This window comes from Pseudomonas sp. RL_5y_Pfl2_73 (genome assembly GCF_963970515.1).
Taxonomy (GTDB): Bacteria; Pseudomonadota; Gammaproteobacteria; order Pseudomonadales; family Pseudomonadaceae; genus Aquipseudomonas.
Map to the genome: position 1 here is coordinate 1 of NZ_CAXAPD010000014.1, position 55825 is coordinate 55825.

At 61.0% G+C, this 55825-nt stretch carries 57 protein-coding genes and 1 pseudogene (1 of these 58 cut by a window edge); 16 read left to right on the top strand and 42 right to left on the bottom strand.

From position 1 onward, the window contains the following. The 3 genes and pseudogenes from AACY42_RS15170 to AACY42_RS15180 all read right to left on the bottom strand — a co-directional run. Positions 1-103, bottom strand: a pseudogene (locus AACY42_RS15170) (IS5/IS1182 family transposase); the annotation flags it as partial. A 267-nt stretch (positions 104-370) separates the two neighbouring features. Beyond that, entirely contained in the window at positions 371-2158 is a 1788-nt protein-coding gene (locus tag AACY42_RS15175; RefSeq protein WP_339480495.1) for a bifunctional diguanylate cyclase/phosphodiesterase, read from the bottom strand. Between the two features lie 117 nt (positions 2159-2275). Beyond that, positions 2276-4354, bottom strand: a complete 2079-nt coding sequence (locus AACY42_RS15180) for a carboxy terminal-processing peptidase (protein ID WP_339480749.1) — start codon at positions 4352-4354, stop codon at positions 2276-2278. Positions 4355-4493: 139 nt separating this feature from the next. On the opposite strand from AACY42_RS15180, the gene AACY42_RS15185 reads away from it, so the two are divergent. From AACY42_RS15185 to AACY42_RS15195, 3 genes are all read left to right on the top strand, one after another. Beyond that, positions 4494-5456, top strand: coding sequence for a zinc-binding dehydrogenase (locus AACY42_RS15185; protein ID WP_339480498.1), 963 nt, complete (start codon positions 4494-4496; stop codon positions 5454-5456). A 317-nt stretch (positions 5457-5773) separates the two neighbouring features. Further along, the gene (locus AACY42_RS15190; RefSeq protein ID WP_339480499.1) at positions 5774-6409 is read left to right on the top strand and encodes a DUF1326 domain-containing protein; all 636 of its coding nucleotides are present in this window, start codon (positions 5774-5776) and stop codon (positions 6407-6409) included. 2 nt (positions 6410-6411) lie between these two features. Then, positions 6412-7200 (top strand): DUF2182 domain-containing protein, encoded by a 789-nt coding sequence (locus AACY42_RS15195; RefSeq protein WP_339480501.1) that lies wholly within the window; start codon positions 6412-6414, stop codon positions 7198-7200. Between the two features lie 108 nt (positions 7201-7308). Here AACY42_RS15195 and AACY42_RS15200 read toward each other — a convergent pair whose 3' ends face one another. The 6 genes from AACY42_RS15200 to AACY42_RS15225 all read right to left on the bottom strand — a co-directional run bounded on the left by AACY42_RS15200 (position 7309) and on the right by AACY42_RS15225 (position 12709). Next, entirely contained in the window at positions 7309-7962 is a 654-nt protein-coding gene (locus AACY42_RS15200) for an HAD family hydrolase (protein WP_339480503.1), read from the bottom strand. Between the two features lie 46 nt (positions 7963-8008). Beyond that, positions 8009-8998 (bottom strand): ABC transporter ATP-binding protein, encoded by a 990-nt coding sequence (locus tag AACY42_RS15205; RefSeq protein ID WP_339480505.1) that lies wholly within the window; start codon positions 8996-8998, stop codon positions 8009-8011. Next, the gene (locus AACY42_RS15210; RefSeq protein ID WP_339480508.1) at positions 8995-9795 is read right to left on the bottom strand and encodes an ABC transporter permease; all 801 of its coding nucleotides are present in this window, start codon (positions 9793-9795) and stop codon (positions 8995-8997) included. The genes AACY42_RS15205 and AACY42_RS15210 overlap by 4 nt, the downstream gene beginning before the upstream one ends. Next, positions 9782-10618 carry an ABC transporter permease gene (locus AACY42_RS15215; RefSeq protein ID WP_161798371.1) on the bottom strand — a complete coding sequence of 279 codons (837 nt, stop codon included), beginning with the start codon at positions 10616-10618 and terminating at the stop codon, positions 9782-9784. Before AACY42_RS15215 ends, AACY42_RS15210 begins: the two co-directional genes overlap by 14 nt. 5 nt (positions 10619-10623) lie before the next feature. Further along, positions 10624-11430, bottom strand: a complete 807-nt coding sequence (locus AACY42_RS15220; protein ID WP_339480510.1) for an alkaline phosphatase family protein — start codon at positions 11428-11430, stop codon at positions 10624-10626. Between the two features lie 211 nt (positions 11431-11641). Then, positions 11642-12709 (bottom strand): ABC transporter substrate-binding protein, encoded by a 1068-nt coding sequence (locus tag AACY42_RS15225; RefSeq protein ID WP_339480511.1) that lies wholly within the window; start codon positions 12707-12709, stop codon positions 11642-11644. A 349-nt stretch (positions 12710-13058) separates the two neighbouring features. On the opposite strand from AACY42_RS15225, the gene AACY42_RS15230 reads away from it, so the two are divergent. Next, a complete protein-coding gene (locus AACY42_RS15230) occupies positions 13059-13802 on the top strand; it encodes a UTRA domain-containing protein (protein ID WP_339480513.1) in 744 nt (247 codons plus the stop codon). Positions 13803-13809: 7 nt separating this feature from the next. Here the strand turns inward: AACY42_RS15230 and AACY42_RS15235 are convergent, their stop codons facing one another. The 7 genes from AACY42_RS15235 to minC all read right to left on the bottom strand — a co-directional run bounded on the left by AACY42_RS15235 (position 13810) and on the right by minC (position 19621). Next, on the bottom strand, positions 13810-13992 hold the full coding sequence (locus AACY42_RS15235) for a hypothetical protein (protein ID WP_339480514.1): 183 nt from the start codon (positions 13990-13992) through the stop codon (positions 13810-13812). A 264-nt stretch (positions 13993-14256) separates the two neighbouring features. After that, positions 14257-15546, bottom strand: a complete 1290-nt coding sequence (locus AACY42_RS15240; protein ID WP_339480516.1) for a M18 family aminopeptidase — start codon at positions 15544-15546, stop codon at positions 14257-14259. 102 nt (positions 15547-15648) lie between these two features. Further along, complete coding sequence (locus tag AACY42_RS15245) at positions 15649-16752, bottom strand: hypothetical protein (RefSeq protein WP_339480517.1); 1104 nt, start codon at positions 16750-16752, stop codon at positions 15649-15651. Between the two features lie 43 nt (positions 16753-16795). After that, positions 16796-17431 carry an RluA family pseudouridine synthase gene (locus AACY42_RS15250; protein ID WP_339480520.1) on the bottom strand — a complete coding sequence of 212 codons (636 nt, stop codon included), beginning with the start codon at positions 17429-17431 and terminating at the stop codon, positions 16796-16798. 184 nt (positions 17432-17615) lie between these two features. After that, a complete protein-coding gene (minE, locus tag AACY42_RS15255) occupies positions 17616-17870 on the bottom strand; it encodes a cell division topological specificity factor MinE (protein ID WP_007940845.1) in 255 nt (84 codons plus the stop codon). Continuing rightward, complete coding sequence (gene minD / locus AACY42_RS15260) at positions 17870-18682, bottom strand: septum site-determining protein MinD (protein ID WP_058542331.1); 813 nt, start codon at positions 18680-18682, stop codon at positions 17870-17872. Before minD ends, minE begins: the two co-directional genes overlap by 1 nt. Positions 18683-18883: 201 nt before the next feature. After that, positions 18884-19621 carry a septum site-determining protein MinC gene (gene minC, locus AACY42_RS15265; RefSeq protein ID WP_339480523.1) on the bottom strand — a complete coding sequence of 246 codons (738 nt, stop codon included), beginning with the start codon at positions 19619-19621 and terminating at the stop codon, positions 18884-18886. A 118-nt stretch (positions 19622-19739) separates the two neighbouring features. Between minC and AACY42_RS15270 the strand changes: the two genes are divergently transcribed. Both AACY42_RS15270 and AACY42_RS15275 read left to right on the top strand, forming a co-directional pair. Further along, positions 19740-20672, top strand: a complete 933-nt coding sequence (locus tag AACY42_RS15270) for a lipid A biosynthesis lauroyl acyltransferase (protein WP_339480524.1) — start codon at positions 19740-19742, stop codon at positions 20670-20672. A gap of 48 nt (positions 20673-20720) precedes the next feature. Beyond that, positions 20721-21875, top strand: coding sequence for a patatin-like phospholipase family protein (locus tag AACY42_RS15275; protein ID WP_339480526.1), 1155 nt, complete (start codon positions 20721-20723; stop codon positions 21873-21875). A gap of 204 nt (positions 21876-22079) precedes the next feature. Here the strand turns inward: AACY42_RS15275 and AACY42_RS15280 are convergent, their stop codons facing one another. The 6 genes from AACY42_RS15280 to puuE all read right to left on the bottom strand — a co-directional run bounded on the left by AACY42_RS15280 (position 22080) and on the right by puuE (position 28002). Then, positions 22080-22865 (bottom strand): outer membrane protein OmpK, encoded by a 786-nt coding sequence (locus tag AACY42_RS15280; RefSeq protein WP_339480528.1) that lies wholly within the window; start codon positions 22863-22865, stop codon positions 22080-22082. Between the two features lie 490 nt (positions 22866-23355). Beyond that, the gene (locus AACY42_RS15285) at positions 23356-24657 is read right to left on the bottom strand and encodes a urate hydroxylase PuuD (protein ID WP_339480529.1); all 1302 of its coding nucleotides are present in this window, start codon (positions 24655-24657) and stop codon (positions 23356-23358) included. A 203-nt stretch (positions 24658-24860) separates the two neighbouring features. Next, positions 24861-25373, bottom strand: a complete 513-nt coding sequence (locus AACY42_RS15290; RefSeq protein ID WP_339480530.1) for an ureidoglycolate lyase — start codon at positions 25371-25373, stop codon at positions 24861-24863. A gap of 111 nt (positions 25374-25484) precedes the next feature. Then, positions 25485-26480, bottom strand: a complete 996-nt coding sequence (gene alc / locus AACY42_RS15295) for an allantoicase (RefSeq protein ID WP_339480532.1) — start codon at positions 26478-26480, stop codon at positions 25485-25487. A 68-nt stretch (positions 26481-26548) separates the two neighbouring features. Continuing rightward, positions 26549-27064, bottom strand: a complete 516-nt coding sequence (uraD, locus tag AACY42_RS15300; RefSeq protein WP_339480534.1) for a 2-oxo-4-hydroxy-4-carboxy-5-ureidoimidazoline decarboxylase — start codon at positions 27062-27064, stop codon at positions 26549-26551. Continuing rightward, positions 27061-28002, bottom strand: coding sequence for an allantoinase PuuE (puuE, locus tag AACY42_RS15305; RefSeq protein ID WP_339480536.1), 942 nt, complete (start codon positions 28000-28002; stop codon positions 27061-27063). Before puuE ends, uraD begins: the two co-directional genes overlap by 4 nt. A 414-nt stretch (positions 28003-28416) precedes the next feature. On the opposite strand from puuE, the gene uraH reads away from it, so the two are divergent. Further along, positions 28417-28770 (top strand): hydroxyisourate hydrolase, encoded by a 354-nt coding sequence (gene uraH, locus AACY42_RS15310; protein ID WP_058546670.1) that lies wholly within the window; start codon positions 28417-28419, stop codon positions 28768-28770. Between the two features lie 202 nt (positions 28771-28972). Here the strand turns inward: uraH and AACY42_RS15315 are convergent, their stop codons facing one another. The 3 genes from AACY42_RS15315 to AACY42_RS15325 all read right to left on the bottom strand — a co-directional run bounded on the left by AACY42_RS15315 (position 28973) and on the right by AACY42_RS15325 (position 31791). Then, a complete protein-coding gene (locus tag AACY42_RS15315; protein WP_339480537.1) occupies positions 28973-29599 on the bottom strand; it encodes a LysE family translocator in 627 nt (208 codons plus the stop codon). A gap of 62 nt (positions 29600-29661) precedes the next feature. After that, on the bottom strand, positions 29662-31011 hold the full coding sequence (locus tag AACY42_RS15320; protein WP_445261545.1) for an NCS2 family permease: 1350 nt from the start codon (positions 31009-31011) through the stop codon (positions 29662-29664). 333 nt (positions 31012-31344) lie between these two features. Next, positions 31345-31791 carry a MarR family winged helix-turn-helix transcriptional regulator gene (locus AACY42_RS15325; RefSeq protein ID WP_339480539.1) on the bottom strand — a complete coding sequence of 149 codons (447 nt, stop codon included), beginning with the start codon at positions 31789-31791 and terminating at the stop codon, positions 31345-31347. An 81-nt stretch (positions 31792-31872) separates the two neighbouring features. Here AACY42_RS15325 and AACY42_RS15330 point away from each other — a divergent pair, with 81 nt between their 5' ends. Then, on the top strand, positions 31873-33039 hold the full coding sequence (locus tag AACY42_RS15330) for an aminotransferase-like domain-containing protein (protein ID WP_339480540.1): 1167 nt from the start codon (positions 31873-31875) through the stop codon (positions 33037-33039). Between the two features lie 144 nt (positions 33040-33183). Here the strand turns inward: AACY42_RS15330 and AACY42_RS15335 are convergent, their stop codons facing one another. The 5 genes from AACY42_RS15335 to AACY42_RS15355 form a co-directional block, all read right to left on the bottom strand. Next, a complete protein-coding gene (locus AACY42_RS15335) occupies positions 33184-33555 on the bottom strand; it encodes a glutathione S-transferase N-terminal domain-containing protein (RefSeq protein ID WP_204127775.1) in 372 nt (123 codons plus the stop codon). Positions 33556-33659: 104 nt separating this feature from the next. Then, the gene (folE, locus tag AACY42_RS15340) at positions 33660-34205 is read right to left on the bottom strand and encodes a GTP cyclohydrolase I FolE (RefSeq protein ID WP_003204506.1); all 546 of its coding nucleotides are present in this window, start codon (positions 34203-34205) and stop codon (positions 33660-33662) included. A gap of 77 nt (positions 34206-34282) precedes the next feature. Next, a complete protein-coding gene (locus AACY42_RS15345; protein WP_003204497.1) occupies positions 34283-34840 on the bottom strand; it encodes a Smr/MutS family protein in 558 nt (185 codons plus the stop codon). A gap of 74 nt (positions 34841-34914) precedes the next feature. Continuing rightward, the gene (locus AACY42_RS15350; RefSeq protein ID WP_339480542.1) at positions 34915-35235 is read right to left on the bottom strand and encodes a hypothetical protein; all 321 of its coding nucleotides are present in this window, start codon (positions 35233-35235) and stop codon (positions 34915-34917) included. 121 nt (positions 35236-35356) lie between these two features. Continuing rightward, positions 35357-35947: a cysteine hydrolase family protein gene (locus AACY42_RS15355; protein WP_339480543.1), complete on the bottom strand. Its 591-nt coding sequence runs from the start codon at positions 35945-35947 to the stop codon at positions 35357-35359. 254 nt (positions 35948-36201) lie between these two features. On the opposite strand from AACY42_RS15355, the gene prmB reads away from it, so the two are divergent. Then, complete coding sequence (gene prmB, locus AACY42_RS15360; protein ID WP_339480545.1) at positions 36202-37110, top strand: 50S ribosomal protein L3 N(5)-glutamine methyltransferase; 909 nt, start codon at positions 36202-36204, stop codon at positions 37108-37110. A 220-nt stretch (positions 37111-37330) separates the two neighbouring features. On the opposite strand, the gene AACY42_RS15365 is transcribed toward prmB, so the two are convergent. Continuing rightward, on the bottom strand, positions 37331-38119 hold the full coding sequence (locus AACY42_RS15365; protein ID WP_339480546.1) for a hypothetical protein: 789 nt from the start codon (positions 38117-38119) through the stop codon (positions 37331-37333). A gap of 152 nt (positions 38120-38271) precedes the next feature. Further along, positions 38272-39237: an alpha/beta hydrolase gene (locus tag AACY42_RS15370; RefSeq protein ID WP_339480752.1), complete on the bottom strand. Its 966-nt coding sequence runs from the start codon at positions 39235-39237 to the stop codon at positions 38272-38274. Between the two features lie 143 nt (positions 39238-39380). Here AACY42_RS15370 and aroC point away from each other — a divergent pair, with 143 nt between their 5' ends. Genes aroC through AACY42_RS15385 form a run of 3 tightly spaced genes read left to right on the top strand, consistent with a single transcriptional unit; the run spans position 39381 to position 42220 of the window. Beyond that, on the top strand, positions 39381-40472 hold the full coding sequence (gene aroC / locus AACY42_RS15375; protein ID WP_003204486.1) for a chorismate synthase: 1092 nt from the start codon (positions 39381-39383) through the stop codon (positions 40470-40472). A 34-nt stretch (positions 40473-40506) separates the two neighbouring features. Next, complete coding sequence (locus tag AACY42_RS15380) at positions 40507-41652, top strand: MFS transporter (protein ID WP_339480549.1); 1146 nt, start codon at positions 40507-40509, stop codon at positions 41650-41652. 34 nt (positions 41653-41686) lie between these two features. Further along, entirely contained in the window at positions 41687-42220 is a 534-nt protein-coding gene (locus AACY42_RS15385; protein WP_339480551.1) for an acireductone dioxygenase, read from the top strand. Between the two features lie 160 nt (positions 42221-42380). Here AACY42_RS15385 and AACY42_RS15390 read toward each other — a convergent pair whose 3' ends face one another. Then, positions 42381-42659 carry a DUF3509 domain-containing protein gene (locus AACY42_RS15390; RefSeq protein ID WP_339480554.1) on the bottom strand — a complete coding sequence of 93 codons (279 nt, stop codon included), beginning with the start codon at positions 42657-42659 and terminating at the stop codon, positions 42381-42383. 355 nt (positions 42660-43014) lie between these two features. Here AACY42_RS15390 and AACY42_RS15395 point away from each other — a divergent pair, with 355 nt between their 5' ends. The 4 genes from AACY42_RS15395 to AACY42_RS15410 all read left to right on the top strand — a co-directional run bounded on the left by AACY42_RS15395 (position 43015) and on the right by AACY42_RS15410 (position 46450). Beyond that, positions 43015-44853: a long-chain-acyl-CoA synthetase gene (locus AACY42_RS15395; protein WP_339480556.1), complete on the top strand. Its 1839-nt coding sequence runs from the start codon at positions 43015-43017 to the stop codon at positions 44851-44853. A 94-nt stretch (positions 44854-44947) separates the two neighbouring features. Further along, a complete protein-coding gene (locus AACY42_RS15400) occupies positions 44948-45469 on the top strand; it encodes an ankyrin repeat domain-containing protein (RefSeq protein ID WP_339480559.1) in 522 nt (173 codons plus the stop codon). A gap of 187 nt (positions 45470-45656) precedes the next feature. Then, the gene (locus tag AACY42_RS15405) at positions 45657-46187 is read left to right on the top strand and encodes a hypothetical protein (protein ID WP_339480561.1); all 531 of its coding nucleotides are present in this window, start codon (positions 45657-45659) and stop codon (positions 46185-46187) included. A gap of 71 nt (positions 46188-46258) precedes the next feature. After that, positions 46259-46450, top strand: coding sequence for a PLDc N-terminal domain-containing protein (locus tag AACY42_RS15410; RefSeq protein ID WP_339480563.1), 192 nt, complete (start codon positions 46259-46261; stop codon positions 46448-46450). A gap of 63 nt (positions 46451-46513) precedes the next feature. Here the strand turns inward: AACY42_RS15410 and AACY42_RS15415 are convergent, their stop codons facing one another. The 9 genes from AACY42_RS15415 to gcl all read right to left on the bottom strand — a co-directional run. After that, the gene (locus AACY42_RS15415) at positions 46514-47713 is read right to left on the bottom strand and encodes an MFS transporter (protein WP_339480565.1); all 1200 of its coding nucleotides are present in this window, start codon (positions 47711-47713) and stop codon (positions 46514-46516) included. A 256-nt stretch (positions 47714-47969) separates the two neighbouring features. Continuing rightward, on the bottom strand, positions 47970-48968 hold the full coding sequence (locus AACY42_RS15420) for a sulfate ABC transporter substrate-binding protein (RefSeq protein ID WP_339480568.1): 999 nt from the start codon (positions 48966-48968) through the stop codon (positions 47970-47972). Between the two features lie 95 nt (positions 48969-49063). Continuing rightward, positions 49064-49888 (bottom strand): ion transporter, encoded by an 825-nt coding sequence (locus AACY42_RS15425; protein WP_339480570.1) that lies wholly within the window; start codon positions 49886-49888, stop codon positions 49064-49066. A gap of 20 nt (positions 49889-49908) precedes the next feature. Further along, on the bottom strand, positions 49909-50820 hold the full coding sequence (locus AACY42_RS15430) for an urea transporter (RefSeq protein WP_339480754.1): 912 nt from the start codon (positions 50818-50820) through the stop codon (positions 49909-49911). A gap of 134 nt (positions 50821-50954) precedes the next feature. After that, a complete protein-coding gene (pyk, locus tag AACY42_RS15435; protein WP_339480571.1) occupies positions 50955-52370 on the bottom strand; it encodes a pyruvate kinase in 1416 nt (471 codons plus the stop codon). Beyond that, the gene (locus AACY42_RS15440) at positions 52360-53640 is read right to left on the bottom strand and encodes a glycerate kinase type-2 family protein (RefSeq protein ID WP_339480573.1); all 1281 of its coding nucleotides are present in this window, start codon (positions 53638-53640) and stop codon (positions 52360-52362) included. The genes pyk and AACY42_RS15440 overlap by 11 nt, the downstream gene beginning before the upstream one ends. Positions 53641-53789: 149 nt before the next feature. After that, positions 53790-54680 carry a 2-hydroxy-3-oxopropionate reductase gene (locus AACY42_RS15445; RefSeq protein ID WP_339480575.1) on the bottom strand — a complete coding sequence of 297 codons (891 nt, stop codon included), beginning with the start codon at positions 54678-54680 and terminating at the stop codon, positions 53790-53792. A 147-nt stretch (positions 54681-54827) separates the two neighbouring features. Beyond that, complete coding sequence (gene hyi / locus AACY42_RS15450; RefSeq protein ID WP_339480578.1) at positions 54828-55610, bottom strand: hydroxypyruvate isomerase; 783 nt, start codon at positions 55608-55610, stop codon at positions 54828-54830. Between the two features lie 150 nt (positions 55611-55760). Continuing rightward, positions 55761-55825 carry the 3' end of a glyoxylate carboligase gene (gene gcl, locus AACY42_RS15455; protein WP_339480580.1) on the bottom strand. It continues 1711 nt past the right edge of the window, so the window shows 65 of its 1776 coding nt (coding positions 1712-1776); the start codon falls outside the window, past its right edge — the gene reads right to left on this strand; its stop codon occupies positions 55761-55763.

Consider the following 55825-nt stretch of genomic DNA (forward strand, 5'->3'; position numbering starts at 1 on the left):
CTTTCCAAGGCACTACCTGATCCATCTCGATCAGGAACAACTCCTTGCGGGTCTGCTTGCGCTTGCCGGCGTACTCGGCATCGGCGAAGGTCATCTGTTTCATCATTGAAAAGCTCGGCGACTGGTGCCCGGTGATTTTGCCAAATCAGGAAGTCTTTTTCAGAGTTTCCTTAGAGGATTTGATCACGCTCTGCGTGGGAATGTATCCCGTGACGCTCTGCGTCACCTTCCAGAAGCGGAACGCGGAGCGTCCCTGGCGGCGTTCCCACGCAGGAGCGTGGGAACGATCAACACGCAGCCCAGCGTGAGCAAGCTCCCTCGCCACAGGGTTGGCGCCAGGCGTTCGGGCTGTGGTGAATGGAGAATCCGCTTACACCGTCAAACCCAACCCCACCACAACCTCCCGCTCCGCCAAACCCTCCACCAAATACACACTCCCGCCCAAAATGTCCTTGGCATGATGCTTGGCCTGCGAAGCCAGCTCAGCCAACTGACTGGCATCCAATTCCTCACAGGCCTCGGTGCGCAGATGCACCACGCCAATCGACAATGACAACAGCGCGAACTCCTGTCGAACGCCCTGTCGGTTCAACGCTGTAAAGCATCCCGTCTCCAGGTGTTCGGGGCGGTAGAAGCGCCGGCAGTGGGTCTGGAAGTCGCTGAGTAGCTGGTCCAGGCGTCTGCGCCAGTCTTCCGGGCCGAGGACCAGCAGGAAGTCGTCGCCGCCGATGTGGCCGACGAAGTCGCGGCTGGGGTCGATGCGTTCGTTCAGGCATTGGGCCAGGCACAGCAGGACCTCGTCGCCGCGCCCGTAGCCGTAGAGGTCGTTGAAGGGTTTGAAACTGTCGATGTCCACGTAGCAGATCACCGATTCCTGCCGTTGTTGCAGCAGGCGCGTGAGGCATTGCTGGATCGGGACGTTGCCCGGCAGCAGGGTCAGGGGGTTCGCGTAGCGGGCCTGTTGGATTTTCAGTTCGGTGATGAGCTTGAGCACGTCGATTACCCGGCCCAGGCCCAGGTAGCCGCCGTTGAGGGTGATGATGAAGTCTTCTTCGATGCGTTGTCGGGCGCGGCTGGTGATCAGGCGGCTGACTTGTTGCAGCGACTGGTTCAACTCCACTGCGAGAAAGTCGTCGCGCATCAAGCGGCTGATGGGTTTGCGGGCGAACAGGTCGGTGGCGAAGGGCTTGAGCAAGGCGTCCGAGAGCGAATGGCGATGAACGATGCCGCAGGGCTGCCCTTGATCATCCAGCACCGCCAGGGAGTTGAGGTTGGCCTGGCGCCGGAACGCTTCCAGCACGGTGGCTGTTGGCGTGTTGTGGGCCACTGCCGTTTGCTCGTTGAGCAGCGCACTGAGGTCGTTGACCTCATCGCTCAACGTCGCCACGCCGCTGTCCTGCTTGGGCATCAGGGCCTTGGCATCGCGTGACGGTTGTTCCTGAGGCCGCGCCAGCAGATAGCCCTGGACCAAGTCGACGCCCATTTCGATCAGCACTGCCAGTTCTTCCGGCAGTTCGATGCCCTCGGCAATCACCTGGGCGCGGGAGGCCCGGGCGATTTTCAGGATAGAACCCACGAATTCGCGCTTGAGGGCGTCCTGGTGGATGCCGTCGATGAAATGCCGGTCGATCTTCACGTAATCGGGCCGCAATTCGGACCACAGTCGCAGGCTCGAATAACCGGCGCCCAAGTCGTCCAGGGCAATCGAGAAACCCATGGCCCGATAATGATGCAGGGCGGTTTGAAGGCGCTGGAAGTCATCGATGGGGGTTTGTTCGGTCAGTTCGATCACGACCTGGCTGGGCGCGATGCCGAGGTCCTGCAGCAGTTGCAGCGTGCGCCCCGTCTGGTGTGCCGATTCCAGCAGGGACTCGGGCGAGACGTTGAGAAACAGTTTGCCCGGCAGCTTTTGCTCATTGAAGCGTTGGCAGGCGCTGCGGCGACAGGCCAGTTCCAATTCGCTGAGGCGGCCGGCCTGGCGGGCCACGGAGAGCAGCGCGATGGGCGAGTGCAACGGGCTGTTGGAGGGGCCGCGGGTCAAGGCTTCATAACCCACGATGCGCCGTTCGGAAAGGCAGATGATCGGTTGGAACAGGCTGTGCAAACCGCTTTGAGCCAGGATCGAACTCAAGGCACTCAGCTGCTCTGTCGTGGTCATGGTAATCTCTGGCGATAAAAAAGGACCGGGTGCGCGGCACCCGGTCCTGTATTTCACGACAGACTGATGTCAGTTTGATGACACTGCGACGAGCATCACCATTAAATGGCCATCATCTTAGTGCTTGGCGATCGCCGTATTGAGTTTCAGGTAATCCAGCAGGATCCGCCCGGTCTCGCTCAGGTAGGCATCGTCTTCCGGTTTGGTTTTCTCCGGCTCCGTGATCAGGTCTTCGTCCTCTTTCTTCAGCTCTTTGAGCGGTTCTTCGTCCTTGGCTTTGCGACGCTGGTTTTCCAGGGTCAGTTGCTTGGCCTCGATGTCGGCATGCTGCGCGCGACGCTCGGCTTCGTTGAGGGTGACGGTTTTTTCCATCATCAACTTCTGCGCCAAGGCCAGCTTGTCGCGGATGAACACGAATTCCGCGTCCTGGGACGAGCGCGCGTCGTGGTCGGACTTGAGTTGGGCCAGGAACGGTTTGAATGGGTCCACGGCCGGTTTGATCGCGGGCCGGATGGTGTCCCATGGCATGGCTTCGGGCAGGGCGCTTTCACCGATTTCCTTGGTGTCGATGATCGACGGGTAATCGATGTCAGGCAGCACGCCCTGGTGCTGGGTGCTCTGTCCGGAAACCCGGTAGAACTTCGCCAGGGTTAGTTTCAGTTCGCCATGGTTGAGCGGCTGGATGGTCTGCACGGTGCCTTTGCCGAAGGTCTGGCCGCCGATGATCAGCGCACGGTGATAGTCCTGCATCGCACCGGCGAAAATTTCCGAGGCCGACGCGGACAGGCGATTGACCAGCAAGGCCATTGGCCCCTTGTAGAACGCGCCCGGGTTTTCGTCTTCCAGCACATCCACCCGGCCATCGGCGTTACGCACGAGCACGGTCGGGCCCTTGTCGATGAACAGGCTGGTCAACTCTGTGGCTTCCTGCAGGGAGCCACCGCCGTTGTTGCGCAAGTCGATGACGACGCCGTCGACCTTTTCCTTCTGCAGTTCGGTCAGCAGCTTCTTGACGTCGCGGGTGGTGCTCTTGTAGTTCGGATCCCCGGCGCGGAAGGCCTTGAAGTCCAGGTAGAAAGCCGGGATCTCAATGATGCCGAGCTTGTAGTCCTTGCCGTCCTGCTTGAGGTTGAGGACCGATTTTTTCGCCGCCTGTTCTTCCAGCTTCACCGCTTCACGGGTGATGGACACGACCTTGCTGGTCTGGTCGTTCGGGGCATTGCTGGCCGGGATGACTTCCAGGCGCACCACCGAGCCTTTCGGACCACGGATCAGCTTGACCACTTCGTCCAGGCGCCAGCCGACCACGTCGACCATTTCCTTGTTGCCTTGGGCGACGCCGATGATCTTGTCCGCCGGGCTGACCTGTTTGGTCTTGTCCGCAGGGCCCGCCGGGACCAGGCGCACGATTTTCACTTGGTCGTTGTCGCTCTGCAGTACCGCACCGATGCCTTCCAGGGACAGGCTCATGTTGATGTCGAAGTTTTCCGCGTTATCTGGCGACAGATAATTGGTGTGCGGGTCGTAGGACATGGCGAAGGTGTTGATGTACGCCTGGAAAATGTCCTCGGCGCGGGTCTGGTCCAGGCGAGCCAATTGGTTCTTGTAGCGCTTGGTCAGGGTTTCCTGGATCTGCTTGGGGTCCTTGCCGGAAATCTTCATGCGCAGCACTTCGTCCTTGACGCGCTTGCGCCACAGGTCATCGAGTTCGGCTGTGCTTTTGAGCCAGGGGGCGTCTTTGCGGTCGACTTGCAAGGTTTCCTTGGTATTGAAATCGATTTTGTCGACGCCTTTGTTCAGCTCGGCAAGGGTGAAATCCAGGCGCGATTTCACGCGGTCCAGGTAGCGCTTGTAGATGGTGAACCCGGCGTTCAGGTCGCCGCTCTTGAGGAAATCGTCGAACTGGGTCTTCCACTTGTTGAATTCGGCGATGTCGCTGGCCAGGAAATAACTGCGCGAGGGATCAAGCAGCTTCAGGTAGCTGTCGTAGATGATGACCGAGCGCGCATCATCGAGCGGTGGCTTGCTGTAGTGATGGCGTTTGAGCAACTCGACGACGTTAAGGCTGGCAATCACCTCGTCACGATCGGGCCGAAGCTTGTCCCAACTGTTGGCTGCGAACGTATCGTTCGACAACGGTAACAGGCCGAGGCCAATGACGAGCGCGAGGGCGGTACTGGGGAACAGGTGCTTCATGCTGATTCGACGCAGGGACAATTGATAACGCATATTAGGCCGTCTTTGAAGTCGCCGGTTCCATGTGGCCCGGGCGCATAATGCAAGAAAGCCCGGCGTTGAAGCAGCGGGCCCAGTCGAGACTCACTATGGAGGCACCGTGAAAGCATTGCAAGGCGTTGAAGGCCAAGTGGTATGGGCTGATGAGCCAAGTCCGGCGTGTGATGTCGGGCAAGTTCGCATTCGTGTGGCGGCCGCCGGCCTGAATCGGGCCGATTTGTTGCAAAAAGCCGGACTTTACCCGCCGCCACCCGGCGCCAGCCAGGTGCTGGGGCTGGAATGTTCCGGGGTGATCAGCGAGGTTGGGCCGGGCTCGTCCTGGCAGGTGGGCGACCGCGTTTGTGCATTGCTGGCCGGCGGCGGGATGGCCGAGGAAGTGGTGGTCGATGGCCGGCATGTATTGCCGGTACCCGAGGGCTTGTCATTGGCTGAAGCGGCCGCGCTGCCGGAGGTCTACAGCACGGCGTGGTTGAACCTGTTCCAGTTGGCGGCGCTCAAACCGGGTGAAAAAGTGCTACTGCACGCTGGCGCCAGTGGCGTCGGCTCGGCCGCGATCCAGCTGTGCAAGGCGTTCGGCAACCCATGTTGGGTCAGTGTCGGTTCGACCGAGCGGCTGGCCTATTGCGAGGCCCTGGGCGCCCAGGGCGGCGTGGTACGCACCGATGGCCTGGAGAGTTTGAACGACCTCGGTCCCTTCGACGTGATCCTCGATCCGGTGGGCGGCAGCTACGCCCAACTCAACGTGAAACTTTTGTCAGTTGACGGCCGTTGGGTGTTGATCGGCCTGATGGGCGGGCGCTCGACCGAACTCGATCTGGCTCAGGTGCTGGGCAAGCGTATCCAACTGCTCGGCTCGACCCTGCGCAGCCGCGACGAGCAGTTCAAGGCCGACCTGATCAGCGAGCTGGGCCAACAGGTGTGGCCGCTGTTTGCCGATAAACGCCTGAGCCCGCAACTGGCCCGGACCTTCGCGATCAAGGACGCCGAAGCGGCGTTCGCGGAACTGGCGACCAACCAGGTGTCCGGGAAGCTGGTGTTGGTGATCGATGAAAGCCTGAGCTGATTTCGACAGCTATGTGCGACCCGTGGCAACTGTGTAGACGCTACGCAGGAGCTGAGTAGGAGCTGTCGAGTGAAACGAGGCTGCGATCTTTCCCAAGACACCTGAATCTCAAGCGAAAGATCAAAAGATCAAAAGATCGCAGGCTTCGCCAGCTCCTACAGGTCCGCGCCGACATGACTGGCACCCTCATCCTTATCGACGCTGGCTTGCACCTTCGGTCGGCAGCCCCTGTCTGATGCGCGCGTCCTGCTAGCGTTAACTAATGGGGGATGGGGCAACCGCAGCTTTCATTTCACCAGTAGGTGAAGAGGTTGATTATGGCCATCGCCGAATGGCGCATGCAGGGCGTCGAATTCATTGCCTGCAACTGCAATTGGGGCTGCCCCTGTCAATTCAATGCGCCACCGACCCATGGTCACTGCCAGGCGGTGGCGTCGATGCGAGTGGAACACGGGTATTTCAATCAGGTCGCGCTGGACGGATTGTGCTGGGCCGCCACTTTCGCTTGGCCGGGTGCCATCCATGAGGGCAACGGCAGTTGTCAGGTGTTCATCGATGAACGCGCCGACGAGGCGCAACGCCAGGCTCTGCTGACCATCCTCTCTGGCCTGGAGAGCGATCCAGGGGTCAACGTGTTTCAGGTGTTCAGCAGCACCATGAGTGAAGCGTTCGAACCGCTGTTCGTGCCTATTACCCTCTCCATTGATGTCGATCAGCGCTTGGCGCACCTGGATATTCCTGGCGTGTTGCAGGCCAGCGGCGAGCCGATCCGCAGCCCGATCGACGGCTCACCTCATCGAGTCCGCCTGTCCCTGCCCAACGGCTTCGAGTTCCTCGAGGCCGAAGTAGCCAGCGGCAGCTACCAGACGCATGCAGCCCTAAAACTACAAGCCCAGGGCAGTCATAGCCACCTCGCCCACGTGCACTTCACCGGTCATGGCATAGAGCCGTAAAGATGGCAGAACCTCAGGTGGCGAGGCAGAGCAAGCGACTGACAGGCGAGCAGCTGCTGCTCCTGCTCTGCCTGTTCGCGCTGACCGCCCTGGCCTGGCTGATACTGCTGCGGATGGCTCGGGACATGAGTGCGCCGGGTGGCATGGCTGATGCGGCAATGGGCGGCATGCTCATGCCCTGGAGCCTGGCCGATACACTGCTGATGTTCGCCATGTGGGGGGTGATGATGGTCGGCATGATGCTGCCCAGCACCCTGCCCATGCTGTTGATCTACCAGCAGATGCTGCGCAAGCGTATGCCGGCACCGCAGCGACACCTGGCCCTGCTGCTGTTCTGCAGCGCCTATGTTCTGGTCTGGGCCGGTTTCGCCCTGGGCGCCACGGCGCTGCAATGGGCGCTCGAGCAACTCGCTCTGCTCAGTCCGGGGATGCGCAGCACCAGTACCGCGTTGGGCGCCGGCCTGCTGCTGGTCGCAGGCGTCTATCAGTGGCTGCCAGGCAAGGCGGTCTGCCTTGAGCATTGTCGCGGGCCGTTACATTTTCTGCTCGGCTACTGGCGCCCCGGCGTACTCGGCGGCTGGCGCATGGGCCTGGCCCATGGCGCTTATTGCCTGGGCTGCTGCTGGGCCCTGATGGGCCTGCTGTTTGTGGTCGGCGTGATGAACCTGCTTTGGGTGGCCGTGATCGGTGTCTTTATCTTGTTGGAGAAAAACCTACCGCAGGGACTCTGGCTCAGCCGTCTCTGCGGTTTGTTGTTGCTCGGTTGGGGCATGTGGCTGCTGCTGGGCTGAACCTGAACCTGTGGGAGCTGAGCTTGCTCGCGATAGCGGTGTATCAGATAAATCAATGCCGGCTGATCCACCGCTATCGCGAGCAAGCTCGCTCCCACACGAGGCTGCTTATTTCCAACTATGGATTGGCCACCCGGCCGATTCGGCATGGGCCTTCAATACCGGGTCCGGGTTCACCACATGCGGGTAATCGACCTTGAGCAGCAACGGCAGGTCATTGCGCGAGTCGGAATAGAAACTCGCGCCTTCCAGGTTCTCTTCCTCGGCGTCCAGCCAGTCCAGCAACCGGGCGATCTTGCCTTCGCGGTAGGTCAGGGTGCCGACGGTCTGGCCGCTGTACACCCCATGAGCCACGTCAAGTTCGATCGCCAGGATCTCGTCGATGCCCAGGCGTTCGGCAATGGGCTTGACCAGGTGCGTGCCCGAGGCTGAGATCACCAGGATCCGGTCGCCGGCCTTGCGGTGTTCGGCGATGGTCTTGGTGGCGTCGCTGAAGATGATCGGTTCGATGAAGTCTTCCACCCAGGGCGCCACCAAGTGTTCGATTTCTTCCGGCGTGCGGCCGATCATCGGTTCCAGGCTGAAGTCCATGTACTCTTCCATGCTCAGCTTGCCGTGGCTGTAGGCGTCCATCAGCGCGTCGTTGCGTTGCATGAACGACTCGGGGTCGACCCAGCCCAGGCGTCCCATCTGTGCGCTCCAGAGGGTGGAGCAGTCGCCGTGGATAAGGGTTTCGTCCAGATCAAAAATTGCCAGGGCCATCAGCGCGTTTTCCTTTTCAAGATCAGCTTCAAAATCGATAAAGCCGTCAGGCTACCTCACACAGTGCCGACGGATCGATGGAAAATGACAATCGTGCGCCATCGGGGTGCAAGTCGGCGGCCGAGCGATTGAGTACATCCACCACCAGTTCCACGCCGCGGGCCTCGACCCGGTAGCGAATCACGTTGCCCAACAGGCTGTGGCTGCGGATCAGCGCGTCGGCCTCGCCGCTACGGCTCAGCTCGATGGCTTCGGGGCGGATGGCGATACGACCGTTCACCGGCCGTTGCAGCAGTTTGGTCGCGCTGTCGGCGTCCAGCAGGTTGTAGTTGCCGATAAAACCGGCGGCAAAGACATCGATTGGCGCAGTGTAAAGGGTTTCGGCATCACCGCTTTGTACGATCTTTCCCTGGTTCATCAGGAAAATCCGGTCAGACATGGTCAGGGCTTCTTCCTGGTCGTGTGTGACGAAAATCGTGGTCAGGCCCAACTCACGCTGGATCTGTCGGATCTGTTCGCGCAAGTGCTTGCGAATCCGTGCATCCAGGGCCGACAGCGGCTCGTCCAGTAGCAACAGGCGCGGCCGGGTCACCAGGGAACGGGCCAGGGCGACGCGCTGGCATTGGCCACCGGAAAGTTGATGGGGATAGCGGCCGGCAAAATCATGCAGCTCCACCAGGTGCAGGATCTCCAGCACGCGCTGGCGGCTGTCCGCGGCATCGACTTTTTGCATGCGCAGGCCGAAGGCAACGTTCTGCTCCACCGTCATGTTGGGGAACAAGGCGTAGCTCTGGAAGACCATGCCGATGCCGCGTTTCTGCGGGCTCAACGGGACGATGTCTTGCCCGTCGAGGATGATCTGGCCGGCATCCACCGCGGTCAGGCCGGCAATGCAGCGCAGCAACGTGGACTTGCCACAACCGGAAGGGCCGAGGAGGGTGACGAATTCGCCCTTGCGGATCTCGCAATTGATGTCGCTGAACACGGGTGTGCCGGCGTAGCTTTTTTGCAGGTGTTGGACGCTGACGTAGCTCATTGGCTTTTGTCCTTGTTCAAGATGTTGGCCGCCCAGGTCAGGACCAGTACGAAGAGGAAATAGGAAATCACCAGCGCACTGGTGAAGTGGCCGCTGCTGTTGCGCATGTTGTTCAGGTACACCTGCAGGGTTTCATAGCGGGTGCCAACGAGGATGTTGGCAAACACGAATTCGCCGAACAGGAACGAGAAGGACAGCAGCAGCGCCACCATCAGGCCCTTGCGCAGGTTTGGCAGCACCACCAGGAATGCGGCCTGGAAGGTGCTGGCGCCGAGCAGTTGGGCGGCGTCCATCAGGTCGCGCAGGTTGATCGCTTGCAGGTTGTTGGTGATTGCCCGGTACATGAACGGCAGGGCGACGGTGAAGTAGCAACCGATCAGGATCCACGGCGTACCGACCATCGCCAGCGGCCCGGAGCCGTAGAGTTGCAACAGACCTACCGACGACACCACCGGCGGCACCGCAAAGGGCAGCAGGATGAGGATGTTCATCAGGGCGTCGAGTCTGGGGAAGTGGTAATGCACCACGAACAGCAACGGCAGGATCAATACCACCGAGAGCACCAGGGCACCGACGCAGACCAGCAGCGATTGGCCGAAGGCGTGGAGAAAACGCGGATCGCTCCACAACTGCACATACCATTTGAACGTGAAGCCGCTGGGTAGCACGGTGGCCGACCAACTGCTGGCGATGGAGTAGACGAGCGTGCCGGCCAGGGGCAGCAGCAAGATGGCGAACAGCAGGTACACCACCACCCGATGATAGAGCCCGACGGAGCCCGGTTCAGCGCGAGACATGGTAGCTCCTCTTGAGCAGCAACTGATGGACGATGGTGACCACGGTCATCAACGCCACCAATATCACGGCCAGGGCACTGGCCATGTTCGGGTCGAGGGAAATGTCGCCAGAGACCATGGCGGCGATGCGAATCGGCAGCACGTTGAAGTTGCCGGTGGTCAGCGCATAGACCGTGGCGTAGGCGCCGAGGGCGTTGGCCAGCAGGATCACGAAGGTGCCCAGCAGCGCCGGGGTCAGCACCGGCAAGCCGATGTGTCGCCAGAACTGCCAGCCGTTGGCGCCCAGCAGCTCGGCGGATTCGCGCCAGTCTTCGCGCAGGGCGTCGAAGGCCGGATAGAGCAGCAGCACGCCCAGGGGGATCTGGAAGTAGGTGTAGAGAATGATCAGCCCGGTTTTCGAGTACAGGTTGAAATCCTCGATGATGCCCGCCTGTTTGAGCATGATCGTGATGCTGCCGTTGAACCCGAGCAAAATGATGAAGGCGAAGGCCAGGGGCACGCCGGCGAAGTTACTGGTCATGTTGGCAAAGGCGTTGACGAAGTTGCGCAGGCGCGAATCCACACGGCGCAGGGAGTAGCTGCCGAGCACGGCGATGACAATGCCGAACACACTTGACCAGAAACTGATCTCCAGGCTGTGCTGGATTGCTTGCAGGTAGAACTTGGAGCTGAAGATCTTGCTGAAGTTGGCCAGGCCCCAGCCGAACTCTTCCGATTCCAGGCTGTTGACCAGCACCCAGAGCAGCGGGGCGATCTGGAACACGATGAAGAAAATCGCGAAGGGCACCAGGCACAACGCTGCCAGCCATTTGCCGCGCGTCATGGCGTTCACTTGAGTAACTCCTGGCAGTAGGGTTTGTCGTGGTCGACGCCGAGCAATTGGCAAATGGTGCCGCACAGGTCGGTCTGCCGGGGCGTGGCCGCGGGATCGAAACTGAAGCCGCTGCCCAAGACAAACAGCGGCACTTCCCGTTCTTCGGCCAGCAGACCGTTGTGGGAACGGTCGTTGTTCATGCCGTGGTCGGACGTCACCAGCACCTGGTAACCGGCGTCGAGCCAGGCTTGCAGGTAGACCGCCAGGTTGATGTCCGCCGAGCGGGCGCTGTTGCGGTATTGCGGGGTGTCGAGGCCGTGCTTGTGGCCGGCGTCGTCGATGTTCATCGGGTGCACCAGCAGGAAGTTCGGCAAGTAGCGCTGGCGCAGGTGTTCGGCGTCGGCGAACAGGTGGGAATCGGGGTAGTGGTCATTCCAATAGAAATGCCCGTATTGAATCGGCAAGTCGGGGTTGTCGGTGTGACGGTCGCGACCGGCCACGAAGGGCGAGGCGTTGTAGAGCTCGCTGACCCAGTGATACGCCGCGGCCGCCGTACTCAAACCGGCCTGGGTGGTGTAGTGGAAAATGCTGCGCTGGTTCGACAGGCGCGAGACGTTGTTGTGCACGATCCCGCTGTCGATGGGCACGACGCCAGTGAGGATGCATTCGTAGAGTGGGCGCGACAGGGCGGGCAACTCACATTCCAGTTTGTAGAGGGCCGCGCGTCCTGCGCCGACGTAAGCCTGCAAATGCCCCATGGCATGCCGGGCGACCTCATGGTTGAGACCGTCGAGCACCACCAGGATGACGTTGTGCTTCATGGGTATCGGGACTCCGGGCAGATACCAGAAAACTCGGACTCAACAAGCTCCACTGTAAAAGCAGGCCTGTGGGAGCAAAGCCTGCTCGCGATAAACGATGACACGGTCTTGCAGTTGAACCGTGTCGCCTTCATCGCGAGCAGGCTTTGCTCCCACAGGGACTGCTTCCACAGTGGGGTGCCCAGTGGATATCCGAGCGGGAGCTACCGCCTTATTGCATGTTGATGATCACTTCTTCCTGCCACTTCTGCGGCAGTGCCTTGGAGGTCTTCTCCCACGCATCCGCGTCCTTGATCGGGGTCACGCCTTTGTACTGCTCGTTCGGCAGCAGCTTGGCCTTGACCTCTTCCGGCAGGGTCAGGTGCTCGGCGCGGATCGGACGGGCGTTGCCCTTGGCCAGGTTGATCTGGCCGGCGTCGCTGAAGATGTACTCACGAGCGAGTTTGGCGGCGTTCGGGTGCTTGGCGTATTTGTTGATGATGGTGGTGTAGCCGGAGATGACCGAGCCGTCGGACGGAATCAGCACGACGTAGTCATCCGGGTTGACCATCTTGGCCTTGTAGCTCAGACCGTTGAAATCCCAGACCACGCCGACTTCGACTTCACCTTTTTCCATGGTGGCGATGGTTGGGTTGGCCATGGACAGGCGCCCTTGCTTGGCGATCTCAGCAAACATCAACAGTGCCGGCTGGACGTTCTTCTCGTCGCCGCCGTTGGCCAGGGCCGCGGCCAGCACACCGTTGGCGGCTTGGGCGGCAGTGCTTACGTCACCGATGGAAACTTTGTATTTACCGGTCTTCAGGTCCGCCCACTTGGTCGGCACTTCGGAACCGTGCAACAGCTTCTTGTTGAAGATGAACGCGATGGTGCCGGTGTAGGCCAATGCCCAGTTGCCGTCATTGTCCTTGGCCCAGGCCGGTACTTGCTCCCAGGTGCTTGGCTTGTAGGGTTGGACCACGCCCTGCTTGACCGCGATCGGGCCGAAAGCCGCACCGACGTCGCCGATGTCGGCGCTGGCGTTGTCTTTCTCGGCGGCGAACTTGGCGATTTCCTGGGCCGAGCTCATGTCGGTGTCGATGTGTTTCAGGCCGTAGACCTTCGCCAGGTCGTCCCAGGTGCCTTTCCAGTTTGCCCAGTCATCGGGCATGCCGACGCTGTTTACGGTGCCTTCCGCTTTCGCAGCGGCTTCCAACGTTTTCAGATCGGTGTCAGCGGCCATGGCGGCGGTGCACATGGCAATGGTCGAGCCTAACAGTGATGCCAGGAAAAGCTGTTTCATCCGAAGCTCCTATGGGCGTTTTCAACGCTGCGATTGCGGTTGTGTTGGTCTAGGTCAGCAATACCTGAGCCAATGTAGGCGAGCCCTATGACATTTTGATGTCGGTGTTGGAGGGTCCAGGAAATATCCGGCTCGTGGAGGTTGGCTGCGAATTAAGCCTAGACCATGGTTAAACAGCTGATCTGAAAGGACTTGGCCGTTAATTTGCACGCCTGCAAAGCGACCGTTCGGCGGCTCTGTCATCTGCCAGTCATGTGCAGTGCCTAGGCTTGCTGGACCAAGAAGCGGATCGATGGACAGTCGATCTTGCGCCGAAACAGTGCTGGTCTAGTCCAAATAGGTAACGTTGATGCGCATCGATGCAACCAAAGCGGTGACAGCCATCGGACAGGTCTTGCAAGAGCAACTCGGCCACGGGTTGCTGGCGCCCGGCAGCAAGTTGCCGGCCGAGCGCAAGCTCAGTGAATTGTTCGGGACCACGCGGATTACCGTGCGTGAGGCGTTGTTGCAGCTTGAAGCCCGGGGGCAGATTTATCGGGAGGAGCGCCGGGGCTGGTTTGTTTCGCCGCCGCGCCTGGCCTACAACTTGATGCAGCGCAGCCATTTCCACGCCATGGTTGCAGCCCAGGGGCGTGTGCCTTCTACCCAAGTGATCTCGGCGCGCCTGCAACCTGCCTCGGCGGCGGTGTGTGCCTGGTTGCAGTTGCCGGCGTTGTCCAGCGTGATCCAGATCTGCCGCGTGCGGCGTATCGACGAGCGGCTGGTGCTGTACGTCGAGCACTACCTGAACCCGCAGTATTTTCCGGACATCCTCGGGTTCGACCTCAACCAGTCCATCACCGAGCTGTACGCCCGCCATTACGATCTGCACTACGGCCGGGTGAAGTTTGAAATCGTGCCCACCTCTTTACAGCCAGAAGCGGCAGCGGCGTTGAAGGTTTCGGTGGGCAGCCCCGGGCTTCGCATCGCACGGGTCAACTATGACCAGCATCAGCGGCTGATCGATTGCGACCTGGAGTTCTGGCGACACGATGCGATCCATGTCGGCGTGGATGTGCCGGAGCAACCTGTACTGGAATCGCCCGCAGCCTGAGGCTGGGTCAGAGCGACTCGTTGAGCTTGCTCAGGATTTTGATCACCACCGTGGCGAGGATCAACAACATGCCGATCCACATGGCAAAGACCCCAACGTTCTTGTCGCGGAAGTTGAAGCCGATGGCCAGCAGGATCATGCCAGCAAGGATGGGCACCAGCATGGCGTTGAACGAAGACATCGAGATCATGACGACAGCCTTGTCGGGGAGAGATAGGGTCAGTCTAGTTGGGGTTTGGCTGGGGTGTGCTGATGTATGTCACGGCCTCCCCAAATTTTGAGGCGGACATCATTGTGGCGAGGGAGCTTGCTCCCGCTGGGTTCTGTAGGAGCTGCCGAAGGCTGCGATCTTTTGATCTTTTGATCTTTCGCTTGAGACTCAAGTGTCTGGGGAAAGATCGCAGCCTCGTTGCACTCGACAGCTCCTACGGCCCAGCGGGAGCAAGCTCAGGGATCATGGCAACTCGCGAGAGGCGTAGAACGCGCTCAGCACCTTTACCAGATGCGCCAGGTCGTGGCTGCCGCACAGCTCGCGGATCGAATGCATGGCGAAGGTCGGCAGGCCGATGTCCACGGTGCGCACGCCCAGTTGACTGGCGGTGATCGGGCCGATGGTCGAGCCACAGCCCATGTCGCTGCGCACCACGAAGCTCTGCACCGGCACTTCTTCAGCCATGCACAGGTGGCGGAAGAACCCGGCGGTTTCGCTGTTGGTGGCGTAGCGCTGGTTGCTGTTGACCTTGATCACCGGCCCTGCGTTGAGCTTGGGGCCGTGGTTGGCGTCGTGCTTGTCGGCATAGTTGGGATGCACGCCGTGGGCGTTGTCGGCAGACACCAGCAGGGATTTCTGAATAGTGCGCACGAACGCTTCACCTTCAGGCAGCAGGCGACGCAAGGTCTGTTCCAGCATCGGCCCGTCGGCGCCACAGGCCGAGCATGAGCCGACCTCCTCGTGATCGTTGCACACCAGTACGCAGGTTTCTTCGGTGTCAGCGTTCAGCAACGCTTGCAGGCCGGCGTAGCACGACAGCAGGTTGTCCAGGCGCGCACCGGCGATGAAGTCGCCGTGCAGGCCAATGACCGCAGCGCTTTGCGTGTCGTAGAAGCTCAACTCGTAATCGAGTACTACGTCGGCATTCAGGCCGTGTTCGCGGGCCAGTTGATCGGTGAGCACGGCACGGAAATCGACGCGCTCGTCCCCGGCGAACTGGGCGAGGATCGGCGGCAGTTCATTCTGCGGGTTGATGGCCCAGCCTTGGTTGGCTTCGCGATTGAGGTGGATGGCCAGGTTCGGAATCGTGGCGATCGGTGCCTTGAAATCGATCAACTGGCTTTCGACCTTGCCATCGCGGCGGAAGGTCACGCGCCCGGCCAAGGACAGGTCGCGGTCGAACCACGGCGCCAGCAACGCGCCGCCGTAGACTTCCACGCCCAGTTGCCAGAACCCGTGGCGTTGCAGTTCCGGCTGCGGTTTGACCCGCAGGCAGGGGCTGTCGGTGTGGGCGCCGACCAGGCGGATGCCATCGTGCAACGGTGAGTGGCGGCCGAGCTTGAAGGCGATGATCGAGGAGTCGTTACGCGTGACGTAATAGCGACCATTGGGCTCGGTGGCCCAGGTCTCGCGTTCGTCAAGACGCTGATAGCCTGCCGCCTCCAGGCGCTTGGCAAGGCTGGCGGTGGCATGGAACGGGGTAGGGGAGGCCTTGAGGAAGTCGATCAGGCCCTGGTTCAACTCTGCACGCATAAGAAACTCCAGACAGCAATGGGCGGCAGTTTACCCCATCGACCGCCTGCATTGCAGACCCAATCCCCCATCACGGACCGTTCCGCAGCCCGGCCATTCTGGTCAGTCCGAGGCCGTGATCCGCTTGCGCAAGTGCGCCATGATCAAGGGCTTGTCTTGCCCCTTGGACGGCTCTGGCAGGTGCTGCGGCCAGTGCTCCAGTTGACCGAACAGCTGTTGCTGGCGCTCCGGGTCCAGGCGGAGAATCTCCCGCGATGCCGAATCCCACCAATGGTGCCGGCAAAGGTTGTAGTAAGGATGCTCCGGCGCCGCGCTGCCATACAGCAGGTCACGACCGATCCTGTGCAAGGCGCCGCGCTGGTGGCGCAATTTCCATTTGATCTTCAGACGCCGCCAGGCCGACGGGAAAGGCCGGGTGCGCGGTACATCATGGCAGCGCTCTATCAGCTGCTGGCTGAACGCCTCGCCGTGCTGGGCAAAGAAGTGCGCCAGCATGGTGTGGAAGAAGCGTTTTTCGGCGAAGTAGTGATAGGCGTGCTTGTTGGTTTCGTTAATGACCCGGTTGCGCAGGGTGAACGAAATCGCGATCTGTTCGATGGTGTGGATGTCGAAGCCGCCTTCGGTCCATTCATCGATCAGTTCGACGGCCTGGACCAGCAGTGCCGCGTCGTTGTCAGTCACGCCGCATAATCCGCTGTTGTAGAGCTTGAAGCTGTTGCTCGGGGTAATGCCGTGGCGGCGCAGGTGCGAACCCAGCTTGAGGTAATCCTCGCGTTTGCAGACGTATTCCCAGTTGTATTCGAAGCTGTCCATCAGGTAACGCCCTGGCTGGATTTGCTTGAACAGCAGGTCGGGATCGGCGAGGAAGAGCGTGTCGGTGTCGACGAACAGGGTCTTTTCCGCGAGCGTCAGGCCGGCCGCGATGGCGCAGGCCTTGCGCCGGTGAATGTAACCGTGATGGCCTTGCCACTCGGTCAGCAACTGCGGGCTCAGCGCGAGGGTCTCGACTGGCCAGTCCTGATAATCCTCGGGCCGGTCGGTCAGGATCCTGATGCTGGGCAGGGTCGCCGGATTGCCGTGGGCCAGGGCCGTCAGGATGCTGAACTTGGCTTCGTGGCGATAAGCGTCCTTGTCGCCGTAGATCAGGTACAGCAGTTGGTGACGAACTTTTTTGACGGGTGTTCCCTGAAAATCAATAACCTGCATGCCAAGCCTTTATCGGATAAAGCCATTTTTCATGGGGAATAATCTAGAACGGCGCCGGGCATTCGAAGCGCAAGCGCTCGCCGCTTTGCGGATGGGTGAAGCTCAGCATGCTGGCGTGCAGGCACAGGCGCGACCAGGCCGCGAGGGCCTGCGGGTGGGCGTAGAGTCCGTCGCCCAGCAACGGATGACCGATGGACAGCATGTGCACGCGCAATTGGTGCGAGCGTCCGGTAATCGGCGTGAGTTCGACCCGGCACCAATCGCCGCAACGTTCCAGCACGCGCCAGAAGGTCAGGGCGTGTTTGCCGTGCTCATGGTCTACCACATGCCGAGGTTTGGTCGGCGGGTCGTAGCGCAAGGGCAGGTCGATGCTGCCGCTGTCCAGTTCCGGTTGGCCCCAGCACAGCGCCGTGTAGGCTTTTTCGGTTTCGCGATCATGAAATTGCCGGGACAGTTCACGATGAGTGTCCGGGTCGCGGGCCAACAGGATGATGCCGGAGGTTTCCCAGTCCAGTCGGTGCACGATTCGGGCTTCCGGATAGCCGTTTTCCTGCAGGCGGGTGATCAGGCAGTCTTTGTTGTCGTCGGCCCGGCCGGGCACGGAGAGCAACAGGGTCGGCTTGTCGACCACCAGGACGGCGGCGTCCTGATGAATGATGCGGATGTTGGACAGGGGCATTAAAAGCAGTCTCGTTACAAACGCCAACGGCGGCTCGGGCCCATGTCCTATATGTAGGCGCTGGCGAAGCCTGCGATCTTTTCCGAGCTTCCTTGAGTTCAAGTCAAGATCAAAAGATCGCAGGCTTCGCCAGCTCCTACACAAGGGCGCTGAGCCCGAGCCGCCGTGGCTCCCGCAGGATCTATCAGCGATCCGGCAGGGTGATGTTGAGTTCCAGAATCGAGCAACTGCCCTGGTTTTCCAGTGCCACGTGCACGTCATCGCTACCGATGTTGACGTATTTGCGGATCACTTCCACCAGTTCCTTCTGCAAGGCCGGCAGGTAGTCAGGGGTGCTGCGTTGGCCGCGTTCGTGCGCCACGATGATCTGTAGACGCTCTTTCGCGACCGAGGCGGTACTGGGTTTTTTGTTGGCACGAAAGAAGTCAAAAAGGTTCATTACCTACCTCCAAACAGGCGCTCGAAGAAACCTTTCTTCGTTACATCGAGGAATCGATGCGCTACGGTTTTGCCCAGCAGGCGATCGACGGCATCGCTGTATGCCTGGCCGGCGTCACTCTGGTCGTCGAGAATCACCGGCACGCCGGAGTTGGAGGCCTTGAGTACCGCTTGGGATTCCGGAATGACACCCAGCAGGGTGACAGCGAGGATTTCCTTGACGTCTTCGACGCCGAGCATTTCGCCATCGCTGACCCGTTGTGGGTTGTAGCGTGTCAGCAGCAGGTGTTCCTTGATCGGTTCTTCGCCCTTCTCGGCGCGCCGGGACTTGCTCGCCAGCAGGCCCAACATGCGGTCGGAGTCACGGACCGACGACACTTCCGGGTTGGTCACGACGATCGCTTCGTCAGCGAAGTACATGGCCAGGTGGGCACCTTTCTCGATACCGGCCGGGGAGTCGCAGACCACGAACTCGAAGTCTTCCTTGAGTTGCATCAGGACTTTTTCCACGCCTTCCTGGGTCAGCGCGTCTTTGTCGCGGGTCTGACTGGCGGCCAGCACGTAGAGGTTCTCAAGGCGCTTGTCCTTGATCAGGGCTTGTTGCAGGTTCGCTTCGCCATTGACCACGTTGACGAAGTCGTAGACCACGCGCCGCTCGCAACCCATGATCAGGTCCAGGTTACGCAGACCGACGTCGAAGTCGACGATGACTGTCTTGTGGCCGCGCAGAGCGAGGCCGGTACCGATAGCGGCGCTGGTGGTGGTCTTACCCACACCACCCTTGCCGGATGTAACCACGAGAATCTTGGCCAAGGTGTTTCACCCCTAAGGAAAAAGGACTTTCTCAGTCCCTGAAAAACATCTCTGGAAAACGGCTGCAATTGGACAGGCTTGGCTGGAATCGGCTGTCGGGCGGGGTCTACCTCCGGTAAACACTGCCTGATCCTTTTTCCTACGTCGTTATAAGCCGTTTTCGCTCGTTCTAGAGATGCTTGGAAAATGCGGCAGTATCCGTTAAAGCCGAATGATGTTCAACACGTCGCCCGACAGGCTGATCTGAACGCCAGCTCCCCACAACGGGTCGCGGCGCAAATCCTCGGAGACCTTGTACTGCCCGGCGATGGAAACCAGCTCAGCGCTCAATTGCTGACAGAAGATCCTGGCTTTGGTATCACCCTTGACGCCGGCCAGTGCTCGACCGCGCATCGGGCCGTATACATGGATGTTGCCATCGGCGAGAAGTTCCGCCCCCGGGCTGACCGAGGACACGATGACCAGATCGCCACCCTGGGCATAAATCTGTTGCCCGCCGCGCACGGGCGAGGTGATCACGCGCGTCGGCTTGATGGTGGGCTCTGGTGGTTTTTCCGGGGCTTTCCTGGCTTCGATCGGGCTCAGTTCCAGCACGCGCTCCCGGGCACCCGACGGGGGCAGCACCGGAATGTCCACGGCGATGGCGGCGGCGATGTCTTCGATGCGGCTGGCGCGGATCGCCAGGGTGCGCAGGCCGTGCTGGCGGCAAACGCGCATCAGGCCTGGCAGATCGACCGCGCCTTCGCCGGCAGGCAGCTTGTCGAGGGCCAGCACCAGCGGAGCATTGCTGAAGAAGTTCGGGGCCTGAGCGACTTTGGCCGCCAACTGCCGGTCAAGGCCTTCCAGGTCGTTGCGGGCCAGTTCCAGCACCGTAATGGCGAGCATGCTGCCCTTCAGCTGGAACACGGGGTCTTGGTCTAGCGGTTCGGTTTGGCTCATGGTCGGCGTACAACGGCTTGTCACTAAAAGTGCCGAGACTTATAACGAGATCGTCCGCGAGCCGCAACCCGGGTCGAACAATGTAGAATGCGCGGCCCATGTCTTAATGGAAGCTGTAATGGATCACCCGCGTTTTCGAGCTGCATTCTTTCATCCGCGTTTCTGGCTGCTGTGGTGCGGCCTAGGGCTGTTGTGGCTGATCGTCCAGTTGCCTTATCCGTTATTGCTGCGGGTCGGCCGCGCATTGGGTGCATTGATGTACCGAGTGGCTGGCGACCGACGGCGCATCGCCCGTCGCAACCTGGAATTGTGTTTCCCGGAAAAATCCGCCGCCGAGCGCAAGCGTCTGCTCAAGGAAAACTTTGCCTCCACCGGCATCGCCTTTTTCGAAATGGCCATGAGTTGGTGGTGGTCGCGTTCGCGCTTGGCGAAACTGGCCCATGTCGAAGGGCTGGAACATCTCAAGCAGGCCCAGCGCGAGGGCAAGGGCGTGATCCTGATGGCGCTGCATTTCACCACGCTGGAAATCGGTGCGGCCTTGCTCGGCCAGCAGCACACCATCGATGGTATGTACCGCGAGCACAAGAACCCGCTGTTCGACTACATCCAACGCCGGGGCCGCGAGCGGCACAACCTCGACTCCCTGGCGGTGGAGCGTGACGACGTGCGTGGCATGCTCAAGCTGCTGCGGGCCGGGCGGGCGATCTGGTATGCGCCGGACCAGGATTACGGTGCCAAGCAGAGTGTGTTCGTGCCGCTGTTCGGCATCCAGGCTGCGACGGTCACCGCCACCAGCAAGTTCGCCCGCCTGGGCAAGGCACTGGTGGTGCCCTTCATTCAGGAGCGCCTGGCCGATGGCAGCGGTTATCGCTTGGTGATCCAGGCCCCTCTGACGGATTTCCCGGGTGAGACCGAGGAGGCCGATTGCATCCGCATCAACCAGTGGGTCGAGCAGTCGGTGAGTGATTGTCCCGAGCAATACCTCTGGGCCCACCGGCGCTTCAAGAGCCGTCCGCCGGGCGAGCCGAAGCTGTACGACAAGCGTGGTTGAACCGCTAGTCCGCCATTTTCAGCAGTACTTTGAGCACGGAGCATTGCGATGACCCCAGCTGAACCGGTTACAGGTTTGATTCTTTCCGGCGGTGGGGCTCGAGCGGCGTATCAGGTAGGCGTACTGGCGGCCATCGCCGAATTGTTGCCAGACGGTGCGGACAACCCTTTCCCGGTGATCGTCGGCACGTCGGCCGGAGCGATAAACGCGGTCAGCCTGGCGAGCGGGGCGATGGACTTCAAGACCGCCATCGAGCGGCTGACAGCGTTCTGGCAAGCGGTGCGCAGCCATCAGGTCATGCGCAGCGACTGGCGGGGCGTGATCGCCCAGGCGACGCGTTTCATTACCCACAGCCTGTTGGGCCTGGGGGCCAAGTTGCCGGTGGCGCTGATCGACAGTTCGCCGTTGCGCGAACTGCTCGAGGCCCAATTCCACGCCTCGGGTATCGAGCTGGCCATCGCCGAGCAGCAACTGCGGGCGGTGGCGGTGACGGCATTCGGTTATGAATCCGGCCAGGCCGTCACGTTCTACCAGGGCCGCGGGACCATCGATACCTGGCTGCGTCACCGGCGTATCGGTGTGCCGACGCAGTTGTCGGTGGAACACCTGCTGGCCAGCTCGGCCATTCCACTGTTGTTCGCGCCGGTCAAGATCGGTCCGCAATACTTTGGCGACGGCGCGGTGCGGCAATCGGCGCCCATCAGCCCGGCCTTGCACCTGGGGGCCAATCGCGTGCTGGTGATCGGCGTCAGCGGCAACCCTCGTGGTGGCGGCGGACAAGATCCCCGCGAGCGCAGCTACACGGGCCTGCAACCGACCCTGGCGCAGATCGGCGGTCATATGCTCAACAGCACGTTCATCGACAGCCTGGAAAGCGACATCGAGTTGCTTGAGCGCCTGAACGGTTTCAGTCACCTGCTGCCCGATGACGTCCCGGCCCACGCCCTCGGCGCGGCGCCGGTGGAGGTGTTGGTGATTTCACCCAGCCAGCCCATCGACGAAATCGCCGCCCGCCATCGCCAGGAATTGCCGCGAGCGTTGAGGGTATTCTTGCGCGGACCCGGCGCAACCAAGACCAGTGGCGCGGGGGTGCTGAGTTACCTGTTGTTCGAGTCGGGGTATTGCAGCGAACTGATCGAGCTGGGACGCCAGGATGCGTTGGCGCAGCGCGAGGCGTTGAGTCGGTTTCTGGGGTTGGCGTAAGCAGGTCCACCGCAATCGCGAGCAGGCTCGCTCCCACAGGGGATTTGCGGTGGCCGCTTAAGCTGAGCCCAACACACAACCCAGTGTGGGAGCGAGCTTGCTCGCGATGACGGCGGTACATTCAACATCAATGCAAGCAGGTCCACCGCAATCGCGAGCAGGCTCGCTCCCACAGGGGTATTGCTGCGGATGTAAATCCTGGGTTCAGAAATGGTACTTCAGCAAAAAGCTGGTCGTGCTCTGGTTGGTCTTGAACCCATCGCTGTCTTCGATGGCGTACTTGTTCTTCCAGTAGTCATATTCCACCCCGACATACAACTGCTTGGCGCCGAGTTTCAAAGCCTTGCCCAAGTCATATTTGACCTGCGGGACGATGTGCAGGTTGGCGTGGTAGGTGCCCTTGGAGTTGGTGTCGTTGTCCACCACCCAGTCGATGAAACCGTCGATGAGGATGTCGGATGAGCCCAGTGGCACGGTATAGGCCCAGACCGGGGTGATCTGCCAGACATTGTCGCCGGCGCGCGGGCCTTCGGTCTGGCGGTTGTAGACGTTCAACTGGAAGTAATCGAAGCCGGGAATCGCCAGGTCGAAACCCGGACCGATCAGGTACGACTCGTTGTCGCCTTCCCCGAACTCATACGTCATGGCCAGCAGCACATCCTTGATCGGGCCCAGTTCCAGCTTCTGGTCGAAGATCTTGCCAAACGACAGGCGGGGGCTGAACTCGCCGTAGTAGGTGTTCGGGCCGGACAGGCTGTCGTCCTGGCCGTTGTAGAAGATCCGGTCGAGAAAGAAGAAGTTGTCCCCGTATTTCCAGGCGTCCGCGTGTTCGAAGGTCACGGTCTGCTGGATGCGCGGGTTGACCTGGAAATCCTTGCCATACAAGTAGGTCAGGCTGTTGTTCTGCCACTGGAACAGATCGTCGGCCATCGCCTGGCCTGCGGCCAGCAAGGATCCTGCGAGTATCAGGCTGGTGCACGTACGTTTCATTCGGTTTGCTCCCAAAGGTAAGTGGTACCGCTTTTTTCAGATCAGCGCTCTGGTGTGGCGCCTTTTTTCTACGGAAAAAAACATCCGTTCGGTCAGCTTTTAGCTTGTGGCCAGTGCTGATAGCAAGAGCTGAGCCAAGGCCCAAAAAAGGCTCGTCCAGCTGCTTTTTGAACAGTCGTAAAAAGGGTTTTCAGGGGCGCGTTTTTGTCCGCCAGCGCCCGGATAAGTTGGCGGGGCGGTCAGGATTGGATGGTTTTCTGTTGTCGGCCGGCTTCGAACGGCCGCGCAGGATGCGGGCTTGCCTTGAGGGGCTCAAGTGCCCTGCAACGGCGCATTCGTGGCGAATTTAGGGCGTGATGGCGGGGCTGGGTCATCGGGTGCTTTCCTCTTGTTTTTATTGTTGAGGCGCAGGCAGTCGCTGACGGGCGACCGGTGGTGTGCCGATCGGCCTGTCAGCGGTATGACATGTGACGCTATTGGCGCGCGAGGCTCAGTTGGTCCGCGCACCCTGGTTGATCCACGCGCCGATCAGGTCGCGTTCCTGCTGGGTCATCTGGGTGATGTTGCCCAACGGCATGATCTGGCTGGTGACGGCCTGGGCCTGGATGCGCGCGGCCTGTTGCTGGATCTGCTGCGGGGTGTCGAACATCACCCCACCTGGCGCGGCGCTGAACAACGGGCTGCTGGGTTTGGCCGAGTGGCAGACCGAGCAGCGTTCCTGGATCACGCTATGGACCTTCTCGAACGACGGGCCCAGGGCGTTGGCGGCCTGGGTGGGCGCCGATGCCGGTGCAGCCGGGGCCGGCGCCGGTTTTGCACCACCGCCTACCGCCGTTTCCGGCAGCGGTTGGTACTCGATGGCGGCGGGTGCCTTGGCTACCTCCGGTGCGGTGGGCATGGGCTTGGGGCCGGTAACGTAAGCCAGGCAAATCATCGCCAGGGCGCCGACGGGCAGCGTCCAGGCAAACCGGTTGCTGTCATGGCGGGTGTTGAAGTAATGCCGCACCAACACCGCCGCCACGGCGATCCCGGCCAGGATCAGCCAGTTGTATTGGCTGCCGTAGGTGCTCGGGAAGTGGTTGCTGATCATGATGAACAGCACCGGCAGGGTGAAGTAGTTGTTGTGGCGTGAACGCAGCAAGCCTTTGGCCGGCAACGCCGGGTCGGGGGTGCGGTTCTCGGCGATGGCCGCTACCAGGGCCCGTTGTGCCGGCATGATGATACGGAACACGTTGCCGACCATGATCGTCCCGATGACCGCCCCGACGTGCAGGTAGGCACCGCGACCGCTGAACACCTTGCTGAAGCCGTAGGCCGCGGCGATCAACAGCACGAACAGGATCAGGCCGAGCAAGGCAGGGCGCTTGCCCAGGGCCGAGTCGCAGAGGAAGGAGTAGATGAACCAGCCGACGAGCAACGAACCGAGGCCCAGGGCGACGCCTTCGGGACCACTCAGGCTGCTGCCGGGAGCCAGCAGGTAGACGGTCGGGTTCCAATAGAACACCAGGCACAACAGCGCGATGCCCGACATCCAGGTGAAGTAGGCTTCCCACTTGAACCAGTGCAGGTTGTCCGGCATGGACGGAGGCGCGAGTTTGTATTTTTCCAGGTGGTAGATGCCGCCGCCGTGGATGGCCCACAGGTCGCCGGCCAGGCCGCTCCTGGGGTTGGCGCGATTGAGGTTGTTTTCCAGCCAGACGAAGTAGAACGACGCGCCGATCCAGGCCACGCCAGTGATCATGTGAACCCAGCGCACGCTCAGGTTCAGCCATTCCAGCATATGTGCTTGCACAGTCTTTACCTCTCGCCCGTCACGCTTGTTTTCGCGTGATCGGACCTTCTCTTGGGGACGGTGTGAAAACGTAGCGAGCGAAGGCAAGACAAGGCGAAAACTGGCGAGAAAGCGGAGTTGACTTTAGTCAATGAGCATTTCGAGTCAGTTTTCAACGCAGTATTGCACGCGTGGCGGCGTAGCCGCTCAGCCCGCAGTAGTTTTCACTCCGTCCGCTGGTGGGGGGCGAGGATCAAATACTCATCCTCTTTGAAAAAATGCTCATCGCAGTTATTGCCTGTGCCACTGCGATCAACCACCAGGAAGTCATCCCGCTTTTCGATCGTCAGCACCGGGTGGTGCCAGACGCCGCGATGGTAATTAATGCCCTGCCTGCCGTTGGTGACGAAGGCGCGGACCATGCCTGATACAGGTGCATCGCCAAGTGGCGCGACCACGATCAGAAAGGGGTTGCCGAGCAGCGGAATGAAGGCTTGGCTGCCCAGCGGATGGCGCTCCAGCATGCGCACGGTCAACGGCATGTCCAGCGCGTCGGCGCGGAAGATGCTGATGATCGCCTTGTCGTCCGGCGTGGCGGTTTCCACCGTCGCCAGGCGATGGAAGCGCATGGTCGAACCGTTGTTGATCATGAAGTGATCGCTGCCGTCGGTTTCGATCACGTCACCGAACGGGGCGAAGGCTTCTTTGGTCAACGGTTCGATCTTGAGTGTGCGCATGCTGGTCTTCTTATCCAAAAATTCTGTGTTGTCTGTTCTGTGGGAGTACAGCTTGCTGGCGGTGGCGCCAGTGCCGACGCTATCGCCGGTAAGCCGTGGTCCCACAAGAAGTTATTTCGCGACCTTACCGAGCACCCGCAGGCGACTCACCCCACCGTCCGGGAACACGTTCAGGCGGATGTGGGTGATCGGCCCGAGGGCCTTGATCTGCTCGGCGAAGGTGTGTTCGGCGTGCATTTCCAGCTTCTGGCTTGGCAGCAGCTCACGCCAGAACAGCGATTGGGTTTCGATCTGGCTGTCGGTGCCGCCCTTGACGAACGCGCCCTGGATCGAGCAACTGTCGGGGTAGTTGCCCTTGAAGTGCAGGGTGTCGACGATGATTTTCTCGACCTCGCCGGCATGGCCCAGGGCGACGATCACCCAGTCGTTGCCCGGGGTACGACGACGGGCGGTTTCCCAGCCATCGCCCATGTTCACGCCGCGACCGGGGTTGAGGATGTTGCTCATGCGACCGAAGTGTTCGTCGGAACAGGCCAGGGCACGGCCACCATTGAGGGCGGCAGCCAGGTCGATCTGTTCATTGTCGCCCACGGCCGACCAGTCGCGGTACGGAATGCCATAGACCCGCAACCGAGCCACGCCGCCATCGGGGTAGATGTTGAAGCGCAGGTGGCTGAAGGCCTGGACGTTGCTGATTTCGTGATAGTGGTGGCTGTTGCCTTGCAGCTCGACAGCCGACAGCACTTCGCTCCATTGGGTGTTTTCGTCTGGCTCGCCTTCGGTCAGGAAGCAGGCTTCCAGGGAGGCCGAGGGTGGGTAGTTACCGGTGAAGAATGAGGTGTCGATGTCCACGCCTTTGATCGAGCCGGCCACACCCAGGCGGATCACCGCGCTGTCGTAGCCTTCGAAGCGCTTGCGCCGCGATTCCCAGCCATCCATCCACTTGCCGTTGTCATCGAACACGCCCTCCTTCCATACGGCCGGGGTCGGTTGGAACAAACGGTTGGCGTCGGCGAACCAGTCATCGGTGACCGAGATGATCTTGGTGCCGAGGCGGGCGTCGGCCAGGTTGACGAACTTCTCGAAAGGTACGGCGTAAGCTTTCATTCTTCTTGTCTGCCTTTAAATAGGTTGGCTGGGGATGCTTGCAGGGCCTCGGGTAGCAGGGCTGCTCGCTATAGGGTCAGTAATCGGAACAACGCGATCTTGTTGATCTCTGCCAGCGCGCATTTGAATTCGGTGTCTACCGAGTGATGGATGCGCGTTTCGAACGCCGCGAGGATCTGATGCCGGTTGCTGCCTTTTACCGCCATGATGAAGGGGAACTTGAACTTGGCCTTGTAGGCGTCGTTCAGCTCGGTGAAACGCTGGAACTCTTCGGCCGTGCATTGGTGAATACCGGCGCCGGCCTGTTCGTTCGTGCTGGCTTCGGTCAGTTGGCCCTGGACAGCGGCTTTACCTGCCAGGTCCGGGTGAGCATTGATCAGCGCCAGTTGGCGGGCGTGATCGGCGCTCAAGAGGATGTCGCTCATGCGCTGGTGCAGGGTTTCGATCTGGTCGATTGACGGATCCTGGCCCAGGTCGAACGCCTTTTCGGCGACCCATGGCGAATGTTCATAGATGTCGCCGAAAGTCCGGACGAAGGCTGCACGGCTCAAGGTGGAAGGCTTGAGGGTCTGGAAGGTCGTCATTTCGAAGCCCCTGGTTTCAACGCTTGCGGGCACGGGTGAGTCTGTTGCCAGTGGCGGGCGATGTCGACGCGACGGCTGAACCAGACCTGTTCATGACCCTTGGCATATTCGAGGAAGCGCTTGAGGGACGCCAGGCGGGCAGGGCGGCCGATCAGGCGGCAGTGCAGGCCGATGGACAGCATTTTGGGGGCTTCGGCGCCTTCGGCATACAGCACGTCGAAGGCGTCCTTGAGGTATTGGAAGAAATCGTCGCCCTTGTTGAAACCCTGCACCTGGGTGAAGCGCATGTCGTTGGTATCGAGGGTGTAGGGGATCACCAGGTGCGGCTTGCCGTTGGGTGTGTTCGGTTCCCAGTAGGGCAGGTCGTCGTCGTAGGTGTCGCTGTCATAGAGAAAACCGCCTTCCTCCATGACCAGCCGGCGGGTATTGGAGCCGGTGCGACCGGTGTACCAACCCAGCGGGCGTTCGCCGGTGATTTCGGTGAGGATGCGGATCGCTTCGAGCATGTGCTCGCGCTCCTGGGCCTCATCCATGTATTGGTAGTCGATCCAGCGATAGCCGTGGCTGCAGATTTCGTGACCGGCGGCAACCATGGCGCGGATCACGTCAGGATGGCGCTGGGCGGCCATGGCCACGGCGAAAATGGTCAGCGGGATATCGAACGCCTTGAACAGCTTGAGGACCCGCCAGACCCCGGCGCGACTGCCATACTCGTACAGCGATTCCATGCTCATGTTGCGCTCGCCCTGCAGCGGTTGCGCCGCGACCATCTCGGAGAGGAATGCCTCGGATTCCTTGTCGCCATGCAGGATGTTGCGCTCGCCGCCTTCTTCGTAATTGAGCACGAAGGACAGGGCGATGCGGGCATTGCCCGGCCACTGGGGATGGGGAGGGTTACTGCCGTAACCGATCAGGTCGCGTGGGTAGTCAGCGCTCACTGCAGTCTTCCTTCTTGTTCGAACCATGTGGGTGGCGCCCTGGCGATGGATCATAGGCTGGCGTCACGACGATGGGTTGATTGTATACAACTTTATGTACGATTTGTAAGCCTGGTTTTTTGCATTTTTCACCGCTGCTCCGGGTTTGTCTACACTGCAAGAAACCTGCCCATCTGGTCAATTAATCAGTGTAAGGATAGCGTATCCATTGGTTTGGCTTCGGATTGGGTTGGAACCCTGGTCGGAACGCACAGGGGCAAAAATATTGATTTTTTATTGTGTACAATTTTATTTTAAAGTGTCTTAATTCGTTCATCGCCGTGGCGTTTCGTGCTCCGAAACGGTGCGGCCTGTCTTTCAACTGATTCAGGAGGCGTCGGGCCGGACTGCACTGCAGCGAGGCGCGCACAATCAATGGGACGTTTGACTACTCACGTTTTGGATGCTGCACACGGCTGCCCGGGCAGCTCGATCAAAGTCGAGTTGTACCGTGTGGAAGGTTCGCAACTGCAACTGGTCGCCAGCGCGCTGACCAACAGCGACGGTCGCTGCGACGCGCCGCTGCTGCAAGGGGATGACTACCGTTCGGGCGTCTATCAGATTCAATTCCATGCCGGCGATTACTACCGCGCCCGTGGTGTCCAGTTGTCCGAACCGGCGTTCCTGGATGTGGTGGTGCTGCGCTTCGGCATTTCGGCCGAGCAGGAGCATTACCACGTGCCCTTGCTGATTTCGCCTTACGCTTATTCAACCTATCGAGGCAGCTGACCCCCCGAGCTGCTGCCTTGTCCTGGAAGCGACTGCGCATGGCGCTTCTTTGGTTTTTTGCCCGCTCACACTGCGGGCTTTTTTTTGTCCATGAAAATAGGGTGTCTGGGAGGGCGTCTTCGCGAGCAAGCCCGCTCCCACACTGGATTTTTGTCGTTCACAAAAACCTGTGGGGCGAGCCTGCTCGCGATGTTTTTGGCGCTTAGCGGCTCAACAAGGACGCCGCCCCCGCACCGCCAAACAACCCGGCACTGACCCGGTTGAACCAGCCCTGGCCGTTACCCGTACGCAGGTACCGCGCCGCACCGTGGGCGCCGAAGCCGTAGGCCAGCTTGCACAGCAGGTCGAGCACGGTCCAGGTGGCGATCATGATCAACAGTTGGGGCAGGAACGCTTGCTTGGCGCTCAGGAACTGCGGCAGGAAAGCGGCAAAGAACAGAATGTCTTTCGGGTTGCTGGCGCCCAGCACGAACGCCCGGCCGAACAGCGCGCGAAAGCGTGGGATCGCGGCAGCCTGGGGTACTTCGGCACCCTGGGATGGTTGGCGCGATTGCTGCCAGCTCTGCCAGGCCAGATAAAACAGGTACAGGGCACCGACAATCTTCAGGGCACTGAACAGTTGCTCCGACGCCATCAACAACGCACCGAGCCCCAGCGCCGAGGCGCTCAGCAGGCAGATCGAGGCAAACACTCCACCCAGGAACGCCGGATACGAGCGGCGCAGGCCGTAGTTCAGGCTGTTGCCGATCATCAATAACGACAACGGGCCGGGGATGAGGATCACCACCAAGGCGGCACCACTGAACAACAGCCAGGTTTCCAGATTCATTGCTTTGCTCCTGATGTACAAAAGCCTCACCCAATGGATGAGGCGGGTAAATACGGTGTTGCTTACAAGAAGATGAACTTGGCGATGAAGATCGCGCAGAGCACCCACAGGCTGACGGAGATTTCCTTGCGTTTACCGGTGCCGGCCTTGAGCACCACATAGGTGATGAAACCCAATGCGATACCGTCGGCGACCGAGAACGTCAGGGGCATCATGATGGCCGTGACGATGGCCGGGATGCTGTCAGTCGCCTCGTCCCATTCGATGTGGGCCATGCCGCCCATCATCAGCATGGCAACGTAGATCAAGGCCCCGGCCGTGGCGTAGGCCGGGATCATCCCGGCCAGCGGTGCGAAGAACATGGCAGCAATAAATAGCACACCGACAGTCACGGCGGTAAGCCCCGTGCGGCCACCGGCGGCCACGCCAGCGGCACTTTCCACGTAGCTGGTCACTGGCGGCACGCCAACCATGGCGCCGAAGACGCTGGAGGCGCTGTCGGCTTTCAAGGCGCGGGACAGGTTCTCGATCTTGCCATCGGCTTTTACCAGGCCGGCGCGCTGGGCAACGCCCATCAGGGTGCCGGCAGTGTCGAACATGTGCACGAACAGGAAGGCCAACACCACGCTGATCATGCTGACGTTGAACACCCCGGCCACGTCCATCGCCATCCAGGTGGGGGCCAGGCTCGGTGGTGTCGACATGACGCCGTTGTACTGCACCAATCCCAGGCCCCAGCCGGCCAGGGTCACGGCGATGATGCTGATCAGGATCGCGCCGAACACGCGGTGATAGCTGAGCACGGCGATCATCAGGAAGCACACCGCGGCCAACAATGGACCGGGCTCACGCAACGAGCCGAGCTTGATCAGGGTGGCGGGGCTGTCGACGATGATCCCGGCGGTTTTCAGGCCGATCAGCCCGAGGAACAACCCGACCCCCGCGCCCATGGCGAACCGCAGACTCACCGGAATGCTGTTGAGCAGCCACTCCCGCACCCGTGACAGGGTCAGGACCATGAACAGCACACCGGAAACGAACACCGCGCCCAACGCGGTTTCCCAGTTGTAGCCCATGGTGCCGACCACGGTGTAGGTAAAGAATGCGTTCAAGCCCATGCCTGGCGCCAGGCCCACCGGCCAGTTGGCGTACAGGCCCATCAACAGGCAACCCAGGGCCGCGGCGATGCAGGTGGCGACGAATGCGGCGCCGTGATCAATGCCGGCGTCGGCCATGATGTTGGGGTTGACGAAGATGATGTAGGCCATGGTGATGAAGGTCGTCAGGCCGGCAATCAGCTCGGTCTTCACCGTGGTGCCATGCAAGCTGAGTTTGAAGAGGCGCTCCAGCCAGCCCCTGCGTAGTGGCGGCGAGAGGTCCAGCGTCCGGGCTTCGGGTTTGCGGCTTTCCACAGCGAGTACTCCTCAAGAGTTTTATTGTTATTTCCAGCACCGCACTCGCCCTGGGGGTGGCTGCGATGCGCTGAGGCAGGTAAGGCTGGCGAAGTATGTTGACCTAGTGGTCAGGAACTCGCACGAAGCGAATTATGCTTTTGTATACAAAAAAATCAAATAATGTTTTCTATGTTGTCGACGAAATGTCGTTCGATAGGGGTATATCGACCTTGGGGGCGCTGTCGCGAGCAAGCTTTGCTCCCACCGCTGGCGCCTGCTAAGACCCTCTGTGGGAGCAAGGCTTGCCCGCGATGGCAGGAGGCGGGTAATGCACCTCTTGCAGAGACAAACTCAGTCGACAGCCAGCTGACCCTTCCCCAGCCCCAGATTCACCGCCAACCACCCATTCACCGCCGCTTCCCCGGCCTCGGCAAACACCCGCTCCAGTAGTTTCACCTGCTCACGCCGCAAGGCCTGCTCGAACCGCTCTCCCTCGGCCGTCAGTTCCAGCAGTCGCTTGCGCTTGTCGGTCTCGGACGCGACGCTGTTTACCAGATGCATTTCCATCAGTTGCCGCAACGGCATGTTCAGCGCCTGCTTGCTCACCCCGAGCAATGCCAGCAACTCCTTCACGCTCAATGCCGGGTAGCGGGCGATGAAAAAAACGATGCGCTGGTGCACCCGGCTCAACCCGCGGCGCTCAAGCATTTCATCGGCCTTGGCGGTGAAAGCCTGGTAACCGAAGAAGAACGCTTCCATGGCCATTTGTTGAGAGGTCGGATTTTTAAGGTCAAGCATATTGACGTATCCAGAGGTGGCAGAGTAGTTTTGGTCAACCAGTTTGACTCATTCCTCCCGTGCCCCGCTACAGGTGACCCCATGGCTTTTTCCGAACGTGTCTCGCGCCTCAAAAGTTCTTTGATTCGAGAAATTCTCGCGGCGGCACAGCGCCCTGAAGTGATGTCGTTCGCTGGCGGCCTGCCGGCCGAAGCCATGCTGCCGAAAGTGAAATGGGCGGCCATGCCGTTGTCCATGGGCCAGTACGGCATGAGCGAAGGCGAACCTGCTCTGCGCGAAGCCCTGGCGGCCCAGGCGCGGACGCTGGGCGTGGCCTGTGAGGTGAGTCAGGTGCTGGTGGTCAGCGGGTCCCAGCAAACCCTCGACCTGGCGGCCAAGTTGCACATCGACGTCGGCACGCAAGTGATGCTCGAAGCGCCGACGTATCTGGCCGCGTTGCAGATTTTCCAGCTGTTCGGCGCCGACTGCATCACCGTGCCCCTGGCGGCTGACGGGCCGGACCTGAAACAGTTGCGAGCCCGGCTGGAGCAGCATCGGCCAGCGTTCATCTACCTGATCCCGACGTTCCAGAACCCCTCGGCGGTGCGCTACAGCGAAGCCAAGCGCGATGCGGTGGCGGCGCTGTTGGACGAGTTTGGCGTGACCCTGATCGAGGACGAACCCTACCGCGAGCTGACGTTCGATGGTGGCAGCGCCACGCCGATTGTCAGTCGCTTGAAGAAAGCCAGTTGGATCTACACCGGCACCGTGTCGAAAACCCTGTTACCGGGGCTACGGGTGGGCTACCTGATTGCCAGCCCGGATTTGTTCCCGCACCTGTTGCGACTCAAGCAGTCGGCGGATTTGCACACCAATCGCATCGGTCAGTGGCAGGCGCTGCAGTGGATCGGCACCGAGCAGTACCGCAGCCATTTGAGTGAGTTGAGGGGTTTCTATCGGGACCGTCGTGATCGGTTCCAGGCGGCGTTGCAAACGCATTTCTCTGATATCGCGGACTGGAACGTGCCCCAGGGCGGGTTGTTTTTCTGGCTCACCCTCAGGCAACCGCTGGACACCCGCACCTTGCTCCCCGCCGCCTTGGCGGCCGACGTTGCGTTCATGCCGGGGGAGCCGTTCTTTCCTGAGCCGGACCAGCACCCCGGGCACCTGCGCTTGAACTTCAGCCACATCGACCCGGCGCGGCTGGATGAAGGGCTCAAGCGGTTGGCGGGGGTAGTGCGGGAGGCGTTGGCTGCGAAGGCGGCTTGATCTTCGCGGTGGCTGTCCGGGGCCCGTCGCGAGCAAGCTTTGCCCCCACAGGGACAGTGGCGAATACAAATCCAGTGTTCACCAAGGCCCCCTGTGGGAGCAAAGCTTGCTCACGATGAGGTCAGTCGCCACACCAGAAAACTATCAGGCTGCAGAGAACCGCTTATCCAGATAATCAATGATCACCTTGGACTCATACATCCAGGTGGTCTCGCCATTCTCTTCAATACGCAGGCACGGCACTTTGATCCGGCCGCCTTGCTCCAGCAGCGTCTGGCGATCCTGCTCATTGTTTTTCGCATCGCGCAGCGCCACCGGCACATTGAGGCGGCGCAGGGTGCGGCGGGTTTTCACGCAGAACGGGCAGGCGTGGAATTGATACAGCGTCAGGCTGCGAGCGGCTTGCTCGACCTGCGCCTGAGCCTCGGCCGGGCGCTTTTTCTTGCCCGGGCGGGTGATGAAGTCGATGAAGATAATGAGCTGGCCCAAGCCAACTCGAAGCGCTTTGACGATCACGGTATTAAGCCTCGCGGCAGGGAGGAAGAGGGCGCGCAGCTTACCTGATTTTTCACCGGCGAAAAAAAACCGGCGATCAATGCCGGTTTTCTTCAGGTGACGGATTACTTGATGAGGCTGAGGAATTCGCTACGAGTGGCGGCATTTTCCCGGAACTCGCCGAGCATCACCGAGGTGATCATCGAGGAATTCTGCTTCTCCACACCGCGCATCATCATGCACATGTGCTTGGCCTCGATCACCACCGCCACGCCCAGGGCGCCAGTCACTTGCTGGACCGCATCGGCGATCTGGCGGCTGAGGTTTTCCTGGATCTGCAGGCGACGCGCATACATGTCGACGATGCGCGCGACTTTCGACAACCCCAGCACCTTGCCGCTCGGGATGTAGGCCACGTGGGCCTTACCGATGAAAGGCAGCAGGTGATGTTCGCACAGCGAGTACAACTCGATGTCCTTGACCAGCACCATCTCGCTGTTGTCGGAGCTGAACAAGGCACCGTTGGTGACTTCTTCCAGGGTCTGTTCATAACCGCGGCAGAGGTACTGCATGGCCTTGGCAGCGCGCTTGGGCGTGTCGAGCAGGCCCTCGCGGGAAACGTCCTCGCCCAGTTGGCCGAGAATCGCGGTGTAATTCTGTTCCAGAGACATGAAACTACCTGTGGGATTTTACGCAAAGGGCAAGGGTACGGTGGCGGACACGGCGCTGCAAGCTCGGCAAGCGAGGGCTATTCGTCGCGGCCTTCCATCATGGTGCGCTTGAGCATCACGTAGACCGCCCCGGCGCCGCCGTGTTTTGCCTGGCAGGAGGTGAAGCCCAGCACTTGCGGGTGCTGGCGCAGCCAGGTGTTGACGTGGCTCTTGATCATCGGCCGCTTGCCGTCCAGGCGCACGGCTTTGCCATGGGTGACGCGCACGCAGCGGATTTCGAACTTGGTGGCTTCGGCCAGAAATGCCCACAGGGTTTCCCGGGCCTTTTCGACGCTCATGCCGTGCAGGTCGAGGCTGCCCTCAAAGGGGATCTGGCCGACCTTCAGCTTGCGCATCTGGCTTTCCTGGACGCCGTCGCGCGCCCACATCAACTCGTCTTCCGGCCCGACGTCGATCACGAACTGATCGGACAAGCCATCCACGGTCGTGGCGTCGGTACGCACGGTGGCAGCCTGGCGCAGCTTGGCGATTTGCGCACGATCGGCCTTGGGCTTGCCGGTCTCGGCCCGGTCGTGCTTGATCGGTTTTACGCCCTGGATCGCACTTTTGAACAGGGAAAAGTCGTCGTCTTGCATGTCAGCCTCCGCGAAGGCCGGCCAGTTTACCCAACTCTGGCGGGATCAGGCGCGACAAAACGTCGGATGGCGGGTCAGTCGTGCTTTTTCATCAGGTGCGGAGCCATGGCCAGCTCCAGGGATTGGCGGGCGCGACGGCGGCAGAGGCGCCAGAGCCAGACGCCCAGCAACAACACGAAAAGACCGACTGCCAGGACGATCGCCGAGCCCAGTGGGCTGGCGTTCAACTCGCCCAATGCGGGCGAGCGGCCCAGCAGGCTGGCGGCACCGGCCATGGCCAGCAGTACACCGAGTGTTGCCAGTAGCGCGGCGATCGCCGCGCCAAAACGAAGCCGCCAGTTGCTCGGGCCTTTGGGCCGCAAGCGACGTGCGTCAAAACCATCGGATAACTTCATTCCGACCTTCCTCAATGGGTATCGGCCCTTCGACCGGAAGATGTTCGGGTTGTTCCTGACAGTATGGCAAATGAGAGGCTTTTGCGGATGAGCGGCGCGAATGGCCGCTCATCAAGGCGAATCAGATGAAGTCACGGGTCAACGCCAGGGTGGCGAAGTTGTCTGCCATGATCGCCATTTCGGTCTGCTGAACGTGTTCGGCGCTGAGGACGCCGTCCTTGTGCGGCAGGTCTCGAGTGGCGCAGGCGTCTTCCACCAGGGTACAGCGAAAGCCCAGGTTCTTGGCGGCGCGCACGGTGGTGCTGACGCTGGAGTGGCTCATGAACCCGCACACGATCAGGTCCAGGGGGCCGAGGTCTTCCAGGCGTTTTTTCAACTCGGTGCCGTGGAACGCGCTGGGCAGCAGCTTTTCGATCACGGTCTCATCGCCCTGGGGTTCGAGGCCGGGAATGAATTCTCCGCGTTCGCCTTGCGGATCGAACAGCCCGCCATGGGTGCCCAGGTGGCGCACATGCACGATCGGTCGACCGGCTGCACGGGCCGCGCCGAGCACTTGCTTGATGTTCGCGACGGCTGCATCCATGCCGCTCAGGGCCAGGGGACCTGCGAGGTATTCTTTCTGGGCATCGATGATGATCAGGGTCGCTTGACTCAGATTGGCCGCTGCATAACCACGGCCGCTGAGTTGAAACATCGTTTTTGGAACGGACATTCTGGGGCTCCTTCGAGTGGGGCTTTTGCGACATTGTCCTCTGGCTGAGCGGTTCTGTGAATCGCTTCCATCGCAAGGGCCGCCGTTGCTGGTCTACAGCCTTGTCAAGATGCTCATCTTGTTCAATAGGCGGGTCAAAAAACGGATAATTCCTACGAGCGGTCCGGGGTTTTTCGTTCGTCATCGGGGCGTGTTTGGGTGGGGCCGCGTTTGGCTGGTAGACTCGCCCGTCGATTTTTCTGGAGTTTGCCGCCGTGATCACTTCCCGTCTCCGTACCCTGCGCGACCATATCCGTTGGGCCGTCAGCCGTTTCCATGGGGAGGATCTGTTTTTCGGCCATGGCACCGACAATGCGTGGGACGAAGCCCGGCAACTGGTGTTGGGCGCATTGCACCTGCCATGGGAAATTGCCGACAGCTACCTGGACTGCCGTCTTGAAGACGAAGAACTGGTCCATGTGCAGCGCCTGCTGCGTCGGCGTATCACAGAGCGGGTGCCAACCGCCTATTTGTTGGGGGAGGCCTGGTTCTGCGGGATGTCGTTCATCGTCGACGAGCGTGTGCTCATTCCGCGCTCGCCCATCGGCGAACTGATCGAAAAGCGTTTCGAGCCTTGGTTGGGCCAGGAACCCGCACGGATTCTTGATCTGTGCACCGGTTCCGGTTGCATCGGCATTACCTGTGCCTATGAGTTCCCGGAGGCTGAGGTGGTGCTGGCCGACCTGTCGTTCGAAGCGCTGGAAGTGGCTAACCAGAACATCGAACGCCATGGCGTCGATGAGCGCGTGTTCACGGTCCAGGGCGATGGCTTCGAAGGCCTGCCGGGGCAACGTTTCGACTTGATCGTGTCGAACCCGCCCTACGTCGATGCGGAAGATTTCGCCGACATGCCGCAGGAATACCAGCACGAGCCGGAGCTGGGCCTGGCTTGTGGCGATGACGGCTTGAACCTGGTTCGCCGGATGCTGGCCGAGGCGGCTGATCATCTGACCGAGAAGGGGTTGTTGATTGTCGAGGTGGGCAACAGCCAGGTGCACGTCGAGGCGTTGTACCCGGAAGTCGATTTCGCCTGGCTCGACTTCGAACGCGGCGGCCATGGCGTGTTCATGCTCAGCGCCGAACAATGCCGCCAGCATCAGGGGTTATTTGCTTCGCGGGTTTGATCCTATTGATCGCGGATTGCTTTCGTGGCGAGAGGATTTATCCCCGCTGGGCCTGTAGGAAATGTGTAGGAGCTGTCGAGTGAAACGAGGCTGCGATCTTTCCCCAAACACTTGAGCCTCAAGCGAAAGATCAAGATCAAGAGATCGCAGGCTTCGCCAGCTCCTACAGCGCTATCGCGAGCAAGTTCGTTCCCGCAGGGTTATTCAGGCGCTGTCGGGCTCAATGCCGTGTCGCAATCCAGATCAGCAACCCCGCCTGGAACATGGCGAAGGCCACCAGGCAGGTGATCGTGAAGCGCAGGCCGGCGTCTTCGCGCTTGAACTTGGTGACCTTTTCTTCGTGCTGCTTGAGTTTGACTTCCTGTTCCGCCAGGTTCTGCTCGGCCTGTTGCAGCATCTGCGCCGCTTCAAGGATTTCCACGAACTGCAACTTCTCGGTGTTCCAGTCCCCGAGCAGATCGCCAACGTGGGTTGGCTTGACGCTGCCCTTAAGGTGCTGGGCGTCGACATAGACCACCTCGAAACCTTGAGCCTTGAGAAAGCGGTCACGGCGCTGGCGAGTGTCTTCGTTCAGGGCGTCCTTGTTATCCAGGTCCGTGCCGTTCACCTGGTAGGCCGACCAGCGTTTCTTGGCCCAGGTAAGGCCCTGGGCCGCCAGGAAACGGCCGATGCCACGGTTAGACGGCTCGACTTGCAGGTTGTCCGGAGAAAAGAACAAGCGTTTCTCGACGTGGTCGGCCCAGACGTCCAGGTGATTCTGTTCCTTGCGCACGCGCTGGTTCGGCAACTGGATGCTCATGCGCAGCAAGCTGCGTTCCTTGCTGTGGCGCTCGGCATAGCTGAACTCGACAAACCGCAATGGCCGCGCACCGGTGGCGCGGTCGGTCTTGAGCGGCGCCAGCCGGAGCATCTTGTGATGCTCGGTATGCACGTCGGCCCAAGGCAGTTCCACCGCAGACGAGGCGGGGGCTTCGGCAGCGGTGTTGGGGGAAGTTTCAGTTTCAGTCATAACGGCAAAAATCCTGTCCAGGCCGGCGGGTCGGCAGCCATAGCGCTGCCCGACATCGGGCTATCGGCCGTTTTTGCCAGGACTGGAGGGCGCGTGTCCTGTATTACACATACTGTTTGTGAAACAGGACGCTAAGTGGCTACTAAAACCGCTCAACGGGCAGCTAGCGAGTCAATAAAGCGCAGAATTCGCGAACCAAGCTCGGCCGCCAGGGGCAGGTTGGGATCCTTGTAGGAGGCCAGTTGCCGTTTCATGTTGTTGGGCACGATGCGCATCACGTGGTTCATGCCCACGATCAGCGCCAGTTCGGCGTCGGGCTTGGCGGCTTTCAACTGCCTGGCGTCATCGACGCTGACCTGGATGTCATGGCTGCCCTGGATGATCAAGGCCGGCATCTTCAATGCCGCAAAGGCCTGGGCCGGGTGCTGGCGGAACAATGAGATCAGATAAGGCTGCACGCTGGGGCGGAAAATGACCTGCAGTTGTGCCGGCACGTTGCCGTCGAGTCGACCGGCCTTGAGGCTGTCGAGTAACTCGTTGCTGCGCAACATCAGCGGCGCTGGCAGGCGGTTGCTCAGTTGTTGGCGCAGCACCTGGTCGATCGGCCGGGCGCTGCCGGACAGCGAAATCACCGCCGCTGCATGGGCCTGGGGCGCGGCGAGGCTGGCGATCAACGCGCCTTCACTGTGGCCCAGCAGGATCAACGGGCCCAGGCGTGGATCGTTGGCGAGCTTGTGGCTCCAGGCCACGGCATCGGCCACATAGGCCTCGACGCTCAGGTTGCGTTCGTCCGGCGTCGCCGCAAGGCTGGCCGCTACGCCGCGTTTGTCATAGCGCACGCTGGCGATGTTGTGTTTGGCCAGTACCCAAGCCAGGCGCTTGAGGCTGTCGTTGCGCCCGCCCTCTGGGTTGTTGCCGTCGCGATCCGTAGGACCAGACCCGGAAATGATCAGGACAACCGGCACCGGCGTGTCGGACCTGGGCAGCAACAACGAGCCGAACAGCTCACCACTGCCTGTGTCGAGGCTGATCGGGCGTTGCAGCACCGTGGCCTGGGCCAGGCCGCAAAACAAGCCGGTGAACAAGGTAAGGCTTAAGGCAAGCAGCTTTAACATCATCACGCCATTAGTTACGAAGGTGCCGGTTGGACTGGTGGCCGCCGATAAGGTTCGAGGATGAACTACGCGGGGAGCCTGCGTATACTGGCGCGCATTACGAATCCACGGTTGAGTCTCTCAGCGTTTTTCACGGAGCACCCTGCATGTCCGGCAATACCTACGGCAAGCTGTTCACTGTCACCACCGCGGGCGAAAGCCATGGCCCGGCGTTGGTCGCCATTGTCGACGGCTGCCCGCCGGGCCTGGAGATTTCCCTGGACGACCTGCAGCGTGACCTGGACCGGCGCAAGCCAGGCACCAGCCGCCACACGACCCAGCGCCAGGAAGCCGATGAAGTCGAAATCCTGTCCGGCGTGTTCGAAGGGCGCACCACCGGCTGCGCCATCGGCCTGCTGATCCGCAACACCGACCAGAAGTCCAAGGACTACTCGGCCATCAAGGACCTGTTCCGCCCGGCCCACGCCGACTACACCTACCACCACAAATACGGTGAGCGCGACTACCGTGGCGGCGGTCGCAGTTCGGCCCGGGAAACCGCCATGCGCGTGGCGGCCGGGGCGATTGCCAAGAAGTACCTGGCCAGCCAGGGCATCGTCATTCGTGGCTACATGAGCCAGTTGGGCCCCATCGAAATCCCGTTCAAGACCTGGGACTCGGTGGAGCAGAACGCCTTCTTCTGTCCCGATCCAGACAAGGTGCCGGAACTTGAGGCCTACATGGACCAACTGCGCCGGGACCAGGACTCGGTCGGCGCGAAGATCACCGTGGTGGCTGAAGGTGTGATGCCGGGCCTCGGCGAGCCGATCTTCGACCGCCTCGACGCCGAGCTGGCCCACGCGCTGATGAGCATCAACGCGGTGAAGGGCGTGGAGATCGGTGCCGGTTTCGCCTGTGTCGCCCAGCGCGGCACCGAGCACCGTGACGAACTGACCCCGCAAGGTTTCCTGAGCAACAATGCCGGCGGCATCCTCGGCGGCATTTCCTCGGGCCAGCCGATCGTGGCGCACCTGGCCTTGAAGCCGACGTCCAGCATCACCACGCCGGGCCGCTCCATCGACATCCATGGCAACCCGGTGGACGTCATCACCAAAGGCCGTCATGACCCGTGCGTCGGTATCCGTGCCACGCCCATCGCCGAGGCGATGATGGCCATCGTGCTGATGGATCACCTGCTGCGTCATCGCGGCCAGAACGCCGACGTACGCGTCAGCACCCCGGTGCTGGGGCAGCTTTGATGGGCGGCCTGCCAGCCGCCGTGGCCTGACGACCGTGGCGGCACTGCCGTACTGGCGGCTCTCCAGCTTCTATCTGTTCTATTTCGCCCTGCTCGGTTCGACGGCGCCGTTCCTGGCGCTGTATTTCGACCACCTGGGGTTCAACGCGGCGCGCATCGGCGAGTTGGTGGCAATCCCGATGCTGATGCGCTGCGTGGCGCCGAACATCTGGGGCTGGCTGGGGGATTACACCGGTCGGCGCCTGGCGATCGTGCGTTTTGGTGCAGTCTGCACGCTGCTGGCGTTCTCGCTGATCTTCATCGATAAAAGCTACGCCTGGCTGGCGATGGTCATGGCGCTGCATGCGTTTTTCTGGCATGCGGTGTTGCCGCAGTTCGAAGTCATTACCCTGGCCCATTTGGGTGGGCAGGCCTCGCGCTACAGCCAGATCCGCCTGTGGGGTTCCATCGGGTTCATCATCACCGTGGTCATGCTCGGGCGCTTGTTCGAATGGCTGAGCCTGGACATCTACCCGGTGGCGCTGGTGCTGATCATGGCCGGCATCGTCCTCGCCAGCTTCTGGGTGCCCAACGCCCAGCCATTGCAGGGGTCGCGAGTGGCGGGGGACGGGTTTGTGCGGCAACTGCGCAACCCTGGCGTGCTGGCATTCTATACGTGTGTGGGCCTGATGCAGGTGAGTCACGGCCCGTATTACACCTTCCTGACGCTGCACCTCGAACACCTGGGCTACAGCCGCGGGCTGATCGGCCTGCTCTGGGCCCTCGGCGTCGTGGCGGAAGTGTTGGTTTTTCTGTTGATGAGCCGGATCCTGGCGCGGTTTTCCGTGCGCCGGGTGCTGCTGGCGAGCTTCCTGCTGGCGGCGTTGCGCTGGCTGTTGTTGGGCTCGCTGGCCGAGTTTCTCTGGGTATTGTTGTTCGCCCAAGTGCTGCACGCGGCGACCTTCGGCAGCTTTCACGCCGCCGCCATCCATTTCGTGCAACGCAGCTTTGGGCCTCGCCAGCAAGGCCAGGGGCAGGCGCTGTACGCGGCGCTGGCCGGCACGGGCGGAGCCTTGGGGGCGTTGTATTCCGGCTACAGCTGGAACGCCTTGGGTGCCAGTTGGACATTCAGCGTCGCCAGCCTCGCCGCCTTCGCGGCAGCCGTTATCATTGCCACACGTATGCAAGAGGACCGGCCATGAGCCTTCGAACCGTTAATTTGCTGGAGCCATTGTCATGAGCAGCCTGTCCGTCTATCACGTCTCGAGCCCTGACATTCCGAACAAGGTGTTGACTCACTTTGAGGACATTGCCGCGACCTTGGCTGAGCAAGGTATTCACTTTGCCCGTTGGGAAGCGGCGGTGAAAATCCAGCCGGGTGCCAGTGAGGAAGAGATCATTGCGGCTTACCAGGCTCAGATCGATGGGTTGATGACTGAACGGGGTTATGTTGGGGTCGATGTTGTCAGTGTCAGCAGTGATCATCCGGAACAGGCTGGGGAGCTCGATGAGTATCGCCATAGCCAGGATGAAGTGCGATTTTTCGTTACCGGTCGTGGTTTGTTTAACCTGCACCTTGGCGATTATGTCTACGCGGTGCTGTGTGAAAGGAATGACTTGATAACGGTGCCTGCTGGTACGCCGCATTGGTTTGACAGGGGGGAGCGGCCGCATTTCGTTACGATTCGTTTGTCTGGTGATTTGCAGGGGTTGGTTGCTGAGCTCACTGGGGATGATATTGCTCGGCGGTTTCTGCGTTTGGAGGATTAACAGCAACGCCGTTTACACAAAATCCAGGACACCCCCACACCCTCGAAGAAATGGATCTACACACCAAAGCGGGCTTTCCCAAGGCGCAAAAAACGGCGCTTCCCATCTCTGAAAAAAGCGCCGTTTCCAAGTGAACAGCAAGCCGAGTTGACCAGCAGGCTCACGCGCTATGGTAAGTCGGTAAAGCAAACCGATGCTGGCTCTGCAACAAGGTGATCTGTGGTAACTCGCTAGCCTGTTCAGCCAGGTCGCGACGAATCGCGCTGATCGCCCAGGACAACTGATCCCCCGCATGCAACTGTGTATAGGAAATCGTACGTTTGAACAGCTTGCCGTCACTATTACGCAAGGTCAGCAGAATGCCGCCATCCGGGCGGGGCTGAGTGGTCACTTCGTAGTTGGAAAACAGGGACGCAAACTTCTCTTGAATCATGTTCATCGTTGACTGCTCCATGGTATGGCAAACCGTGGAGGGGACGTTGCACTGTCTGTGCCAGCATCTTCTTTTATACAAAAACCCTTAAAAACAGCGAGTTATCTTTTTTCTGTATTTTTGATTTCGTGCATTTTGCATGAATAGCCATCGCGCATCCTGCATTTTGCGTGGTCGGGCAATGATTTTTGGAACCAAATCGTTTTCCGGCGCTCACGCTTCGCCTGTCTCAGGCAGTGGATACAAAACATTGCAAAAACCGCGTGTACAGTGCCGCAATCGCCGGCGTACTTTCGAGCCAAATCAACTCCTGCCCGATAACAAGAACCGAGACCCACGAGGTCGAACGGGGAATTTCACCATGAGTCGTACACCCAGCGACGTGATTACCTGGGGCATGATGCTGCGCAAGCTGCCAGCCATTGCCAAAGCTATCCCCCGGATTGTCAAAGGCATGAAACAGGCCAACGTCCAGGACCCGACCCAGCCTTGCGGCCTGGGTTGGTGTTTCGAGCAGGCCACGCAACGCAATCCTCAAGGCCCGGCGCTGCTGTGCGGCGATACGGTGTTGAGTTATGCACAGGTCAACGCGCAGGCCAATCGCATCGCCCATTACCTGCTGGCCCAGGGCATCGGCAAGGGCGATTGCGTGGCGATATTCATCGAGAACCGGCCACAGCTGTTGATCAGCGTACTGGCGATGGCCAAGGTTGGCGCGGTCAGTGCCATGCTCAACACCTCACAAACCGGCGACGCGCTGGTGCACAGCCTGGCCCTGGTCAACCCAGTCGCGGTGGTGGTGGGGGATGAACGGGTCGCGGCCTTCAACGACATACGAGAGCGAACCACGCTGTCGAGCAGCAGGACCTGGTGGCTGGCGGATCAGGACAGTGCCGATATCACGTCCGATGCCCCGTCCGGTTTCATCGACCTGATGGCTGGCAGCGAGGATTATCCAAGCGATAACCCGGCGTGCAGCCAGCAGGTGTTCTGCAACGACCCGTGTTTTTATCTCTACACCTCGGGTACCACCGGGCTGCCCAAGGCCGGGGTGTTCCGCCATGGTCGCTGGATGCGCACGTCCACCAGCTTCGGCTTGATCGCCTTGGACATGCAGCCTGACGATGTCGTCTATTGCACCTTGCCGCTGTATCACGCCACGGGCCTGTGCGTGTGCTGGGGCGCGGCGATCTGTGGCGCATCGGGGTTTGCGATTCGGCGCAAGTTCAGCGCCAGCCAGTTCTGGAGCGACGTGCGCCGTTACCGGGCGACCACGCTGGGTTATGTCGGTGAGTTGTGCCGCTACCTGATCGACCAGCCTGTCGCTGCCGATGACCGCCACCACGGTGTGAAGAAAATGATCGGCAACGGTCTGCGCCCCGGGGCCTGGTCGACTTTCAAGACCCGGTTTGGCATCGACCATATCTGTGAGCTGTATGCCGCCAGCGACGGCAATATCGGTTTTACCAACATCCTGAATTTCGACAACACCATCGGGTTTTCCTTGATGGGCTGGGAGCTGGTGCAGTACGACCAGGCCAGCGGCTTGCCGTTGCGCAACCTGCAAGGTCGCATGCAAAAAGTGCCCAGGGGCCAACCGGGCCTGCTGCTGGCGCGGATCGACGAGAAGGCGCCACTGGATGGCTACACCGATCAGGCCTTGACCGAAAAAACCATTTGCCGGGATGTCTTTGCGTCGGGCGACCGTTACTTCAATACCGGAGACCTGTTGCGCAACATTGGTTTCGGGCATGGGCAGTTCGTTGATCGCCTCGGCGACACCTATCGCTGGAAAGGTGAGAACGTCTCCACCACGGAAGTCGAAAATGTGCTGCTGCAACATCCGCAGGTGGCCGAGGCGGTGGCCTACGGCGTGGAGATCAATGGCACCAATGGCCGTGCGGGCATGGCGGCAATCACGCCGTCCGAATCCCTGGCGACCCTGGACTTCAGCGAGTTGTTGCAGTTTTTGCAATGCAAGTTGCCCGCCTATGCCGTGCCGCTGTTCTTGCGCATCAAGGTGAAAATGGACACCACCGGCACCTTCAAGTATCAGAAGGCCCGCCTCAAGGCCGAAGCGTTCGACCCATGCATCACCGGGGATGAGCCGGTCTACGCCTGGCTGCCGGGCACCGATACATACGTGCGGGTGGATCGGCAGTTGGCAGTTCGGATTCAGGGCGGACAATTGCGTTATTGATTCTGGCTATGACGGACACAGCGAAAAAAGGGATGACAGCGCCCGGGTCCCTCGGGAAACTAGCCGCTTTGCGAAGACCCGAGTGGAGTTACCCATGTCCGATACAAGCCGCCAGATGACCCCGGAAGAGGCTGCTGAGTTTGCCGAGCAGGTGTTCAATGTCGCACGCCAGGGTGATGCGGCCATGATGGCCGCGTTGCTGAGCAAGGGCCTGCCGCCCAACTTGCGTAATCACAAGGGTGACACCTTGTTGATGCTGGCCGCTTACCACGGGCATGTGGAAACGGTGAAAGTGTTGCTGGAGCACAAGGCCGATCCGGAAATCCGCAACGACAACGGCCAGAGCCCGATTGCCGGCGCGGCGTTCAAGGGCGATCTGGCGGTGGTTTCGGCGCTGGTGGAGGGCGGTGCGCAAGTGGAAGGTGCCTCCTTCGATGGCCGTACCGCGCTGATGATGGCGGCGATGTTCAACCGGGTGGAAATTGTCGACTACCTGATCGGCAAAGGCGCCGATCCGAAAGCCAAGGATGCGAACGACGTCTCGGCCCTCGATGCTGCCCGGACCATGGGCGCGGTGGACACCACGGCGCAGTTGGAAAAGTTGTTGGCCCTGTAGGAGCTGCCGAGCGAAGCGAGGCTGCGATCTTTTGATCTTGATCTTGATCTTGATCTTGATCTTTCGCTTGAGATTCAACTGTCAGGTGAAAGATCGCAGCCTCGCTTCGCTCGGCAGCTCCTACAGGCTGATGTGATGCGCTATCCTGCCCGTCCTCCAAACACCCTTCGCCACAGGATTCACCCCCATGAAAGCCGCCCTCATCGAACTCATCGGTAAAATCAGCTCCGGCTGCCTCGGCGAGGCGGAGATTGCGAAAATCGCTGACGAAGCGGCCCAGGCCTACGCCGATCCGACGGCTTTCCTGGCGGCCAACCCCGATATCAACTACGACGACACCTTCCCGATCCCGTTGGGTGAGTGGGTAGTGGTGGGCAGTCTGCCGGATACCGTGCTGTTCCAGGCCGACACCTACGTTGACCTGTTCGAACAGATCGTCGCCTCGTTCGGCCCCGGCGTGGCGTTCAACCTCAAGCCCAAGCAACTGGCGAAAACCGAAGCCCTGACCGCGCTCAACCGCATCCAGATCCAGATGAGCAGCCTGAACAAGGAAAACGGCGGCTACGTGCTGATGAACTTCAGCCAATTGCTCGACGATGAATTGCAAATGGTGCTGGTCTACGGCAACGATGTGCCACGGGTGCTGGAGCTGTGTGCCGAAGTCGGCATCGCCGCCGCGCCATCCCTGGAGGCCCTCAAGGTCGCGGTCCACGTCTGACGCAATAAAACGGAACCCTTATCGAGGGCCCGCTATCCTAAGTGTGCACATCACCATTTGGGAGCGACACTATGGGTTCCACCTTCAATGGTCTGGTCGGCCTGATCATCCTGGCGCTCGATATCTGGGCGATCATCAACGTACTCAAGAGTGGCGCGCAAATCGGGATGAAAATCCTCTGGGTGCTGCTGATCCTGCTGTTGCCGGTACTGGGCCTGATCATTTGGGCGATTGCCGGGCCGCGTGGCAACGTGCAGATCTGACAACGCTGTCCACAAAAAGCCCGGTGGCTGAAGGCGACCGGGCTTTTTGGGGGGCATGGGGCTTTAGGCCGTTGCCAGGGATGGCTTGCGCGAGGTGCTTAAAAAACGCAGCAAGGCCAGCAGTGGAAAGGCACTGCCGACGATCACCACCCACAACCAGGCGCCATGTTCGTACAGCGCACTGGCAATCGATGAGCCGAAGGCACCACCGACGAAGATGCTGGTCATGTACAGCGCATTCAGTCGGCTGCGACTCTTGGCATCGAGGGCATAGATGGTGCGCTGGCCCAGGACCATGTTCATCTGCACACAGAAATCCAGGGCCACGCCGGTCACCGCCAGGCCGATCACGCTGTAGAGCGGATGGATGAACGCCGGCAGGAAACTCAGGCTGGCGAACAGCATCGCCAGCAGCGAGGCGTTGCGGGTATGGCCGGCATCCGCCAGGCGACCGGCAATGGGCGCGGCGATGGCGCCAATGGCACCGACCAGGGCGAACAAGGCGATTTCAGTCTGGGACAGGCCATGGTTGCGTGACAGTTCCAACGGCACGGCGGTCCAGAACAGGCTGAACGTGGCGAACAAGCAAGCCTGGTAGAACGCCCGTTGCCGCAACAGCGGTTGTTGGCGCAGCAGGGTGCCGAGCGAGCCCAGCAGTTGGCCATAAGAGGCGCTATGGTCGGGCTGGCGCTTGGGCACGGTCAGGGCCAGGACGATGCTGATGGCGGCCATCAGCGCAGCGGCGATGATAAACATGGCCCGCCAGCCGAAGTGATCGGCCACGACGCTGGAGACTGGCCGCGCCAGCAGGATCCCCAGCAGCAGGCCGCCCATGATCCCTCCCACGACCCGCCCCCGGGACTCCTCCGGCGCCAGGTGTGCGGCCAGCGGAATCAGCACTTGCACCGACACCGAGCTGAACCCCACCAACAGCGAAACCAGCAGGAATACGTTCGGTTGATCGGTGAACGCTGCCCCTAACAAACTGGCGATCGCCACCACGGTGGTGATGATCATCAGTCGACGGTTCTCCAGCAAATCCCCCAGTGGCACCAGGAAAAACAGGCCAAGGGCATAACCGATCTGGGTCAGCGAGACGATCAGGCTGGCCATGGTGCTGCTCAGGCCGACGTCAGGAGCGATCAGTTCGATGATGGGTTGGGCGTAGTAGATGTTGGCGACGATGGCGCCGCAGCAGAAGGCGAAGAGCAGGACCATGCCGCGGGTCAAGGTGCTGCCGGGCGTGGGGGAATGAGCACTCATGGCAATCTCGTCGATCAATTGAAAGGATGGCGTGAGGCTAAAGACTTGCGGTGGGCTGGAATAGGGCTTTGTGGCTGATATCAGTCATACCTGTTGTTGATGATAGGCAGTCCTGTAGGAGCTGCCGAGTGCAACGAGGCTGCGATCTTGCCCCTGACAGTTGAGTCGCAAGTGGACGCTCAAAACCAAAAGATCGCAGCCTTAGGCAACTCCTACAGAGGCCTGCGGTGGATGCCCCTGCGGCTTATTATCTTCTTTACTGCCCGCTGTAGATCTGGTCGAAAATCCCACCGTCATTGAAGTGAGTCTTCTGCACCGTGCGCCAGTCGCCGAAGGTTTTTTCCACGGACAGGAAGTCCACTTTCGGGAAACGGTCGGTGTATTTGGCCAGTACCGCCGGGTCCCGTGGACGCAGGTAGTTGGCGGCGGCGATTTCCTGGCCTTCGGGTGACCACAGGTACTTGAGGTACGCCTCGGCGGCTTCGCGGGAGCCTTTTTTCTCGACGACTTTGTCCACCACGCTGACCGGTGGCTCGGCCTCGGCGGAAACGCTCGGGTAGATCACTTCGAACTGGTCACGGCCGAATTCGCGGGCGATCATTTCCGCTTCGTTTTCAAAGGTCACCAGCACATCGCCGATCTGGTTGGTCATGAAGGTGGTCGTCGCGGCGCGACCGCCGGTGTCCAGTACCGGCGCTTGCTTGAACAGCTTGCCGACGAAGTCCTTGGCTTTGGTTTCGTCACCGCCATTGTTGAGCACGTAACCCCAGGCCGACAGGTAGGTGTAGCGACCGTTGCCGGAGGTTTTCGGGTTGGGCACGATCACCTGCACGCCGTCCTTGAGCAGGTCGGGCCAGTCTTTCAAGGCTTTCGGGTTGCCTTTGCGCACGATGAACACCGTGGCCGAGGTGAACGGCGCGCTGTTGTTTGGCAGGCGGGAAACCCAGTTCTCGGGCACCAGTTTTCCGTTGTCCGCCAGGGCGTTGATGTCGGTGGCCATGTTCATGGTGATGACATCCGCCGGCAGCCCGTCGATCACCGAGCGCGCCTGCTTGCTGGAGCCGCCAAACGACATCTGCACGGTGATGTTTTCGTTGTGCTCGGCCTGCCAGTGCTTCTGGAAGGCGGCGTTGTAGTCCTTGTAGAAATCGCGCATCACGTCGTAGGACACGTTGAGCAGGGTCGGGGCGGCGTGGGCCAGGCTGCCAAAAGTCAGGCCGACGGCGAGAAGGGAGGCGCCAAAGAGGTTCTTCACTGCGAATTCCTTTTTATTCGAACGGGGGTTCCGGGCAATTAGCCAGGACACTAGCTGCAAGCCTATAGACCTTCAAGCATCAAAAAGTACTTTGCTTATTCCAGTTTCTTAAACAGCGCATTGCCACAACGGGAGCAGAAAGCAGCACCGTGTTCGTGGTTGTTTTTGCTGCACACTGGGCAATCGTGCTGGAGCTGGTCACCGCGCATGGCCGTGGCCAGCTCAGCCGTGAAAATACCCGTCGGCACGGCGATGATCGAATAACCGGTGATCATTACCAGGGATGACACCACCTGACCCAGCGGCGTCTTGGGCACGATGTCGCCGAAGCCCACGGTGGTGAGTGTCACGATAGCCCAATAGATGCCCTTGGGAATGCTGGTGAAACCGTTCTGGGGGCCTTCGATGACGTACATCAGCGTGCCGAAGACGGTTACCAGGGTCGAGACGCTGACCAGGAACACGATGATTTTCTGCTTGCTCCCGCGCAGCGCCGCCATCAGGTAATTGGCTTGCTTGAGGTAGGGGCTGAGCTTGAGCACACGGAAAATCCGCAGCATGCGGATGATCCGAATGATCAGCAGGTATTGGCCATCGCTGTAGTACAGCGCCAGGATCCCCGGCACGATCGCTAGCAGATCCACCAGTCCGTAGAAACTGAAGGCATAGCGCAGCGGCTTGGGCGAGCAGTACAGGCGCAGGCCGTACTCGACAAGGAAGACGAAGGTGAAGCCCCACTCGATACCGGCCAGCAGGGCCGCGTAGTTTTTGTGCACGCTGTCGATGCTGTCGAGCATCACGATCACCAGGCTGGCGAGGATGATCAACAGCAAGGTGCTGTCGAAGCGCCGTCCGGCCACGGTGTCGGTGTGGAAAATGATCACGTAGAGGCGTTCACGCCAGTTATTGCTGCTTTGCATAATCTTCGCCTGAACTGGAATCAGCGAAGCCTAGGGCGATTGCCCAGCAGAGCGCAAGGCGCGCTGTCGAGGCTGGCTTGGCGCCACGCCCGACCGCTGGCCTGGATCAACCAGCAAGCGAGGATGAACGGCGCCGTCAGCGGGGGCAGGCCAAGGGCGATAAAACCTGGGGTGAGCATGACCGTCAGGAGAATGCCAGCCAGCGGCAGCCAAGGTTGGCGGCGCTGCTGGCTGAGGGCCAGCGCCACCAAAGCCGGGTTGTAACCGCCCAGCCCGAAAAGAGCGGTTGAGTTTTCATGTTGCGACAAGGCGAAGGCCAGGCCAACGGCGGAACCAAACAATGCCCAAGCGGCGGCACGACGGTCGGCCAGCAGCAGGCCCGCCGCAATCAGCGCACCAGCCACCGGATGATCGAGAAACATGACCTGGCCCAGTCCGCTCAAATGCGCGGCCAGCAGGTTGGGTATCGTCATTTCAATCGAGGTGGTTGGGGGCGGCGGCAGGGGGAAGCTCATCAGCAGCCAAGCCAACCCTACAAAAGGCGCGGTGTAGGCGGGCAGGCATCGAGGGCCACGGGTGCGCTTGAGCCATTGCTGGGTCAGCATCGCGCTGAAACCGCTTGCGGCGATGATCAACGGTGGTAGCAGGACGGACCGGGGCAACGTGAGGCTTAGCAACAAGCCCAGCAGGATGCCGTTGTAGCTGAACAGCCCGGCTTGCCGGTCGGCCTTGGCGTAACCGCGTCGCTGGGCCGTGAACAACCCGGCCACCGCACCCAGCAACGCAGCGCCGAACAGGGCGGGCGCAGTGAGCAGGATCGCCAGCAGGCACAGCAGGCCGCACAACGGATGGCGCTGGAGCAAGACTTGGCTGAAGCCGTTGAGCAGGGCGGTAGCCCAGTCGGGGCATTGGGATTGGACATGATGGCTCAGAGATAAGAGAACACCGGGGCCAGCGCTAGTCCCGTAGGAGCTGTCGAGTGCAGCGAGGCTGCGATCTTTCCCAGGCCCCTTGAGTCGAGAGCGAAGATCAAGATCAAAAGATCGCAGGCTCCTACAGAAGCAAATCAGATCAACGTCTCAATGCGCAGCGAATTGGTCGACCCCGGCTGCCCGAACGGCACGCCCGCCGTGATCAGCAAGGTATCGCCGCGCTGGGCCATGCCTTGGGCCTGGGCGATTTCCAGGGCGGTGGAACAGACCTCATCCACTTGCTTCAACCGATCATTGACCACCGAGTGCACGCCCCAGGCCAGCGTCAGGCGGCGGGCCGCCTGCAGGTTTGGCGTGAGGTTGAGGATCGGTACCGTCGGCCGTTCCCGCGCCGCCCGCAGGCTGGAGCTGCCCGATTCGCTGTAGTTCACCAGCACCGCCACCGGCAGCACATTGCTGATACGACGGATCGCGCAACTGATCGCATCCGACACCGTGGCCTCGGCTTTCGGCCGGCTGACGTCCAGTTGCGTTTGGTAGTCGGGGCCGTTTTCCACTTGGCGGATGATCTTGCTCATCATCTGCACGGCTTCGAGGGGGTAGTCGCCGGAAGCGGTTTCCGCCGACAGCATCACCGCGTCGGCCCCCTCGGCCACGGCGTTGGCCACGTCGGTGACTTCGGCGCGGGTGGGTGCTGGGGAGAAGCGCATCGACTCGAGCATCTGCGTCGCCACCACCACCGGTTTGCCGAGGGCGCGGCAGGTGCCGATGATGTTTTTCTGGATTTGCGGCACGCTTTCGGCCGGGACTTCGACGCCCAGGTCACCGCGAGCAACCATGATCGCGTCGCTCAATTCGGCGATTTCCCGCAGTTGGGTCACCGCCGACGGTTTCTCGATCTTCGCCATCAGGAACGCTTTGTCGCCGATCAGCGCTCGGGCCTCGTCCAGGTCCTCGGGCCGCTGGACGAACGACAGTGCCACCCAGTCCACGCCCAGCGCCAGGCCGAAACTCAAGTCTTGGCGGTCCTTGGTGGTCAACGGGCTCAGGTCGAGCACGGCCTGGGGTACGTTCACGCCTTTGCGGTCGGACAGCTCACCGCCGTTGAGCACTTGGGTGTCGATGGCGTCGCTGTGCCTGGCGGTCACGCGTAGGCGCAACTTGCCGTCGTCCAGCAACAGGTCCATGCCGGGCTCCAGAGCCGCGATGACTTCCGGGTGGGGCAGGTTGACCCGACGTTGATCACCCGGTGTCGGGTCCAGGTCCAGGCGCAGGGCCTGGCCGCGTTGCAGCAGGACTTTGCCGTCGGCGAACCGGCCGACCCGCAGTTTCGGGCCTTGCAGGTCCAGCAGGATGCCCAGCGGGTAATTGAGCTGCTGCTCGACCTCACGAATCCACTGGTAGCGCTGGGCGTGGTCGGCATGCTCGCCGTGACTGAAGTTCAGGCGGAAGATGTTCACCCCAGCCTGTACCAGCTCACGGATGTCATCGATGCCACGGGTGGCGGGGCCGAGGGTCGCGAGGATCTTGACCTTTTTATCAGGCGTCATGGTTGGGGTTCTCGAGGATCAGGATGGCACGGAAGTCGTTGACGTTGGTGCGGGTCGGTTCGGTGACGATCAGCGCATCCAGGGCGGCGAAGTAGCCGTAGCCGTTGTTGTTGTCTAGCTCGTCGCTGGCGCTGAGCCCCAGTTCGGCGGCGGCGCCATAGCTGTCCGGGGTCATGAGGGCCCCGGCGTTGTCTTCGGAGCCGTCGATGCCGTCCGTGTCGCCGGCCAACGCGTAGATCCCAGGATGACCCTTGAGGCTGTCGGTCAGGCTCAGCAGGAACTCGGCGTTGCGCCCGCCACGGCCACTTCCGCGCACAGTGACGGTGGTTTCGCCGCCGGAGAGGATCACGCACGGCGCCGCCAGTGGCTGGCCGTGCAGGGCGATTTGCCGGGCGATGCCGGCGTGGACCTTCGCCACCTCCCGGGATTCACCTTCCAGGTCACCGAGGATCAATGGGCTGAAACCGGCCTGGCGCGCCTTCACTGCCGCGGCCTCCAATGACTGCTGGGGGCGGGCGATCAATTGGAAGTGGTTGCGGGCCAGGCTCGGGTCGCCGGGCTTGACGGTTTCCGATGCCGGGCTGTGCAACCAGGTGCGCACCGAGGCCGGCACCTCAATGTGGTAGCGCTGGAGAATCGCCAGGGCTTCGGCCGACGCGCTGGGGTCGGCCACGGTGGGGCCGGAAGCGATGACCGTGGCAAGATCCCCGGGCACATCGGATATCGCGTAGGTGTACACCGTCGCCGGCCAGCAGGCCTTGCCCAGGCGCCCACCCTTGACCGCCGAGAGGTGCTTGCGCACGCAATTCATCTCGCCGATGGTCGCGCCGGATTTGAGCAGGGCTTTGTTGATCGATTGCTTGTCGGCCAGGGTGATGCCTTCGGCGGGCAAGGCCAGCAGGGCAGAGCCGCCGCCGGACAGCAGAAAGATCACGCGGTCGTTTTCGCTGAGGTTGCTGACCCTTTCCAGCATCCGCCGGGCCACGGCCAAGCCGGCGGCGTCAGGCACCGGGTGGGCGGCCTCCACGACTTCGATTTTCTGGCAGGGCGCACCATGGCCGTAGCGGGTCACCACCAGGCCAGACACTTCGCCCTGCCAGCAGCGCTCGACCACTTGCGCCATGGCCGCCGCGGCCTTGCCAGCACCGATGACGATCACCCGACCGCTGCGGTCGCTGGGCAGGTAGCGTTCAAGGACGTGTTGCGGATGGGCCGCGTCGATGGCTGTGGCAAACAGCTCGCGCAGCAGTTGTTGCGGATCGACCGACATGGCGGGCTCCTGGTTTTTGTTATTGGCTGAGACGACTCGGTTACCTGTGGGAGCGACTCTGCTCGCGAAGACGGCGTGTCAGTCAATACTTTATTGACCGGTAGATCGCCTTCGCGAGCAGGCTCGCTCCCACAGGGTTCTTTGGTGTGTCAGTTATCGCGGATGGAGAAATTGGCCATGTGCTCCAACCCCTTGATCAACGCCGAGTGATCCCAGTTGCTGCCACCAATGGCCGCGCAGGTGCTGAACACTTGTTGGGCGTTGGCGGTGTTGGGCAGGTTGATGTTCAGTTCCCTGGCGCCTTGCAGGGCCAGGTTCAGGTCCTTCTGGTGCAGACTGATGCGGAAGCCCGGGTCGAAGGTGCCCTTGATCATGCGTTCGCCGTGCACTTCGAGGATCTTCGACGAAGCGAAACCGCCCATCAGCGCTTCACGGACCTTGGCCGGGTCGGCACCGTTTTTCGAGGCGAACAACAACGCTTCGGCCACGGCCTGGATGTTCAAGGCAACGATGATCTGGTTCGCCACTTTGGCGGTCTGGCCGTCGCCGTTGCCACCCACCCGGGTGATGTTCTTGCCCATGGCCTGGAACAGCGGCAGGGCCCGCTCGAAGGCGGCGCTGTCGCCACCGACCATGATGCTCAGCGTCGCGGCTTTGGCACCGACTTCACCGCCGGAGACTGGGGCGTCGAGGTACTGCGCGCCTTTTTCATTGATCTTCGCCGCGAACGCTTTGGTGGCGCTGGGGGAGATCGAGCTCATGTCGATCACCACCTTGCCCGCGCCCACGCCCGTCGCCACGCCATCGGCGCGAAACAGCACGTCTTCGACCTGGGGGGTGTCCGGGACCATGACGATGATGAACTCGGCTTCCTGGGCCACCTCCTTCGGGTTGGCCAACGCCACCGCACCACCGGCCAGCAGGTCGGCTGGGGCCGAGTCGTGGTGCTGGGACAGGAACAGGCTGTGTCCGGCCTTTTGCAGGTTCAGTGCCATGGGGTGGCCCATGATGCCGGTGCCGATGAATCCGATCTTAGCCATGAAAAAATCCTCTTGTTGTTATCGCTGCTCGTAGGAGCTGTCGAGTGCAACGAGGCTGCGATCTTTTGATCTTTCACCGGGGACTCAAGCGCCAGGGGAAAGATCGCAGCCTCGTTGCACTCGGCAGCTCCTACAGGGAAAGGTGGGTCAGATCGCGTTATGGGTTTTCAGCCAGCCCAACCCCGCTTCGGTAGTGGTCAGCGGCTTGTATTCGCAGCCGACCCAGCCCGTGTAGCCGATGCGGTCCAGGTGTTCGAACAGGAAGCGATAGTTGATCTCGCCCGTGCCCGGCTCGTTGCGGCCGGGGTTGTCCGCCAGTTGCACGTGGTTGATCTCGCCCAGGTGCGCCGACAGGGTCCGGGCCAGGTCTCCTTCCATGATCTGCATGTGGTAGATGTCGTATTGCAGGAACAGGTTGGCGCTGCCCACTTGCTCGCGGATCGACAGGGCCTGGGCGGTGTTGTTCAGGTAGAAGCCGGGAATGTCGCGGGTGTTGATGGCCTCCATTAGCAGCTTGATGCCGTTGGCTTGCAGCTTTTCGGCGGCGTATTTCAGGTTGGCGACGAAGGTTTTCTCTACCAGGGTTTCAGAACAGTTCTGCGGGCGAATCCCGGCCAGGCAGTTGACCTGGGTGTTGCCCAGTACCTGGGCGTAGGCGATGGCCAGGTCGACACCGGCGCGGAATTCCTCGACCCGGTCCGGCAGGCAGGCAATGCCGCGCTCACCTTTGGCCCAGTCACCGGCCGGCAGGTTGAACAGCACCTGGGTCAGGCCGTTGGCGTCGAGCAAGGCCTTGAGTTCGGCGGAGCTGTAGTCATAGGGGAACAGGTATTCGACGCCACTGAAACCGGCCTTGGCGGCGGCTTCGAAACGGGCGAGGAAATCCTGCTCGGTGAAGAGCATGGACAAGTTGGCGGCGAAACGCGGCATGGTGGTCTCCTGCTATAAATTAAATGGCGCCCTGACCCGTAGGAGCTGTCGAGCGAAGCGAGGCTGCGATCTTTCTATCGACATTTAAGATTTAAGCGAAAGATCAAAAGATCGCAGCCTTCGGCAGCTCCAGGTAAAGCAACCGTCAGTTCAGTCGAGTAGCGAAATGGCGGTCGGCGCATCGTTGCCGACCAGCGCCAGATCTTCAAACTCAT

Coding starts and splice junctions, on each gene's coding strand:
- AACY42_RS15345 (WP_003204497.1), bottom strand. CDS start 34,840: ATGCAAGACGACGACTTTTCCCTGTTCAAAAGTGCGATCCAGGGCGTA.
- aroC (WP_003204486.1), top strand. CDS start 39,381: ATGTCCGGCAATACCTACGGCAAGCTGTTCACTGTCACCACCGCGGGC.
- alc (WP_339480532.1), bottom strand. CDS start 26,480: ATGAAAGCTTACGCCGTACCTTTCGAGAAGTTCGTCAACCTGGCCGAC.
- AACY42_RS15205 (WP_339480505.1), bottom strand. CDS start 8,998: ATGAGCTACGTCAGCGTCCAACACCTGCAAAAAAGCTACGCCGGCACA.
- hyi (WP_339480578.1), bottom strand. CDS start 55,610: ATGCCGCGTTTCGCCGCCAACTTGTCCATGCTCTTCACCGAGCAGGAT.
- AACY42_RS15280 (WP_339480528.1), bottom strand. CDS start 22,865: ATGAAACGTACGTGCACCAGCCTGATACTCGCAGGATCCTTGCTGGCC.
- uraH (WP_058546670.1), top strand. CDS start 28,417: ATGGGACGTTTGACTACTCACGTTTTGGATGCTGCACACGGCTGCCCG.
- AACY42_RS15225 (WP_339480511.1), bottom strand. CDS start 12,709: ATGAAACAGCTTTTCCTGGCATCACTGTTAGGCTCGACCATTGCCATG.
- folE (WP_003204506.1), bottom strand. CDS start 34,205: ATGTCTCTGGAACAGAATTACACCGCGATTCTCGGCCAACTGGGCGAG.
- AACY42_RS15195 (WP_339480501.1), top strand. CDS start 6,412: ATGGCAGAACCTCAGGTGGCGAGGCAGAGCAAGCGACTGACAGGCGAG.
- AACY42_RS15215 (WP_161798371.1), bottom strand. CDS start 10,618: ATGACGCGCGGCAAATGGCTGGCAGCGTTGTGCCTGGTGCCCTTCGCG.
- AACY42_RS15425 (WP_339480570.1), bottom strand. CDS start 49,888: ATGCAAAGCAGCAATAACTGGCGTGAACGCCTCTACGTGATCATTTTC.
- AACY42_RS15190 (WP_339480499.1), top strand. CDS start 5,774: ATGGCCATCGCCGAATGGCGCATGCAGGGCGTCGAATTCATTGCCTGC.
- AACY42_RS15390 (WP_339480554.1), bottom strand. CDS start 42,659: ATGAACATGATTCAAGAGAAGTTTGCGTCCCTGTTTTCCAACTACGAA.
- AACY42_RS15250 (WP_339480520.1), bottom strand. CDS start 17,431: ATGCCCCTGTCCAACATCCGCATCATTCATCAGGACGCCGCCGTCCTG.
- AACY42_RS15180 (WP_339480749.1), bottom strand. CDS start 4,354: ATGAAGCACCTGTTCCCCAGTACCGCCCTCGCGCTCGTCATTGGCCTC.
- AACY42_RS15385 (WP_339480551.1), top strand. CDS start 41,687: ATGAGCAGCCTGTCCGTCTATCACGTCTCGAGCCCTGACATTCCGAAC.
- AACY42_RS15405 (WP_339480561.1), top strand. CDS start 45,657: ATGAAAGCCGCCCTCATCGAACTCATCGGTAAAATCAGCTCCGGCTGC.
- AACY42_RS15330 (WP_339480540.1), top strand. CDS start 31,873: ATGGCTTTTTCCGAACGTGTCTCGCGCCTCAAAAGTTCTTTGATTCGA.
- AACY42_RS15230 (WP_339480513.1), top strand. CDS start 13,059: ATGCGCATCGATGCAACCAAAGCGGTGACAGCCATCGGACAGGTCTTG.
- AACY42_RS15175 (WP_339480495.1), bottom strand. CDS start 2,158: ATGACCACGACAGAGCAGCTGAGTGCCTTGAGTTCGATCCTGGCTCAA.
- AACY42_RS15445 (WP_339480575.1), bottom strand. CDS start 54,680: ATGGCTAAGATCGGATTCATCGGCACCGGCATCATGGGCCACCCCATG.
- AACY42_RS15220 (WP_339480510.1), bottom strand. CDS start 11,430: ATGAAGCACAACGTCATCCTGGTGGTGCTCGACGGTCTCAACCATGAG.
- AACY42_RS15315 (WP_339480537.1), bottom strand. CDS start 29,599: ATGAATCTGGAAACCTGGCTGTTGTTCAGTGGTGCCGCCTTGGTGGTG.
- AACY42_RS15415 (WP_339480565.1), bottom strand. CDS start 47,713: ATGAGTGCTCATTCCCCCACGCCCGGCAGCACCTTGACCCGCGGCATG.
- AACY42_RS15410 (WP_339480563.1), top strand. CDS start 46,259: ATGGGTTCCACCTTCAATGGTCTGGTCGGCCTGATCATCCTGGCGCTC.
- AACY42_RS15440 (WP_339480573.1), bottom strand. CDS start 53,640: ATGTCGGTCGATCCGCAACAACTGCTGCGCGAGCTGTTTGCCACAGCC.
- minE (WP_007940845.1), bottom strand. CDS start 17,870: ATGAACCTTTTTGACTTCTTTCGTGCCAACAAAAAACCCAGTACCGCC.
- AACY42_RS15240 (WP_339480516.1), bottom strand. CDS start 15,546: ATGCGTGCAGAGTTGAACCAGGGCCTGATCGACTTCCTCAAGGCCTCC.
- minC (WP_339480523.1), bottom strand. CDS start 19,621: ATGAGCCAAACCGAACCGCTAGACCAAGACCCCGTGTTCCAGCTGAAG.
- pyk (WP_339480571.1), bottom strand. CDS start 52,370: ATGACGCCTGATAAAAAGGTCAAGATCCTCGCGACCCTCGGCCCCGCC.
- AACY42_RS15200 (WP_339480503.1), bottom strand. CDS start 7,962: ATGGCCCTGGCAATTTTTGATCTGGACGAAACCCTTATCCACGGCGAC.
- AACY42_RS15350 (WP_339480542.1), bottom strand. CDS start 35,235: ATGAAGTTATCCGATGGTTTTGACGCACGTCGCTTGCGGCCCAAAGGC.
- AACY42_RS15365 (WP_339480546.1), bottom strand. CDS start 38,119: ATGACTGAAACTGAAACTTCCCCCAACACCGCTGCCGAAGCCCCCGCC.
- AACY42_RS15370 (WP_339480752.1), bottom strand. CDS start 39,237: ATGATGTTAAAGCTGCTTGCCTTAAGCCTTACCTTGTTCACCGGCTTG.
- AACY42_RS15290 (WP_339480530.1), bottom strand. CDS start 25,373: ATGCGCACACTCAAGATCGAACCGTTGACCAAAGAAGCCTTCGCCCCG.
- AACY42_RS15210 (WP_339480508.1), bottom strand. CDS start 9,795: ATGTCTCGCGCTGAACCGGGCTCCGTCGGGCTCTATCATCGGGTGGTG.
- AACY42_RS15245 (WP_339480517.1), bottom strand. CDS start 16,752: ATGCAGGTTATTGATTTTCAGGGAACACCCGTCAAAAAAGTTCGTCAC.
- AACY42_RS15235 (WP_339480514.1), bottom strand. CDS start 13,992: ATGATCTCGATGTCTTCGTTCAACGCCATGCTGGTGCCCATCCTTGCT.
- AACY42_RS15275 (WP_339480526.1), top strand. CDS start 20,721: ATGACCCCAGCTGAACCGGTTACAGGTTTGATTCTTTCCGGCGGTGGG.
- AACY42_RS15325 (WP_339480539.1), bottom strand. CDS start 31,791: ATGCTTGACCTTAAAAATCCGACCTCTCAACAAATGGCCATGGAAGCG.
- uraD (WP_339480534.1), bottom strand. CDS start 27,064: ATGACGACCTTCCAGACCCTCAAGCCTTCCACCTTGAGCCGTGCAGCC.
- AACY42_RS15355 (WP_339480543.1), bottom strand. CDS start 35,947: ATGTCCGTTCCAAAAACGATGTTTCAACTCAGCGGCCGTGGTTATGCA.
- AACY42_RS15270 (WP_339480524.1), top strand. CDS start 19,740: ATGGATCACCCGCGTTTTCGAGCTGCATTCTTTCATCCGCGTTTCTGG.
- AACY42_RS15400 (WP_339480559.1), top strand. CDS start 44,948: ATGTCCGATACAAGCCGCCAGATGACCCCGGAAGAGGCTGCTGAGTTT.
- AACY42_RS15395 (WP_339480556.1), top strand. CDS start 43,015: ATGAGTCGTACACCCAGCGACGTGATTACCTGGGGCATGATGCTGCGC.